The organism is Bradyrhizobium sp. BR 10261, from assembly GCF_019455395.1.
GTDB lineage: Bacteria > Pseudomonadota > Alphaproteobacteria > Rhizobiales > Xanthobacteraceae > Bradyrhizobium > Bradyrhizobium manausense.
The window spans coordinates 205,806-260,072 of record NZ_JACOFQ010000002.1; the positions used below are offsets into that span (position 1 = coordinate 205,806).

At 64.0% G+C, this 54,267-nt stretch carries 57 protein-coding genes (1 of these 57 cut by a window edge); 38 read left to right on the top strand and 19 right to left on the bottom strand.

Translation table 11 applies throughout. The annotated features are described in order from the left end of the window. The 6 genes from HYH07_RS02990 to HYH07_RS03015 form a co-directional block, all read left to right on the top strand. A protein-coding gene (locus tag HYH07_RS02990) for an ABC transporter substrate-binding protein (RefSeq protein WP_220001055.1) crosses the window boundary here: on the top strand, positions 1-52 show its 3' portion. The gene continues 1,130 nt to the left of window position 1, outside the view; 52 of the gene's 1,182 nt are visible here — the last part of the coding sequence; the start codon falls outside the window, past its left edge; the stop codon is at positions 50-52. Next, the gene (locus HYH07_RS02995; protein WP_220001056.1) at positions 37-1,032 is read left to right on the top strand and encodes a YVTN family beta-propeller repeat protein; all 996 of its coding nucleotides are present in this window, start codon (positions 37-39) and stop codon (positions 1,030-1,032) included. Before HYH07_RS02990 ends, HYH07_RS02995 begins: the two co-directional genes overlap by 16 nt. Next, positions 1,029-1,835 (top strand): ABC transporter ATP-binding protein, encoded by an 807-nt coding sequence (locus tag HYH07_RS03000; protein ID WP_220001057.1) that lies wholly within the window; start codon positions 1,029-1,031, stop codon positions 1,833-1,835. The genes HYH07_RS02995 and HYH07_RS03000 overlap by 4 nt, the downstream gene beginning before the upstream one ends. Next, positions 1,832-2,680, top strand: a complete 849-nt coding sequence (locus HYH07_RS03005; protein ID WP_220001058.1) for an ABC transporter permease — start codon at positions 1,832-1,834, stop codon at positions 2,678-2,680. Before HYH07_RS03000 ends, HYH07_RS03005 begins: the two co-directional genes overlap by 4 nt. Then, positions 2,677-3,285 (top strand): hypothetical protein, encoded by a 609-nt coding sequence (locus HYH07_RS03010; protein WP_220001059.1) that lies wholly within the window; start codon positions 2,677-2,679, stop codon positions 3,283-3,285. The genes HYH07_RS03005 and HYH07_RS03010 overlap by 4 nt, the downstream gene beginning before the upstream one ends. 134 nt (positions 3,286-3,419) lie before the next feature. Further along, entirely contained in the window at positions 3,420-3,719 is a 300-nt protein-coding gene (locus HYH07_RS03015) for a copper-binding protein (RefSeq protein ID WP_220001060.1), read from the top strand. Positions 3,720-3,865: 146 nt separating this feature from the next. Here HYH07_RS03015 and HYH07_RS03020 read toward each other — a convergent pair whose 3' ends face one another. Beyond that, the gene (locus HYH07_RS03020; RefSeq protein WP_220001061.1) at positions 3,866-4,468 is read right to left on the bottom strand and encodes a PQQ-dependent catabolism-associated CXXCW motif protein; all 603 of its coding nucleotides are present in this window, start codon (positions 4,466-4,468) and stop codon (positions 3,866-3,868) included. After that, complete coding sequence (locus HYH07_RS03025) at positions 4,465-5,298, bottom strand: substrate-binding domain-containing protein (protein ID WP_228749182.1); 834 nt, start codon at positions 5,296-5,298, stop codon at positions 4,465-4,467. Before HYH07_RS03025 ends, HYH07_RS03020 begins: the two co-directional genes overlap by 4 nt. A 254-nt stretch (positions 5,299-5,552) precedes the next feature. Between HYH07_RS03025 and HYH07_RS03030 the strand changes: the two genes are divergently transcribed. Both HYH07_RS03030 and HYH07_RS03035 read left to right on the top strand, forming a co-directional pair. Continuing rightward, positions 5,553-6,401 carry a quinoprotein relay system zinc metallohydrolase 2 gene (locus HYH07_RS03030; RefSeq protein WP_409363874.1) on the top strand — a complete coding sequence of 283 codons (849 nt, stop codon included), beginning with the start codon at positions 5,553-5,555 and terminating at the stop codon, positions 6,399-6,401. Between the two features lie 56 nt (positions 6,402-6,457). Further along, a complete protein-coding gene (locus HYH07_RS03035) occupies positions 6,458-7,273 on the top strand; it encodes a quinoprotein dehydrogenase-associated SoxYZ-like carrier (protein WP_228749183.1) in 816 nt (271 codons plus the stop codon). A gap of 113 nt (positions 7,274-7,386) precedes the next feature. Here the strand turns inward: HYH07_RS03035 and HYH07_RS03040 are convergent, their stop codons facing one another. Next, entirely contained in the window at positions 7,387-7,746 is a 360-nt protein-coding gene (locus HYH07_RS03040) for a hypothetical protein (protein WP_220001065.1), read from the bottom strand. 121 nt (positions 7,747-7,867) lie between these two features. Between HYH07_RS03040 and HYH07_RS03045 the strand changes: the two genes are divergently transcribed. From HYH07_RS03045 to HYH07_RS03060, 4 genes are read left to right on the top strand one after another with little or no spacing between them, the layout of a single operon-like run. Further along, a complete protein-coding gene (locus HYH07_RS03045) occupies positions 7,868-8,809 on the top strand; it encodes an ABC transporter substrate-binding protein (RefSeq protein WP_220001211.1) in 942 nt (313 codons plus the stop codon). 1 nt (position 8,810) lies between these two features. Further along, positions 8,811-9,548: an ABC transporter permease subunit gene (locus tag HYH07_RS03050; RefSeq protein ID WP_220001066.1), complete on the top strand. Its 738-nt coding sequence runs from the start codon at positions 8,811-8,813 to the stop codon at positions 9,546-9,548. Beyond that, positions 9,538-10,260 (top strand): ABC transporter ATP-binding protein, encoded by a 723-nt coding sequence (locus tag HYH07_RS03055; RefSeq protein WP_220001067.1) that lies wholly within the window; start codon positions 9,538-9,540, stop codon positions 10,258-10,260. The genes HYH07_RS03050 and HYH07_RS03055 overlap by 11 nt, the downstream gene beginning before the upstream one ends. 47 nt (positions 10,261-10,307) lie before the next feature. Further along, positions 10,308-10,661: a hypothetical protein gene (locus HYH07_RS03060; RefSeq protein WP_220001068.1), complete on the top strand. Its 354-nt coding sequence runs from the start codon at positions 10,308-10,310 to the stop codon at positions 10,659-10,661. Between the two features lie 10 nt (positions 10,662-10,671). On the opposite strand, the gene HYH07_RS03065 is transcribed toward HYH07_RS03060, so the two are convergent. The 4 genes from HYH07_RS03065 to HYH07_RS03080 form a co-directional block, all read right to left on the bottom strand. Next, positions 10,672-10,881, bottom strand: a complete 210-nt coding sequence (locus tag HYH07_RS03065) for a hypothetical protein (RefSeq protein ID WP_220001069.1) — start codon at positions 10,879-10,881, stop codon at positions 10,672-10,674. A 104-nt stretch (positions 10,882-10,985) separates the two neighbouring features. After that, positions 10,986-11,891, bottom strand: a complete 906-nt coding sequence (locus HYH07_RS03070; RefSeq protein WP_220001070.1) for a hypothetical protein — start codon at positions 11,889-11,891, stop codon at positions 10,986-10,988. Positions 11,892-11,915: 24 nt separating this feature from the next. Further along, positions 11,916-11,996, bottom strand: a complete 81-nt coding sequence (gene pqqA, locus HYH07_RS03075; protein WP_215616223.1) for a pyrroloquinoline quinone precursor peptide PqqA — start codon at positions 11,994-11,996, stop codon at positions 11,916-11,918. A gap of 183 nt (positions 11,997-12,179) precedes the next feature. Continuing rightward, entirely contained in the window at positions 12,180-12,572 is a 393-nt protein-coding gene (locus HYH07_RS03080) for an EF-hand domain-containing protein (protein WP_220001071.1), read from the bottom strand. Between the two features lie 337 nt (positions 12,573-12,909). On the opposite strand from HYH07_RS03080, the gene HYH07_RS03085 reads away from it, so the two are divergent. The 4 genes from HYH07_RS03085 to HYH07_RS03100 all read left to right on the top strand — a co-directional run bounded on the left by HYH07_RS03085 (position 12,910) and on the right by HYH07_RS03100 (position 16,496). Beyond that, on the top strand, positions 12,910-14,574 hold the full coding sequence (locus HYH07_RS03085) for a methanol/ethanol family PQQ-dependent dehydrogenase (protein ID WP_220001072.1): 1,665 nt from the start codon (positions 12,910-12,912) through the stop codon (positions 14,572-14,574). A gap of 21 nt (positions 14,575-14,595) precedes the next feature. Beyond that, positions 14,596-14,952 carry a cytochrome c gene (locus HYH07_RS03090; RefSeq protein WP_220001212.1) on the top strand — a complete coding sequence of 119 codons (357 nt, stop codon included), beginning with the start codon at positions 14,596-14,598 and terminating at the stop codon, positions 14,950-14,952. Continuing rightward, entirely contained in the window at positions 14,949-15,887 is a 939-nt protein-coding gene (locus HYH07_RS03095; protein WP_220001073.1) for an ABC transporter substrate-binding protein, read from the top strand. Before HYH07_RS03090 ends, HYH07_RS03095 begins: the two co-directional genes overlap by 4 nt. A 183-nt stretch (positions 15,888-16,070) precedes the next feature. Then, positions 16,071-16,496 (top strand): hypothetical protein, encoded by a 426-nt coding sequence (locus tag HYH07_RS03100; protein WP_220001213.1) that lies wholly within the window; start codon positions 16,071-16,073, stop codon positions 16,494-16,496. A 10-nt stretch (positions 16,497-16,506) separates the two neighbouring features. Here HYH07_RS03100 and HYH07_RS03105 read toward each other — a convergent pair whose 3' ends face one another. After that, the gene (locus HYH07_RS03105) at positions 16,507-17,475 is read right to left on the bottom strand and encodes a helix-turn-helix domain-containing protein (protein WP_220001074.1); all 969 of its coding nucleotides are present in this window, start codon (positions 17,473-17,475) and stop codon (positions 16,507-16,509) included. Between the two features lie 517 nt (positions 17,476-17,992). On the opposite strand from HYH07_RS03105, the gene xoxF5 reads away from it, so the two are divergent. The 7 genes from xoxF5 to HYH07_RS03140 all read left to right on the top strand — a co-directional run bounded on the left by xoxF5 (position 17,993) and on the right by HYH07_RS03140 (position 25,836). Further along, positions 17,993-19,795, top strand: a complete 1,803-nt coding sequence (gene xoxF5 / locus HYH07_RS03110; protein ID WP_220001075.1) for a lanthanide-dependent methanol dehydrogenase XoxF5 — start codon at positions 17,993-17,995, stop codon at positions 19,793-19,795. Between the two features lie 112 nt (positions 19,796-19,907). Next, on the top strand, positions 19,908-20,396 hold the full coding sequence (locus tag HYH07_RS03115; RefSeq protein ID WP_057750890.1) for a c-type cytochrome, methanol metabolism-related: 489 nt from the start codon (positions 19,908-19,910) through the stop codon (positions 20,394-20,396). A 61-nt stretch (positions 20,397-20,457) separates the two neighbouring features. Further along, the gene (locus HYH07_RS03120; protein WP_220001076.1) at positions 20,458-21,567 is read left to right on the top strand and encodes an S-(hydroxymethyl)glutathione dehydrogenase/class III alcohol dehydrogenase; all 1,110 of its coding nucleotides are present in this window, start codon (positions 20,458-20,460) and stop codon (positions 21,565-21,567) included. Positions 21,568-21,597: 30 nt separating this feature from the next. Next, entirely contained in the window at positions 21,598-22,161 is a 564-nt protein-coding gene (gene gfa, locus HYH07_RS03125; RefSeq protein WP_220001077.1) for an S-(hydroxymethyl)glutathione synthase, read from the top strand. 591 nt (positions 22,162-22,752) lie between these two features. Next, entirely contained in the window at positions 22,753-23,205 is a 453-nt protein-coding gene (locus HYH07_RS03130; RefSeq protein WP_057750899.1) for a (2Fe-2S)-binding protein, read from the top strand. Between the two features lies 1 nt (position 23,206). Beyond that, positions 23,207-25,519, top strand: coding sequence for a molybdopterin cofactor-binding domain-containing protein (locus tag HYH07_RS03135; RefSeq protein WP_220001078.1), 2,313 nt, complete (start codon positions 23,207-23,209; stop codon positions 25,517-25,519). A 53-nt stretch (positions 25,520-25,572) separates the two neighbouring features. After that, positions 25,573-25,836: a hypothetical protein gene (locus HYH07_RS03140; RefSeq protein ID WP_220001079.1), complete on the top strand. Its 264-nt coding sequence runs from the start codon at positions 25,573-25,575 to the stop codon at positions 25,834-25,836. Positions 25,837-25,924: 88 nt separating this feature from the next. On the opposite strand, the gene HYH07_RS03145 is transcribed toward HYH07_RS03140, so the two are convergent. The 5 genes from HYH07_RS03145 to HYH07_RS03165 all read right to left on the bottom strand — a co-directional run bounded on the left by HYH07_RS03145 (position 25,925) and on the right by HYH07_RS03165 (position 31,925). Beyond that, positions 25,925-27,649, bottom strand: coding sequence for a methanol/ethanol family PQQ-dependent dehydrogenase (locus HYH07_RS03145; protein WP_220001080.1), 1,725 nt, complete (start codon positions 27,647-27,649; stop codon positions 25,925-25,927). A 111-nt stretch (positions 27,650-27,760) separates the two neighbouring features. Next, on the bottom strand, positions 27,761-28,411 hold the full coding sequence (locus tag HYH07_RS03150; RefSeq protein WP_228749186.1) for a ubiquinol-cytochrome c reductase iron-sulfur subunit: 651 nt from the start codon (positions 28,409-28,411) through the stop codon (positions 27,761-27,763). A gap of 266 nt (positions 28,412-28,677) precedes the next feature. After that, positions 28,678-29,142: a group III truncated hemoglobin gene (locus tag HYH07_RS03155; RefSeq protein ID WP_220001082.1), complete on the bottom strand. Its 465-nt coding sequence runs from the start codon at positions 29,140-29,142 to the stop codon at positions 28,678-28,680. Between the two features lie 253 nt (positions 29,143-29,395). Then, positions 29,396-30,247 carry a 3-hydroxybutyryl-CoA dehydrogenase gene (locus tag HYH07_RS03160; protein WP_220001083.1) on the bottom strand — a complete coding sequence of 284 codons (852 nt, stop codon included), beginning with the start codon at positions 30,245-30,247 and terminating at the stop codon, positions 29,396-29,398. Between the two features lie 256 nt (positions 30,248-30,503). After that, positions 30,504-31,925: a carbohydrate porin gene (locus HYH07_RS03165; RefSeq protein WP_220001084.1), complete on the bottom strand. Its 1,422-nt coding sequence runs from the start codon at positions 31,923-31,925 to the stop codon at positions 30,504-30,506. Positions 31,926-32,108: 183 nt separating this feature from the next. Here HYH07_RS03165 and HYH07_RS03170 point away from each other — a divergent pair, with 183 nt between their 5' ends. The 4 genes from HYH07_RS03170 (at position 32,109) to HYH07_RS03185 (ending at position 34,461) form a co-directional block, all read left to right on the top strand. Next, on the top strand, positions 32,109-32,450 hold the full coding sequence (locus tag HYH07_RS03170) for a helix-turn-helix transcriptional regulator (protein WP_220001085.1): 342 nt from the start codon (positions 32,109-32,111) through the stop codon (positions 32,448-32,450). Between the two features lie 91 nt (positions 32,451-32,541). Beyond that, positions 32,542-32,952, top strand: a complete 411-nt coding sequence (gene arsC, locus HYH07_RS03175) for an arsenate reductase (glutaredoxin) (RefSeq protein WP_220001086.1) — start codon at positions 32,542-32,544, stop codon at positions 32,950-32,952. After that, positions 32,952-33,632 (top strand): MIP/aquaporin family protein, encoded by a 681-nt coding sequence (locus tag HYH07_RS03180; RefSeq protein WP_220001087.1) that lies wholly within the window; start codon positions 32,952-32,954, stop codon positions 33,630-33,632. Before arsC ends, HYH07_RS03180 begins: the two co-directional genes overlap by 1 nt. Positions 33,633-33,762: 130 nt before the next feature. After that, entirely contained in the window at positions 33,763-34,461 is a 699-nt protein-coding gene (locus HYH07_RS03185) for an ABC transporter permease (protein ID WP_220001088.1), read from the top strand. Here the strand turns inward: HYH07_RS03185 and HYH07_RS03190 are convergent. After that, complete coding sequence (locus tag HYH07_RS03190) at positions 34,435-35,244, bottom strand: extracellular solute-binding protein (RefSeq protein WP_220001089.1); 810 nt, start codon at positions 35,242-35,244, stop codon at positions 34,435-34,437. The two genes, HYH07_RS03185 and HYH07_RS03190, sit on opposite strands and share 27 nt — an antisense overlap. A 260-nt stretch (positions 35,245-35,504) precedes the next feature. Between HYH07_RS03190 and HYH07_RS03195 the strand changes: the two genes are divergently transcribed. The 3 genes from HYH07_RS03195 (at position 35,505) to HYH07_RS03205 (ending at position 39,389) form a co-directional block, all read left to right on the top strand. After that, positions 35,505-35,777: a hypothetical protein gene (locus HYH07_RS03195; protein ID WP_220001090.1), complete on the top strand. Its 273-nt coding sequence runs from the start codon at positions 35,505-35,507 to the stop codon at positions 35,775-35,777. 185 nt (positions 35,778-35,962) lie between these two features. Further along, positions 35,963-37,081 carry a hypothetical protein gene (locus tag HYH07_RS03200; protein WP_312016626.1) on the top strand — a complete coding sequence of 373 codons (1,119 nt, stop codon included), beginning with the start codon at positions 35,963-35,965 and terminating at the stop codon, positions 37,079-37,081. A 301-nt stretch (positions 37,082-37,382) separates the two neighbouring features. Then, positions 37,383-39,389, top strand: coding sequence for a bifunctional diguanylate cyclase/phosphodiesterase (locus HYH07_RS03205; RefSeq protein WP_220001091.1), 2,007 nt, complete (start codon positions 37,383-37,385; stop codon positions 39,387-39,389). A gap of 18 nt (positions 39,390-39,407) precedes the next feature. Here the strand turns inward: HYH07_RS03205 and hutU are convergent, their stop codons facing one another. The 3 genes from hutU to hutI are packed head-to-tail and all read right to left on the bottom strand — an operon-like array spanning position 39,408 to position 43,861. Then, positions 39,408-41,078 (bottom strand): urocanate hydratase, encoded by a 1,671-nt coding sequence (gene hutU / locus HYH07_RS03210; RefSeq protein ID WP_220001092.1) that lies wholly within the window; start codon positions 41,076-41,078, stop codon positions 39,408-39,410. Between the two features lie 12 nt (positions 41,079-41,090). Further along, positions 41,091-42,650 (bottom strand): histidine ammonia-lyase, encoded by a 1,560-nt coding sequence (gene hutH, locus HYH07_RS03215; protein WP_220001093.1) that lies wholly within the window; start codon positions 42,648-42,650, stop codon positions 41,091-41,093. Next, a complete protein-coding gene (hutI, locus tag HYH07_RS03220) occupies positions 42,647-43,861 on the bottom strand; it encodes an imidazolonepropionase (protein WP_220001094.1) in 1,215 nt (404 codons plus the stop codon). The genes hutH and hutI overlap by 4 nt, the downstream gene beginning before the upstream one ends. A gap of 102 nt (positions 43,862-43,963) precedes the next feature. Between hutI and HYH07_RS03225 the strand changes: the two genes are divergently transcribed. The 7 genes from HYH07_RS03225 to HYH07_RS03255 all read left to right on the top strand — a co-directional run bounded on the left by HYH07_RS03225 (position 43,964) and on the right by HYH07_RS03255 (position 51,314). Then, positions 43,964-45,322, top strand: a complete 1,359-nt coding sequence (locus HYH07_RS03225) for a formimidoylglutamate deiminase (RefSeq protein WP_220001095.1) — start codon at positions 43,964-43,966, stop codon at positions 45,320-45,322. Continuing rightward, entirely contained in the window at positions 45,319-46,047 is a 729-nt protein-coding gene (hutC, locus tag HYH07_RS03230) for a histidine utilization repressor (RefSeq protein ID WP_220001096.1), read from the top strand. Before HYH07_RS03225 ends, hutC begins: the two co-directional genes overlap by 4 nt. 83 nt (positions 46,048-46,130) lie before the next feature. Beyond that, on the top strand, positions 46,131-47,075 hold the full coding sequence (locus tag HYH07_RS03235; protein WP_220001097.1) for an ABC transporter substrate-binding protein: 945 nt from the start codon (positions 46,131-46,133) through the stop codon (positions 47,073-47,075). Between the two features lie 64 nt (positions 47,076-47,139). Beyond that, positions 47,140-47,913: an ABC transporter permease gene (locus HYH07_RS03240; RefSeq protein WP_220001098.1), complete on the top strand. Its 774-nt coding sequence runs from the start codon at positions 47,140-47,142 to the stop codon at positions 47,911-47,913. Next, positions 47,910-48,695 carry an ABC transporter ATP-binding protein gene (locus HYH07_RS03245; protein WP_220001099.1) on the top strand — a complete coding sequence of 262 codons (786 nt, stop codon included), beginning with the start codon at positions 47,910-47,912 and terminating at the stop codon, positions 48,693-48,695. Before HYH07_RS03240 ends, HYH07_RS03245 begins: the two co-directional genes overlap by 4 nt. Beyond that, positions 48,688-49,926 (top strand): Zn-dependent hydrolase, encoded by a 1,239-nt coding sequence (locus HYH07_RS03250; RefSeq protein WP_220001100.1) that lies wholly within the window; start codon positions 48,688-48,690, stop codon positions 49,924-49,926. The genes HYH07_RS03245 and HYH07_RS03250 overlap by 8 nt, the downstream gene beginning before the upstream one ends. Before the next feature lie 344 nt (positions 49,927-50,270). Continuing rightward, the gene (locus HYH07_RS03255) at positions 50,271-51,314 is read left to right on the top strand and encodes an FkbM family methyltransferase (protein ID WP_220001101.1); all 1,044 of its coding nucleotides are present in this window, start codon (positions 50,271-50,273) and stop codon (positions 51,312-51,314) included. 19 nt (positions 51,315-51,333) lie between these two features. Here the strand turns inward: HYH07_RS03255 and HYH07_RS03260 are convergent, their stop codons facing one another. Both HYH07_RS03260 and HYH07_RS03265 read right to left on the bottom strand, forming a co-directional pair. Further along, positions 51,334-52,224 (bottom strand): sigma-70 family RNA polymerase sigma factor, encoded by an 891-nt coding sequence (locus HYH07_RS03260; protein ID WP_220001102.1) that lies wholly within the window; start codon positions 52,222-52,224, stop codon positions 51,334-51,336. Positions 52,225-52,244: 20 nt separating this feature from the next. Continuing rightward, positions 52,245-52,553 carry a hypothetical protein gene (locus HYH07_RS03265; RefSeq protein WP_220001103.1) on the bottom strand — a complete coding sequence of 103 codons (309 nt, stop codon included), beginning with the start codon at positions 52,551-52,553 and terminating at the stop codon, positions 52,245-52,247. A 222-nt stretch (positions 52,554-52,775) separates the two neighbouring features. On the opposite strand from HYH07_RS03265, the gene HYH07_RS03270 reads away from it, so the two are divergent. After that, entirely contained in the window at positions 52,776-54,182 is a 1,407-nt protein-coding gene (locus tag HYH07_RS03270) for a DHA2 family efflux MFS transporter permease subunit (protein WP_220001104.1), read from the top strand. Positions 54,183-54,267 lie beyond the last annotated feature (85 nt).

Here is a 54,267-nt window from a genome sequence, read left to right on the forward strand (position 1 = left end):
GCTCGACACGCTCGGCTACGATCGCCCGGAGAGCAAATGCAAGCTGAAATGAGGATGCGGATGTTGCGTGCGGGATTGCTGTCCGGACTGGTGCTTGTCGCAGCGCCCGCGCACGCCTTCATCGCCTATGTCTCGAACGAGAAAAGCAACACGGTGTCTGTCATCGACACCGACAGCTGGACCGTCACAAAGACCGTCAAGGTCGGCCAGCGGCCCCGCGGCATCGAGTTCACGCGCGACGGCAAGTTCGTGATGGTCGCGGTCGGCGACGACGACACTATCCAGCTGATCGACGCCAGGACGCAAGCCGTGGTGGACACGCTGCCCTCCGGCCCCGACCCTGAATTGTTCACCCAGGATGCCGCCGGCAGGACGCTCTATGTCGCCAACGAGAACGACAACACGGTGACCGTGATCGACCTCGAGAAGCGCGCCCGCCTCGGCGATATTCAGGTCGGCGTCGAGCCCGAGGGCATGACCATCAGCCCTGATGGCAAGACCCTGATCAACACATCCGAGACGACCAACATGGCGCATTTCATCGATACGGCCTCGCGCCAGATCGTCGCCAACGTGCTGGTGGATGCGCGGCCCCGCTTTGCCTGTTACAAGCGCGATGCTTCCGAATTATGGGTGTCCTCCGAGATCGGTGGTACCGTCTCGATCGTCGATCCCGGGAAGCACGAGGTGATCGGCAAGGTCACATTCGAGATTCCGGGCCTGCGGAAGGAAGCGATCCAGCCTGTTGGCATCGGCATGACCAAGGACGACAAGACCGCCTTTGTCGCGCTCGGCCCCGCGAACCGCATCGCCGTAGTCGACACCGCCACGCGCAAAGTCGCAAAATATCTGCTGGTCGGCCAGCGCGTCTGGCACATGGCCTTCACGCCGGACGAGAAATATTTGCTCACCACCAATGGCGTCTCCAACGACGTCTCCGTCATCGACGTCGCCGCGCAAAAGGTGATCAAGACCATTCAGGTGGGCGAACTGCCCTGGGGCATCACGATCGCGCCAGGGATCGCACCATGACCAGCCCCGCTCCTGTTTCCGAACCGCGCCAGACGCCACGGCCCGATCCCGCCGCGGTACCGGCGCTGTCGATCGACGGTGTCGGCCATTCCTACGGCCAGCGCCGGGCGCTGACGGACGTCTCCTTCGACGTACAGCCCGCAAGCTTCACCGCCCTGCTCGGGCTCAACGGCGCCGGCAAGAGCACGCTGTTCTCGCTGATCACGCGGCTGTTCGGCATTCAGACCGGCCGCATCGGCATCTTCGGCCACGACATCAGCAAGAGCCCCGGCGAGGCGCTGCGCCTGCTCGGCGTCGTGTTCCAGCCGCGCACGCTCGATCTCGACCTCTCGCTGACGCAAAACCTGCTCTATCACGCGGCGCTCCACGGCATCATCAGGCGCGAGGCGGCGGCGCGCAGCGCCGAGCTGCTCGCGCGCATTGGCCTCAGCGAGCGTGCCGGCAGCAAGGTGCGCGATCTCTCCGGCGGCCAGATGCGGCGGCTGGAGATCGCCCGCGCGCTGCTGCACCGACCGCGACTGCTGCTGCTGGACGAGCCGACCGTCGGGCTAGATGTCAAGGCGCGGGCCGACATCATCAGCCATGTCCGTCAGCTCGTGAGCGAGCAAGGCATCGGCGTGCTCTGGGCCACGCATCTGTTCGACGAGATCATGCCCGGTGACGACCTCGTGGTGCTGCACCAGGGCAAGGTGCTGGCGCAAGGACCGATGGGCCGTGTCATCACCGAGGCCGGCGCACAGGACGTCAACACCGCCTTCATGCGCCTGACCGGCGCGCAGATGATGCCGGGAGGCGGCGCATGAGCAGCATCACCACGCGCGAGGCGCCGCGCGGCTTCTCGTTACAGGAGTACATGACCTGTCTGACCGGCATTGTCTGGCGCGAGGGCCTGCGCTTCCTGCATCAGCGCGAGCGCTTCGTCTCGGCCTTGGTGCGGCCGCTGGTATGGCTGTTCATCTTCGCTGCCGGCTTCCGCCAGGTGCTCGGCATCTCCATCATCCCGCCCTATGAGACCTACATCCTCTACGAGGTCTTCATCGCGCCCGGGCTGATGGCGATGATCCAGCTGTTCAACGGCATGCAGTCCTCGCTCTCGATGGTCTATGACCGCGAGATGGGCAATATGCGCACGCTGCTGGTGAGCCCGTTGCCGCGCGGCTTCCTGTTGTTCTGCAAGCTGCTCGCGGGCACGGCGGTGTCGCTGCTCCAGGTCTATGCGTTCCTGATCATCGCCTGGTTCTGGGATATCACCCCGCCTCCGATCGGTTACCTCACCGTGCTGCCGGCGCTGATCCTGTCAGGGCTGATGCTGGGCTCGCTCGGCATGTTGATCTCTTCCGGCATCAAGCAGCTCGAGAACTTTGCCGGCGTGATGAACTTCGTCATCTTCCCGATGTTCTTTGCGTCATCCGCGCTGTACCCGCTCTGGCGGGTGCAGGAGGGCAGCCCCTATCTTTACTATATCTGCCAGGCCAACCCGTTCACCCATGCGGTGGAGCTGATCCGCTTCGCGCTGTATGGGCAGATCAACTGGATCTCGCTCGCCGTGGTCGGAGCTTGCACAATCGTCTTCATGATCGGCGCGATTTTCGCCTATGATCCCTCGCGCGGGCTGGCCCGGCGCGGACCTGCGGGAGGCGAAGGATGATGGTTCGAGCCCTTGCCTTGGCGGTGCTTGCGTTCGCTGTCTCCACGGCGGCGCGCGCCGCCGATCCGCGCTATCCCAACTGGCCATGTGCGCAGGCCAAGGTTCCGGAGATTTCGCTGGCCGCGGTCTGGGCCGGTCCCGAGCTCGGTGACGCCGAGAGCAAGTGGAAGGACGACAGCAAGATCAGCGCGCTGGTCGCCAAGCTCGCGGCGCGCAAGACGCCGCTGGAGGAGGCCGAGAAGTCGGTGAAGGAGTTCCTGGCCGGCTCCGCCGACAAGACCGCGAACGCAAAGCTGCTGTTCGCCGGCTTGTTCGACACGCTCAACGCCCAGCGATCCCAGGTCATGAGCGGGCTTGAACGCGTCAGCCGCAAGCAGCGCGAGGCCGCCGACAAGATCCGCGAGGAGACCATCCAGCTCCAGGCCCTCCAGGACGCAACGCCCCGCGACGACGCCAAGGTTGACGCCATGAGCAACCAGCTGATCTGGGAGACCCGCATTTTCGAGGACCGCCGCAAGGTGGTGCGCTTCGTCTGCGAGGTTCCGACTGCGATCGACCAGCGCCTGTTCGCGCTCGGCCGGGTGATCCAGCAGGAAATGGAATAGCGTCAGGCCTGCTGACGGCTTTCATAAAAGTTCCCGCGATATCAGTGCGATCGTTAATGTTTGCCGCGCTATCTGCCGGAACCAAATCCATCTAGGATGGCTTGTCCCGTGAATCTAAACGCCGGGAGGCCTCGATGGGAACAGCAAAATTCATTTTCGCAGGCGCTGCGGCCATCACCGTGCTCGCAACAAGCGCCTTTGCTGACGACAAGACCGGAATGGTCACCAGCATCAACAGGCTCAACAATACGATCTCGATCCAGGAGATGCAGAAGGGCACGGTCGGCGGCAGTGCCGGCGGCGCCGGGGCGCTTCAACAGTACAAGGCCAAGGATGCCGCGATGCTGGATGCCGTCCATGCCGGCGACAGGGTGACGTACACCGCGACCGACGCCGACGGGGCGAGCACGCTGACGAAGTTGCAGAAGCAGTAGGGCGATTCCCACACCGTCATTGCGAGCCAACGGGTCCGCGCGAAGCGCGGCCCGATGACAGGCTGCGCGAAGCAATCCAGAGTCCCCGCCGCGGAAAGATTCTGGATTGCTTCGCTGCGCTCGCAATGACGGGGAGACAGCCGGGCCTACTGCTCTGGCCGCGGCTCCGGCTGCGCCTCCTGCGTTGGCAGCTTCGCGTGCTCCCAGCCGTCGGTGCCGTCAGGGTACCAGGCAACGTTGGCATAGCCGTAAGCCAGCGCGCGCTTGGCGGCGTTCCAGGACATCCAGCAATCGGCGAGGCAATAGATCACCAGCAGCGCGGCCTTGTCGTCATGCGAGGCCTGCGCAAGGCCACGCTGGAAATAATCGTCCATCGCCGGCGGCAGCGCGCCGTAGCCGGTGTCGGGTAGCCAGATGCTGCCCGGGATATTTTTCCGCGGCGTATCGCGCCAGACCGTGCCCGCGGGGAGGTTCTTCGGCTTCGGTGCACGCGGCAGCACATCGACGAAAGCACCGCTCTTCGCCCGCCAGATTGCCTCGGCGTCGGCCGTCGTCAGCACGCTCGCGCCTTCCAGCGTCGCCGGCACCGGCGCGCGGTAATTGTCGGTGCGATAGCCCTCCGGCTCGAACGGCTCCTGCTGCCGGGCCTGACCTTGCTGCGCCGACACTTGCTGCGCCAACGCCTGCTGCGCCAGCACTTGCGCCACCAGCGCAGCGGCGACGAGCGCAGCGGCCAGGGGCCATCTCATGGCGTCTTCTTGGCCGCCTCCACGCCGAGCGGCCTGTCATTCTCGTCGAGCAGAGGCACACCGAAGTCGAGCAGGATCTTGTTGATCTCGCCCTGGTTTTCCTGGATCAGCTTGTTGAGCTGCCGCTTCCAGTTCTGATCCGCGGCGCGCACGCCCATGCCGATGCGATAGACCAGTTTTGGCCCTGAGCTTTCCTTCACCAGCGGCGTCACGTGCAGCGAGCCGGCCTTCTTGGCGTAGTACCCCGCCATCGGCCCCCACAGCACACCGGCATCGATCTTCCCCGAGGTGAGATCGTCGATCATGGCCTGCGCCGAATTGGTGTAGCGTGTGTCGATCATCAACGGATAGGGCTTGGCGTCGCTCATCAGCCCGGCAATCGCCATGTTGGTCGCCGGCGGCGTGCCGGCGATGATACCGACATGCTTGCCCTTCAACTTGGGATCTTCGAGCGTGTCGACATTCTCGAGCCCGCTGCCCTCTTTCGCAACCAGCGCATAGGTGGTGCGGTAATAGGGATTGGTGCCCTGCACGATGTCGTCGCCCTGCGGGAAGCCCATGATGACGTCGCAACGATGCGCACCCAGCGTCATGCGCACGAAGCCTGTTGCTTGCGGAAAGAACACGTAGTCGAGCTTCTTGCCGAGCTTGTCGGCGAACAGCTCGGCGAGCTTGTTCTCAATGCCCTCGCCCTTCTCGTTGGAGAACGGCATGTTGCGCGGGTCGGCACATACCCGCAGCACCTTGGGATCGACCAGCTCGAACGAGAGGTCGCCGCCGTCACTCGTCTGCGCGCGGGCCGCGCCGCCGATCGCACAAGAAGCCGCCATCACGCACAGTGAAACCAACCAGCGACGATGTCGTCCGGCCTCCATCGCGCTTCCTCCTCATTTCCTTCGAATGCTATCCATGCAAGGCAGGACGCACCCTCTTTTGTTTGCCAAACCTGGTGTTGGCTCGTTGTGTTGCACTGCAGTGAGGCCAGGTCCTGAACTGAGGCGGAAAAGTGTCACAGCTCGTTTCAAAGATCGCAGCCCTATCTCTGCTTGGACTCGCGACGCTAGCACGCACTGGGGCAGCCGAATTGCCTGTAAGCGAAGTCGCGGTCGGAATCTTCGTGCACTCCGGGACCATCGCCGTGATGACCCGCGAGAACGAAGGCGATATCGCCAATGTCGGCTTCATTGTCGGCGAGGACGCAGTGGCCGTGATCGACACCGGCGGCAGCCTGCGCGAAGGCGAGGCGCTGCTGGCGGCGGTACGGGCGCACACCAGGAAGCCGATCCGCTATGTCATCAACACCCACGGCCATCCAGACCATGTGTTCGGCAATGCCGCCTTCCTCGCCGACGGAACCAGCTTCGTCGGCCACAGCAAGCTGCCGCAGGCGCTGGCGACGCGCGGCCCCTATTATCTCGACAATTTCAGGCGCATCATGGGCGGGGAGCTGATCGATCCCGTGAAGATCGTGCCGCCGACCGTGCTGGTGAAGGACACGATGACGCTCGATCTCGGATCGCGCCTGATAACCTTGCGGGCGTGGCCAGCCGCGCACAGCGACAACGATCTGACCGTTTTCGATGAGACGACCCAGACGCTGTTTGCGGGCGATCTGGTCTTTTTGCACCATATTCCGGTGATGGACGGCAGCATTCGTGGCTGGCTCGCCTTGCTGAAGCAGTTGGAGGCCATTTCGGCGGTCCGCGTCATTCCCGGTCACGGCCCTGTGAGCGATTGGCCTGCCGCACTGTCGGACGAACGGCGTTATCTCACCACGCTGCTGTCGGACGTCCGTACCTCGAACAAGAAGGGCGAGCCGATCCGGACCGCGGCCGAGAAGGCCGCCGCGACGGAGCGGTCGCATTGGGAACTGTTCGACGATTACAATGCCCGCAACGCAACCGCAGCATTTTCTGAAATTGAATGGGAGTAGTGGGCGCGCTACCTTCGCCCTGTTACTCGCCTCGTCCGCATAGGACCTTGATCGTGATGGGATGCATACGCCGCCTGCCGCTGATCGCCGCGCTGCTCGGCATCGCCTTTGCGCTGCCTGTGAGCGCCGACGAGGCTTACGATCCCTGGCCCGGCCTGGTGCAGGATATCTTCAACAACCGTCCGATCAACGACGGCGCCGAAATCATCGCCATCGAGATGCCCTATCGCGCCGAGGATGCGGCGATCGTGCCGGTGACTTTGCGCAGCAAGCTGTCGCCCGCTGACGTCAGGCGCATCCGCTCGATCACGCTGGTGATCGACCGCAACCCGGCGCCGATGGCCGCGAAGTTTGAGCTTGGCGCAGATGCGAATGTCAGCGAAATCTCCACGCGCGTGCGCGTCAACAACTACACCGATGTGCATGCGGTCGCCGAACTCAGCGACGGCCAGCTCTACGTCTCCAAGACCTATGTGAAGGCCTCAGGCGGCTGCTCGGCGCCGGCGGGGAAAAACGCGGAGGAAGCCCAGAACCACCTCGGCCAGATGCGCTACCGGCAATTCGCGCGCGAGGACCTGCCTGCGAGCCGCATCCGTGAGGCCCAGATCATGATCGGCCATCCCAACAATTCCGGCCTGCAGATGGATCAGGTCACCCAGCTCTATATCCCCGCTTTCTTCATCAACCAGCTGAAGCTAACGCAGGACGGCAGCCCGGTGCTGTCGATGGAAGGCGGCATCTCGATCTCGGAAGATCCCAATCTGCGCTTCACCTATGTCTCCAACGGCGCCAAGCGATTCCGCGCGGAGGCCAAGGACACTGACGGACACGTGTTCCGGAATGAGTGGGACGTGGAGAAATCCGGAACGTGACGCTGTCAGCCGTCGTGGCCGGGCTTGTCCGGGCCATCCACGAGCTTTAACCCAAGAACGTGGATGCCCGGGACAGGCCCGGGCATGACGAATGCAGTTGGCAAGGCTAGCCGTCAAAAACACCTCACCTCGGCCTCGGCCTGCGCCCTGCGCAAATCATTCACGGCCGCATTCGCCTGCTCGGAGGTCCGGAACTGGGTACCGAGATTGCCGCGAACCTGGGACATGCTGAGCGCGGTCTCTGCAGTGACATAGCGTTCATAGGGGACGATCGAGGCGACCACGTCGATCGAGCAGGAGCACTGCTCGATCGCCTGCCGCGTCTCGCCATTGGCCTTCATGCAGCCATAGACATATTCCGCGCGCGCCGATGTCGGATAATCATTGGCCTCCTCGGCCCTGGCCGCATACACGGTCGCAGCGAGCACAACCACAGCGGCGACAACAGGTCGTATCTGTCCCGCAAAGCTCATGAGCATCCTCCCGGCTGGTTGCGATGGAAGCTATGCTATGCCTATTGTCCTGAGAAGCACTCTATCCGAGGAAATGGCTCACAAGGTGATGAGAGTTCTGGCACGAACAATAGTGCTGGCGATGATGCTGGCGCTGGGCACGGCGGCCCACGCCGCTGATGTCATCCGCCTTGCGGTGCAGAAGACCGGAACGTTCTCCTGGGAACTGGCGACGATCCGCGCGGCCGGGCTCGACAAGGAGGCCGATCTGTCGCTGGAGGTTACCGAGCTTGCGAGTCCCGAGGCCGGCAAGATTGCGATGCGTGCCGGCAATGCCGACATCATGCTCTCGGATTGGCTGTGGGTGTCGCGCGAGCGTGCGCTCGGCGCCAAGCTGACCTTCTATCCCTATTCCAGCGCGCTCGGCGCGGTGATGGTGCCCGCATCCTCGCCGATCAAGACGCTGGCCGAGCTTAGGGGGCGCAAACTCGGCGTCGGCGGCGGCCCGATCGACAAGAGCTGGCTGTTGCTGCAGGCGCGGATGAAGCAGGACGGCATCGACCTCAAGTCGGAAGCCACGATCGTCTATGGCGCGCCGCCCCTGATCGCCGCCAAGGCGCTCGACGGCGAGATGGATGCGAGCCTGAATTTCTGGAATTTCTGCGCCCAGCTCGAGGCAAAAGGTTTTCGGCGCCTCGCCGGCATCGAGGACATCTTGCCGAACCTCGGCGCCAAGGGCGCGGTCTCTGCCGTCGGCTATGTGTTCGATGAGGGCTGGGCCGCCAGCCATCGCGACGCGGTGGCGCGCTTCCTCGCCATGACCCGCAAGGCCAAGCAGCTTCTGGTCACCTCCGATGCGGCCTGGGACGAGATCGCCCCCCTCACCGGCGCGAGCGATCTGGCCATGCTGAAAACGTATCGCGACCGCTATCGCGACGGCATTCCGCGCCGGAGCATCAGTGACGAGGAGGCGGATGCGCGCGTGCTCTATCGCGTGCTGGCCGAGATCGGCGGCCGTGACCTGGTCGGGCCGGCGGCCGAGCTCGATCCCGGCACGTTCTACCATGCCGTCCCCGGAGACTGAGGTGCTGCGCATTCTGTCGATTGCCCTGCTGCTTGCGATCTGGTGGACAGCCGCGCTGTTCGTCGGCGGCGCAAAACTGCCCTCCCCGCCTGTCGTACTCCACGTCATCATCGCGGAAGCGGCGTCAGGCGCGCTGCTCCTGCATCTCGGTGCCACGCTTGCGCGCGTTGCGCTCGCCTTCGCGCTCGCGATGTCGGTCGGCAGTGCCATCGGCTATCTGATGGGACGGGTGACGCTCGCGGACCGCCTCGGCGATCCCTGGCTGATCCTGCTGCTCAACCTGCCGGCGCTGGTGGTGATCGTGCTGGCCTATATCTGGGCCGGGCTCACAGAGGCCGCGGCCATCACAGCGATTGCCATCAACAAGCTGCCGACCGCGGTGGTCACCTTGCGCGAAGGTACGCGCGCACTCGACCGTTCGCTCGACGAGATGGCGAGCGTCTTTGCGATGCCGCGCTGGCGCGCCTTCCGTCATGTCGTACTGCCGCAGCTTGCCCCCTATATCGCGGCCTCCGCCCGCTCCGGCCTGTCGCTGGTCTGGAAGATCGTGCTGGTCGCCGAGCTGTTGGGACGGCCGAACGGTGTCGGCTTCGAGATCGGCGTCGCCTTCCAGCTGTTCGACACGCCGCGCCTGCTCGCCTATTCCCTGACCTTCGCCGCGGTCGTGCTCGTGATCGAGACGGCGCTGGTGCAGCCGTTCGAGGCCCGCGCAACGCGGTGGCGGCCCCGTGCGGCTTGAGGTCGACATCACAGGCAAGACCTATCGGAGCGCTGCGGGTGGACCGCACGAGGTGCTCTCGCCGATCAAATTCGCGATTCAGTCCGGCGAGGTCGGCGTGCTCGTCGGCCCCTCAGGCTGCGGCAAGAGCACGATGCTGCGCATCATCCTCGGGCTCGACCGCGACTTCGACGGCCATGTCGCCCGCCCGCCGGAGGCACGGATCGGCATGGTGTTCCAGGAACCGCGGCTATTGCCGTGGCGCTCGGTCGAGCAGAATGTGCGGCTGGCAGCGCCCGGCGTCACCGACGGCAAGCTGTCGGAGCTGTTCAGGATCCTCGAGCTGGAAGCGCATCGCAGTCACTTTCCAGGCGAATTGTCGCTGGGCCTTGCCCGCCGCGTCGCGCTCGCCCGTGCCTTCGCAGTCGAGCCCGATCTGCTGGTGCTCGACGAACCGCTCGCCTCGCTCGACGACGCCCTCGCCGGCCGCCTGCGCGACGAGATCGCGACGCTGGTGGCGAGCCGTCCCGTGATGACGCTGCTGGTCACCCACAGCCTCGAAGATGCCATCCGTCTCGGCGACCGCCTGTTCTTCCTGTCGCCCCGCCCCGCACGCATCGTGCAGGAGCTGCCGATCGCGATTCCGCGCGCGAAACGGAACGAAGTTGAGCTCGCCAGGATCAGGGCGGAGATCAGGGCGGAGCTTGCGGCGTCGGAGCTTGAAACGAAATGAGAACTCGTGATCAACTAAGTTCAACGAGATTGTCGTGGGAGGTCACCATGCGCCGCCAGCTGATTGCGATCGGCATCCTGTTGATTGCGATGACGGGCGCCACGCTCGCGCAGACCAAGAGTAAGGGCATCCGGCTCTGGAATTTGACCAGCGAAACGATCTCCGGCTTCCAGCTCGCGCCATCAGGCAAGACCGACTGGGGCCCGAACCAGTGCCTGAACGACAAGGACAAGGAGGTCGACCACGACGAACGGCTGCGCATCACCGGCGTCGAGCCCGGCCGCTACGACGCCAAGGTGAGCTATCCCAATTCACGGCAATGCATCGTCCGCGACATCGAGATCAAAGCCGACGCAGTGTTCTCGATCTCCGACAAGGATTTGAAGGATTGCACCAAGTAACGTTCGCGCGTCACGCCTTGTCATGCGTATGCGGAAATTCGCAGCGCCAGCGCACCGCCTGCCATTTCGGGTGATCACCGATCCATTGCGCGATATAGGGCGGCGCGGCCATGGAGCATTGCGCCGGCGAGCCGCCAAAATTGAAGACCAGATGCTGCTCCTCGCAGGTCGCAGGCGAGAGCACCACACACACAGTCACCACCAGGTCGATCGGATTCATGCCGGGATCCTCGCGCGGGAGCGATTGAGACTAGCACAAAGGGCTACGTTTCCCGTAGCTGCAAGTTTCAAACGCGCGTGAGGACAAGCGGGGAACCTCTCCTGCTAGAAGTTGATCCCGAACACGACCCGCGCCTGGTGGCGCTCGAAATTGACGAGGTCGAGATTGGCACTTGATCCCGCCGGGCGGCCCCAGGCCTGCATGCTCCAGCTCAGGGTCAGCCGCGATTGCTCGGAGAGCTGGACATAGGCCGTCGGTCCGACGAACAGGGCCTGGCCTGCGAACTCGCCAAGGCCAATGCCTTCGTATTGGCGGAAGTAGCGCAGCTCTCCTCCGAGCAGGACATCCGGCCGCACACGCACCATGCCGGCGAATGCGGCGCCGATGATCGAGCTCCTCTCCGACTGGCCTGACACCTCGAACCGCGCCCATTCCGGCTGGTAGATCAGATTGAGCGCGCCGATCACGAAGTTCGGAATCAGCTCGCGATCGAAGGCGAGCGTGAAATTGGTGCCGTACATCCGCCCCTTCGCGCCGCTGACCTCGTCGATGCGATCGCCATGTGTCTCGGCGGCGATGGTCATCCCGAAGGGGGCGTTCTCGCGGCCGAGCAGGCGATAACGCAAATCGAGCGAGAGGCCCTGGAAATTGAACTGGCGGCGGTCATCGATGTCAGGGACGCCGGTGATGTCATGCAGCGTCACGGTGCCGCCGACCTCGACGCGAAAATTCGGCAGCGGCACGACCTCAAGCTCGACCTCGTGCTCGAGGGCGCGATAGGTGCCAGCGCCCTTGCCGAAGCGTCCCGTCGTCTGGGTCTGGAATTCGCGCTCGCCCTGATTGCCGACATCGCTGCCGATCATGAAGCCGAAGATGTGCTCGGTATCAAAGCCCTCTTCGGCGCTCACACCTGCTGGCGCGAACGCGACGATGCACGCAACTGCAGTCCGGAATGTGGAAGCCCCCAAGCGCATGCCGAACACTACCACGGCTTCGGCGGCATCTGCCATCGAAGCCGTGGCAGATCGTCGGTCTTACTTGCGCACTGCGCAGGCGTACATATTGATTTCCATGCCGACCGGCACTTCCACGATCTTCGGAGCTTTCCAGGCCATTCGGGGTCTCCCCAGGTATTGAGCCAAGTATTGAGCGCGACATCGCGCCGGGCAAAACCTAGGGCTGCCTCAGGCACAGCGCAAGTCTGGAATCGGACCGCGAACACGGCGAAGTATCGAATAACACGCGCAAATTTCGCTCTCGGACAAACCGCCTTCGCTCCCAGTCAAGCGCTGACGATCTCAGCGCAACAATCGCAGCAAGGCGCGACCCGCTGGCGAATTCAGCTCCTTGGCGTCGAGCGTGCCGTCCTTGTCGGGATTTGCTGCGTTGAATCGCTGCTCCACGACGGCGAGATATTCATCGAGCGTCAGCGTGCCGTCGTGATCGGGGTCGGCGGCGGCGAGTTCTTTCGCCGTCAGCCGTCCGCGCAGTTCGCGCGCATCGAGCGTCCCGTCATGGTCCGGATCGAGCTTGGCAAACAGCGCGGTTGCAGCCTTCTTCACCTCGGCCAGATCGAGCGTGCCGTCATTGTCGGTGTCGAACGTCTTGACAGCGCTGGCGGATGCCGACCAGGCCGGACCCGACACCACGGCAAACGTGAACGCAAGCGCAACTGAGCGACGCGATATCATTTTGACCTCCCTGGCCATGCCCCGATTCACCGGGATCGCAACAACATAAGTCCGCAAGACGGCCGCGGTTCAAGCGCGGAATTGCAATCTGCGCACTGCACAACTGGCGGAACCGGACGGTCTGTGCGCCCGCTGATCGCAGGCCTTGCACCATACCGCGGAATTTTCTCAGCGTCTGCGCGCAAGTCGGAGTTGTTCGTCAGATTCCCGTCAGGTGACAAGCGTCCGGCATCCAACATATCAGCAGCGCAGTTTCGACTTTCGTATTGACGTGTTTTGCTTTCGGGCGGAGTGTTGCAATCGCAGCGTCAAAAGACGCGCATATTGGGAGGAACGGATGAAACGCCTTGCGATGGCCGCGAGCCTCGTCATATCCGCATGCTCGGTTGCGAGCGCACAGACGACCGATCAACTGGTCAAGGGTGCAACCGATACGTCGAACGTTCTCAATTACGGGATGGGCTACAATCTTCAGCGCTTCTCGACGCTGAACCAGATCAACAAGGACACCGTCAAGAATCTGGTCCCGGTCTGGAATTACTCCTTCAACGACGATCGCAGTGAGGAATCGCAGCCGCTGGTCTACCAGGGCGTGATCTACGTCACCTCGCACAACGCGACCATGGCGGTCGAGGCCAAGACCGGCAAGCAGATCTGGAAATCCAAGATCGAATATCCGGCCGAGACACCGCGCATCGTCTGCTGCGGCATCATCAATCGCGGCGCGGCGCTGTTCGACGGCAAGCTGTTCCGCACCACGCTCGATGCCAACGTCATCGCACTCGACATCAAGGACGGCAAGGAGCTGTGGCGGCAGAAAGCGGCCGACATCAAGGAAGGCTACTCGATGACGGTGGCTCCGCTGGTTGCCGACGGTGTCGTCATCACCGGCATCTCCGGCGCCGAATTCGGCACCCGCGGCTTCATCGACGGCTGGGATCCGGCGACGGGCAAGCACCTCTGGCGCACCCACTCGATCCCCTCGCCGGACGAGCCCGGCGGCGACACCTGGAAGGGCGACACCTGGAAGCTCGGCGGCGGCTCGACCTGGATCACGGGGTCCTATGATCCCGAGCTGAACACGGTCTATTGGGGCATCGGCAACCCCGGCCCGTTCAATTCGGCCGTGCGCCCCGGCGACAATCTCTACACCTGCTCCGTACTGGCGATGGATCCCAAGACGGGCAAGATCAAGTGGCACTACCAGTTCTCGCCGAACAACCCGTTCGACTATGACTCGGTGGCCGAGATGGTCCTCGCCGACATGAATGTCGAGGGCAAGCCGACCAAGGTGCTGATGGATGCCAACCGCAACGGCTTCTTCTACGTGCTCGATCGCACCAACGGAAAGCTGCTCGCGGCCAATCCATATGTGAAGGTGAATTGGGCGACCGGCGTCGACATGAAGACAGGCCGCCCGATCGAGACCGACGTCGTCAAGGATGCCCGTGACGGCAAGAAGGTCACGGTCTATCCGTCGATCCTCGGCGGCAAGAACTGGGAGCCGATGTCGTTCAACCCGCAGACGGGCCTTGCCTACGCCAACACGCTCGCCTTCGGCGGCAGGTACAAATCGGAGCCGGTCACCTTCAAACAGGGTGAATGGTATCTCGGCATGGACCTGACCGATCCCTGGGAATGGGGTGACGGTGCGCGCGGCCATCTGAAGGCGATCGATCCGATGACCGGCAAGGCGAAGTGGGAGGCGGCCAGCGACATCCCGCGCTTCTCCGGCGTGCTGTCGACTGCGGGCGGCGTCGTCTTCACCGGCGCGCTGACCGGCGAGTTCGAGGCCTTCGACGCTGACAGCGGCAAGAAACTCTGGCAGTTCCAGACCGGCTCCGGCATCGAGGGGCAGCCGGTGACCTGGCAGCAGGACGGCGTACAATACGTCGCCGTCACCAGCGGCTATGGCGGCGTCTACTCGCTGTTCTCCGGCGACGAGCGGCTGGCCAAGGTGCCGCCCGGCGGCTCGCTCTGGGTCTTTGCGGTGAAGCAGTAGCGGCAAGACACGTTGCAAGACATCTTGAGAGACACAGCTCACAGGACGGTGGCGAGGATCGCCACCGTCGCGGTGCTGACGGTCGCGCTTGCGGCGACCGTCCGTGCCGCGGATGATTCGAACGGCAATCCGCTGCAGGCGCAGATCGACCACGGCAAGTCGACCTATGCCGAAAAATGCTCGCACTGCCACGGCCCCAACCTGATGAACTCCGGCACCATCACCCCGGACCTGCGCGCCTTCCCTGACGACAGGACGCGCTTCGTCACCACCGTGAAGAACGGCAAGAACAACAAGATGCCGCCCTGGGGCGATATCTTAAGCGACGATGACATCGGCAATCTCTGGGCCTTCATTTCGAGCCGGAGGAAGCCATGAGACAGCGGCTAGCGGCGCTCGCGCTCCTGACGATCCTCGCAGTTCCGGCGACGGCAGCCTCGACGTCAGCTCGGGCCGCCGATCCCCTTTCCATCTGTCTCAACGAGGACCTCCCGCCGCTCTCGGCGCATCACAAGGGCAGGCCGGACTCAGGCTTCGACGTGCTGCTGGCGCAGGCGATCGCGGACCGGATGGGACGGCCGCTCAAAATCCAATGGTTCGAGAGCAAACTGGATGAGGATTCGAGCCCGCAGCTCGAGGCCAACGCACTGCTGTCCGACGGGCGCTGCTCCCTGATCGGCGGCTACGCGCTGACGACGGACTCGCTCGTCAAGCCGGGCGTGCCAACGGCGCGGCTGCCGGATTTTGCCGGCGCCACGCGCGACGACCGCCGCCGCCGCGTCACACTCGGCGTGCTGGCGCCGAGCAGACCTTACCTCTATTCGCCGATGACGGTCGTCCTCGGCCCGAAGGCGCGCGAGCGCAAGATTGCCGACATCGGCGATCTCGCCGGGCTTCGCCTCGCCATTGAAAGCGGCTCTCTCGGCGATGCCATCCTCATGACGTTCGACAAGGGGCGGCTGATCGACAACATTACCCATCTCGTCCCCGGCCGCGACGACCTTCTGGGCGCGCTCAATCGTGGCGACTATGACGCGACCCTGATCGACCTCGCCCGCTACGACGCCCATCGCGCCGCGCATCCTGATACGGCAATCGCCGCCTCCGGCTATTATTATCCGATCGGCGCCAATCGCGGCTATGTCGGACTTGGCAGCGATCCCAACTTGATCGAGGCCGTCGACAAGGCGCTGGCGGATCTCGCCGCCGAGGGCAGGATTGACGAACTCGGCAAGCAGGCTGGCCTGACCTATCTGCCGCCACGCGAGCCCGCGATCCTCGGCGATGTCTGGACGAAGATCATTCAGCGGTGAGGTGGCCGCCGCGCGTGCCACCACGTCACCAGTGTCATGCCCCGGCTGGACCGGGGCATCCAGTACGCCGCGGCCTATAGACTCAATCACACCATCTCTGGAATACTGGATCGCCCGGTCAAGCCGGGCGATGACAGCGAGGATGTGGTGCGGCCGTCGCTCCGCACGCAAGAGGCCGAGCGCATGAAACCCGATGCTGTCGCCGTCGCAGCCCTGGTCATCCTGCTTTTCCCGATGGGCTATTTCCTGCTGGCCTCGCCCGCATTCCTGCTGGTGAAGCTGGACATTCCGCCCGTCACGCAGCTGCTGCGCGGGATGTTCAACATCCAATTCAGAATGATGGCTGTGACCGGCGTCCTTGCGACCGTGGCTTTCCTCGTCGCAGGTCGGCCGCTTTTCGCCACCGGCATCGGCCTGATCGCGGCCCTCGCGATCCGGGGACGCGGCTGGTTCATGCAACGGATGGACGACGAGCTCAGCGCCAGGGATGCCGGCGACACCGAGGCCGTGCGCCGACTACGCCGGTTGCATTGGAGCGGAATGCTCTGCAACGCAATGCTGGTCGCGGCGCTCGTGACCAGCATTCCCTACGTCGCCATGTCGAGTTAAGCAGGCCGGCCTATGTCTCGCCCGCTGCGATGGCACCCTGCTGCGCCTTGTGGATCGATGACGGCACCACGCCGAAATATTTCCGGAATACGCGGCTGAAATGCGATGAGCTGGAGAAGCCCCAGGAGAATGCGACGTCGGTGATGGTCTTGCCGCCGTGGGCTTCGAGCTCCTGACGGCAGTTCTGCAGGCGCGCCTGCCAGATGTAGTCGCTCACCGTGGTGCCGCGCTCCGAGAACAGCATGTGCAGATAGCGCTTGGAACAGCCGAGCTCGGCGGAAATCTGGTCGATGCACAGATCGGGATCGCGCAGATGCTCGCGGATGAAAAATTGGGCACGCACATACATCGCCTCGGGCCCGACCCGATCGAACATCGTGTCGGCTTCGCGCAGCGGCAGCAGCAGCAGGTCGATCAGCGAATCGGCAACGCCGACCGCGGTGTTGGCCGACAGCTTCGCCGCCTCGTCGAACGTGGCATGGACGAAATCGTGGGCGATCCGCCCGGTGCCCGTCTTGGCCGACAGCTTGCAGGCCGGCATGCGCTGTGACGGGAAGCCGCGATCGCGCAAAAGCGCTTTGGGCACGATCACCACGTCGTGGCGCGTGAAGGCGGGACTGACGATCAAGTGCGGACAGGAGACGTCATAGGCGATGATGTCGCCCGGGTTCAGCTCGATATGGCGGCCTTCCTGCTCGAAGTAGGACACGCCATAGGTTTGGAAGTGAATCTTGATGTACGGGTGTTCGTTGGCCTTGGCCCGCGCGAACGTGTGCGCGATGCGATGCTGGCTGACTTCGATCTGACAGAGCTTCAGCCGCGAGACCGTCGTGTAGTCGATGCGCCCTTCGAGCGAGGATGCCTCCAGCGGATCGACATCGAAATGACCACACAGATTCGTCAATCCGTCCACCCAACTCTGGATCTGCCGCTTGGGCGTCAGTCCCTTCGTCGAGAGCGTGTGAATTGTGTCGGACATTAATCCAGCCACTGGTGTTGTCAGGAGATCCCATGCGAATCGCGGCCAGTGCCTGCTGAAGCCCTCAGCCATGATTGCGTGACGTTTACCTCAAATTTGGGCGGTCTTTTGAAACGAGCGCCACGTTCCATCGCCACCCTTGACGGTTAATCCTCCGCCTTAGTTGTACCGCCGTCAAGCGGAACCTGAGCGTTCAACAGAGCACCGCATCGCACTGAAGCCGCTGAATTCGCTACCGCAAAATCAAAAACTTTGCGTTCGTGCGCTGTCGAGCAAAGCAGGTTCACTCTTGGGCAAGTTTCCCGTTGGCGAAGTCGTTAGGGATTGCGGCAGGAACAAAAAGAACGGGCCGCTCCTGCACGCGGACCCGTAGCTCTCATCAGGAGGAGGAAACAGCACGGCATCGTTTCTGGTCCCCCCCGCGTGACCGCCCTGCACGAGCAGATGCCGGACGAGAAGCCCGGTGATTAAGCAAACGCTTCGGAAACAATAAACGAGACCAACGGAGGAAATGACTATGCGCAAGGTGCTACTGGCGACCTTTCTTGGCTCCGCGGCGGCTCTCGCCGTCGGGAACGCGTCGGCCAATGACGAACTGAACAAGATGTCGCAGAACCCGAAGGACTGGGTGATGCCGACCGGCGACTATGCCAACAGCCGCTACTCCAAGCTCAATCAGATCAACGCACAAAATGTCGGAAAGCTCCAGGTCGCCTGGACCTTCTCGACCGGCGTGCTGCGCGGCCACGAAGGCGGGCCGCTGATCATCGGCAACATCATGTATGTCCATACGCCTTTCCCGAACAAGGTCTACGCCCTTGACCTTTCCAACGAGAACAAGATCGTCTGGAAGTACGAGCCGAAGCAGGATCCGAACGTCATCCCGGTGATGTGCTGCGACACGGTCAACCGCGGCCTCGCATTCGGCGACGGCAAGATCTTCCTGCACCAGGCCGACACGACCCTCGTCGCGCTCGACGCCAAGACCGGTCAGGTCGCATGGACCGCCAAGAACGGCGACCCGAGCAAGGGCGAGACCGGCACCTCGGCCCCGATGGTGGTCAAGGACAAGGTGCTGATCGGTATCTCCGGCGGCGAGTTCGGCGTTCAGGCCCACATGAGCGCCTACGACATCAAGACCGGCAAGCTGGCCTGGCGCGGTTATTCCGAAGGCCCTGATGACCAGATCCTGGTCAACGACAGCACCACCGCACTCGGCAAGCCGGTCGGCAAGGATTCGAGCCTGAAGACCTGGCAAGGCGATCAGTGGAAGATCGGCGGCGGCGCCACTTGGGGCTGGATTTCCTACGACCCCGAGCTGAACCTGATCTACTACGGATCGGGCAACCCCTCGACATGGAATCCGAAGCAGCGCCCCGGCGACAACAAATGGTCGATGACGATCTGGGCACGTAACCCGGATACCGGCGTTGCGAAATGGGTCTATCAGATGACGCCCCATGACGAATGGGACTATGACGGCGTCAACGAGATGATCCTCTCGGATCAGTCGATCAACGGCCAGGCCCGCAAGCTGCTGACGCATTTCGATCGTAACGGCCTCGGCTATACGCTCGATCGCGCAACCGGCGAGCTCCTGGTCGCCGAGAAGTACGATCCGAAGGTGAACTGGACCTCCGGCGTCGACATGGACAAGAACTCGCCGACCTATGGTCGTCCGAAGGTGCTCGACGCAGCTTCGACCGACAAGGCGGGTGAGGACCACAACGTGAAGGGCATCTGCCCGGCCGCGCTCGGCACCAAGGACGAACAGCCGGCAGCCTACTCGCCGGACACGCAGCTGTTCTACGTTCCGACCAACCACGTCTGCATGGACTACGAACCGTTCAAGGTAAGCTACACCGCGGGCCAGCCCTATGTGGGTGCGACGCTCTCGATGTATCCGCCGCAGGGCGATACCAACATGGGTAACTTCATCGCCTGGGACGGCAAGACCGGCAAGATCGTGTGGTCGAACAAGGAGCAGTTCTCGGTCTGGTCGGGTGCGCTCGCAACCGCCGGCGGCGTGGTGTTCTACGGCACGCTCGAAGGCTATTTGAAGGCGGTCGACGCCAAGACCGGCAAGGAGCTCTACAAGTTCAAGACTCCCTCCGGCATCATCGGCAACGTCACCACCTATGAGAACGGCGGCAAGCAGTATGTCGCAGTGCTCTCGGGCGTCGGCGGCTGGGCCGGTATCGGTCTGGCAGCGGGTCTGACTGATCCGACGGCGGGCCTCGGCGCGGTCGGTGGCTACGCGGCCCTCAGCAACTACACGGCACTCGGCGGCACGCTGACCGTGTTCTCGCTGCCCAACTAGCCTCTGTTCAGTATCGCTCCGGCGCGTGGATCAACCTCCACGCGCCGGCTCGTCTCCACCGGATGCCTTCGAGGAACATCTCTTGCGTAAAATCTGCTCTGTCATGGCTCTGATGATCTTCGTTGCGTCCGGGGGAATTGCTGTCGCGGACGGCTCGGGCGATCCGGCCGCCGTCAAGCAGAACGAAACTGGCGAATGGCTCGATAAGGACGGGAATCCGACCTTCAAGGTCAACGGCGACTCCGTCGACTGGTATACCTATTCCGGATACCGCCGCTATCACTCGGACTGTCACGTGTGCCATGGCCCCGACGGCATGGGCTCGACCTATGCGCCCGCACTGAGGGATTCGCTCAAGACGATGAGCTATGGCGATTTTCTCGGCGTTGTCGCCTCCGGCCGCAAGAACATCTCGACCGCTTCGGAGAACGTCATGCCGGCCTTCGGCGATAACCCGAACGTCGCCTGCTACATGGACGATCTCTACGTCTATCTGCGCGCCCGCTCCAACGACGCCTGGGGCCGTGCCCGTCCCGGCAAGCATGAGGACAAGAACGACGCCTACACCAAGAATGAAGACTCGTGCATGGGCAAGAAGTGAACGTTTGCAGCCGATCTGAGACTTACGTCTTGGCATCCTTCGAGAATTTGAGGAGTTACCGATGAAGACACGTGCCGCCGTCGCTTTCGAAGCCAAGAAACCGCTCGAAATCGTCGAGGTCGATCTGGAGGGGCCGAAGGTCGGCGAAGTCCTGGTCGAGATCAAGGCGACGGGCATCTGCCATACCGACGCCTATACGCTCGACGGTTTCGACAGCGAAGGGATATTCCCGTCGATCCTCGGTCACGAGGGCGCCGGCATCATCCGCGAGATTGGAGCAGGCGTGACCTCGGTGAAGCCGGGCGATCATGTCATTCCGCTCTACACGCCGGAATGCCGGCAGTGCAAAAGCTGCCTGAGCCAGAAGACCAATCTCTGCACCGCGATCCGCGCGACGCAAGGCAAGGGCGTGATGCCTGATGGCACCAGCCGCTTCTCCTACAAGGGCAAGCCGATCTACCACTATATGGGCTGCTCGACCTTCTCCAACTACACGGTGCTGCCGGAGATCGCGGTGGCGAAGATCCGCGAGGACGCGCCGTTCGACAAGAGCTGCTACATCGGCTGCGGCGTCACCACCGGCGTCGGCGCCGTGGTGAACACCGCGAAGGTTACGCCCGGCTCCAACGTCGTCGTGTTCGGCCTCGGCGGTATCGGGCTGAACGTGATCCAGGGCGCCAAGATGGCCGGCGCCGACAAGATCATCGGCGTCGACATCAACGACTCCAAGGAGGAATGGGGCCGCCGGTTCGGCATGACCGACTTCGTCAATCCGAAGAAGCTCACCGGCGACATCGTCCCGCATCTCGTCACCCTGACCGACGGCGGTGCCGACTACACCTTCGACTGCACCGGCAACACCACAGTGATGCGCCAGGCGCTGGAAGCCTGCCATCGCGGCTGGGGCACCTCGATCATCATTGGCGTTGCCGAAGCCGGCAAGGAGATCGCCACCCGTCCGTTCCAGCTCGTCACCGGCCGCAACTGGCGCGGCACCGCCTTCGGCGGCGCCCGCGGCCGCACCGACGTGCCGAAGATCGTCGACTGGTACATGAACGGAAAGATCCAGATCGATCCGATGATCACCGACACGCTCAAGCTCGAAGACATCAACAGGGGCTTCGACCTGATGCATGAGGGCAAATCGATTCGTTCAGTCGTCGTGTTCTAGCACAAGCGTCACCCGAAGGAGGATCGACCCATGACTGTTGCACTCCACCCATCGATCGATAACGGCGTCAAACAAGGTACCGGGCACTTTGCCGGCGGAACGCTCGTCTGCAAATGCAGGGATCATCAGGTCAAGGTCGGCGTCAAGGGCGACGTCGCCCACAACCATGCCTGCGGCTGCACCAAGTGCTGGAAGCCGCAGGGCGCGACCTTCTCCGTCGTCGCCGTGGTGCCGCGCCAGAACGTCACCGTGCTCGAGAACGGCGACAAGCTCCAGGTGGTGGATCCCTCCGCGGTGATCCAACGCCACGCCTGCAAGGCCTGCGGCACGCACATGTACGGCCGCATCGAGAACAAGAACCACCCGTTCTATGGTCTCGACTTCATCCATCCCGAGCTGTTCCAGGAGCAGGGCTGGCAGGCGCCGCAATTCGCCGCCTTCGTCTCCTCTGTCATCGAATCCGGCGTGAAGCCCGAGCAGATGGCCGGCATTCGCTCGCGGCTGAAGGAAATCGGGCTCGAGCCCTATGACTGCCTGTCACCGGCACTGATGGATGCGATCGCGACCCACGTGGCGAAGGCCAAAGCCGCCTGACAAAGCTGCGTGAGCAAAGCCGCTGACGATGTCCCTTCGGCTCGCTGGTGCGCCAGCGAGCTGAATGGGTGCAATGCGCTTCGTGCATACGAGCGGGTTCCGCTCCCTCAGTCTTGGTCTCTGAATGACTGCGCGCTGCCGCCCTCTTCGGTCTTGAAGTCAGCGCGGCCCAGCGATTCTCCCTCCCTCGACTGAGGACGACTGCTTCGTCCGCCCAGTCCCTCTGGCGGACGAAGCTTTTTTCACTCTTCGATTTTGCGATCGCCGTCGCGCGAGCCGCTGCCGCGCCCTGCTTTTGACAAACCCCCGATGCAATCTGTTCACGCCAAGGACACCCGGCCGTGAACGCCGGTCCGGCGCGTTTCCTGCTACGGTTCGCGTCGCCACGATGCCGAACGAATTCAATCAAACAAGAACAAAACGGGAGGTATCGCGCACATCAGGACATCACGATTCGCATTACAGCTTCCCGCCGGGACCTGCTCGTGTGGGATGACGAGCCGGAATGCGGTCACACGACGCTACGGACATTGCGCCGATCGAAATCGGCCATGTCGAAATCAGCAAGCTTATGAAGAGCGAGGGACTATCATGATCAAGGTGAAGATCAACGGCCAGGAACAGAGCTGGGACGGCGACCCGGATCTCCCATTACTCTGGTTCCTGCGCGACGAAGCCGGGCTCACAGGCACTAAATTCGGCTGCGGCCAAGCGCTGTGCGGTGCCTGCACCGTCATCGTCGACAAGGAGGCGGTGCGCTCCTGCATCACCTCGATCAACGACGTCGCGGGGCGCGAGGTTACCACGATCGAGGGGCTGCATCCGAGCGGAGATCATCCCGTCCAGAAGGCCTGGCGCCAGGTCAACGTCCCCCAATGCGGCTTCTGCCAGGCCGGCCAGATCATGCAGGCCGCGGCCCTGCTGATGGACAATCCCAAGCCATCGCATGACCAGATCCGCGAGGCGATGTCGGGCAACATCTGCCGCTGCGGCTGCTATCAGCGTATCGAAAACGCCGTCCACCTCGCATCGACGGGAGTGTGACATGAATTTCATCGACAATCCCGGCAAGCTCCGTGGCTTCGAAAAGAACATCAAGGTCGAGAAGGTCTCGCGCCGCAGCATCCTGAAGGGGCTCGGCATCACCGGCGGCTTCGTGCTCGCCGCACCCGTGATGACGCGCCAGGCCTTTGCCTATGAGACCGGCGCCGGCAACATGCCGCACGGCGTCGTCGTCGATCCGCGCGTCTTCGTCGCGGTCGCGCCTGACGGCACCGTCACCATCCTCGCCCACCGCTCCGAGATGGGCACCGGCGTGCGCACCAGCCTGCCGCTGATCGTGGCCGAGGAGATGGAGGCCGACTGGTCCAAGGTGAAGGTCGAGCAGGCCCATGGCGACGAGGTCAAGTTCGGCAACCAGGATACAGATGGTTCGCGCAGCACGCGGCACTATCTGATGCCGATGCGCCAGATCGGCGCCTCCGCCCGCATCATGCTGGAGCAGGCCGCGGCCAAGCGCTGGAACGTGCCGGCGACCGAGGTCAAGGCGGTCAATCACGAGGTCGTTCACAGCAGCAGCGGACGCAAGCTCGGCTTTGGCGAGCTGGCTGCCGATGCCGCCAAGGAATCGGTGCCGGCTGTCGAAGGCCTCAAGCTGAAAGACCCCCGGGATTTCCGCTATCTCGGCAAGGGCCAGGTCGGCATCGTCGATCTCCACGACATCACCACCGGCAAGGCCCGCTACGGCGCCGACGTTCGGCTACCAGGCATGAAATACGCCGTGATCGCGCGCCCGCCGGTCACCGGCGGCAAGCTCACCTCATTCGATCCGGACGCGGCGCTGAAAGTGCCCGGCGTCGAGAAGGTGCTGAAGGTTCAGGGCTGGCCGTGGCCGTCAAAATTCCAGCCGCTCGGCGGCGTCGCGGTGATCGCGCGCAACACCGGCGCCGCGATCAAGGGCCGCGACGCGCTGAAGCTGGTCTGGGATGACGGCGCCAACGGCAAATACGACTCGGTCGCCTACCGCAAGGAGCTCGAGGAGGCCGCGCGCAAGCCGGGCCTCGTCGTGCGCCAGGAGGGTGACGCTGACGCCGCGTTGAAAACCGCCGCCAAGGTCGTAACAGGCGAATATTATCTGCCGCATCTCGCCCATGCCAGCATGGAGCCGCCGGTCGCGGTCGCCGACGTCAAGGGCGACAAGGCGGAGATCTGGGCGCCGGTGCAGAGCCCCGGCGGCACCCGCGAGGATGTCGCCAAGACCCTCGGCATCCCCGAGGCCAATGTCACCGTCAACGTCACGCTGCTCGGCGGCGGCTTCGGCCGCAAGTCGAAATGCGACTTTGCGCTGGAGGCCGCGCTGCTGTCGAAAGAGCTCGGCGTACCGGTGAAGGTGCAGTGGACGCGCGAGGACGACCTCCATCACGACTTCCTGCACACCGTCTCGGTGGAGCGGATCGAGGCCGGCCTCGACAAGGACGGCAAGGTGATCGCCTGGCGGCATCGTAGCGTGGCGCCGACCATCGCCTCGACCTTCGCGGCCGGTGCCAACCATGCGGCGTCGTTCGAGCTTGGCATGGGTCTCGTCGACATGCCGTTCGAGATCGCCAACATCTCCTGCGAGAATCCGGAAGCCGCGGCGTTCACTCGCATCGGCTGGTTCCGATCGGTCTCGAACATCCCGCGCGCCTTCGCGGTGCAGTCCATGGTCGGCGAGATCGCCAATGCGACCGGCCGCGACCAGAAGGAGACGCTGCTCGCGCTGATCGGCAGCCCGCGCATCGTCAAGCCCAATGTCAAGGACCTCTGGAACTACGGCGAGCCCTATGACAGCTACCCGATCGACACCGCGCGCCTGCGCAAGGTGGTCGAGCTGGTCGCCGAGAAGGGCGAATGGGGCCGTCAGGTGCCGAAGGGCCACGGGCTCGGCATCGCCGTGCACCGCAGCTTCGTCAGCTATATCGCTACCATCGTCGAGGTGGCCGTCGACGAGAAGGGCAAGCTGACGGTGCCGCGGGTCGACACCGCGATCGACTGCGGCACCTATGTCAACCCGGAGCGCATCGCCTCGCAGATCGAGGGCGCCGCGATCATGGGCCTGAGCCTCGCCAAATATGGCGCGGTCACCTTCAAGGACGGCAAGGTGGAGCAGAAAAATTTTGACGACTTCCAGCTCGTCAGGATCGACGAGGCTCCACTGGTGACCAACGTCCACATCGTGCCCCCCGGACCTGACACGCCGCCGAGCGGCGTCGGCGAGCCCGGCGTGCCGCCGTTCGCACCGGCGCTGATGAACGCGATCTTCGCGGCAACCGGCAAGCGCATCCGCGCGCTTCCGATCGGCAAGCAACTGGAGGCGTAACGGAACACAAGCGGCCTCGCGCCGTTTGTCTTCGATCTGACAGGAGCAGATCGATGATCAACATTCCTAAGGCGCTCGCAGTCTCGCTGCTGTCGAGCGCCTTTCTTTTGACCGCTGCGGCAGCGTTCGCGCAGAGCAGCACCACCACGCCGCCGACCACGGCGACGCGCCCCACCGCGCCGGACCAGAGCTCGCTGCCCAACGCCAGCGCCCCACCCGCCTCGACCACCCAGACGACCGGGCAGACGCCCAGCGACCCGAAGGTCCGGGAGATGAATCAGAAAGCCAAGGATAAGGTCGAGCGCGAGGGGAAGTAGCTCCGAGCCCGCGCAAAATGCGGCGGACGTTGCCGTCCGCCGCATTTGCCCCCTTGTCGCTCCGCGTCTCTCGATCCGCCTGCGGAGCTTATTTCTTCAGCGCGAACACCCAGATCACGCCGCCTTGCGGCACGTTGGACTCGATGCCGATATTGTTGGTCGCGAGCGCGTCCTGGATGCGCTGCGCGTCGACGCCCCAGCCCGACTGGATCGCGACGTATTGCGTGCCGTCGATCTCATAGGACATCGGCATGCCCATGATGCCGGAGTTGGTCTTCTGCTCCCACAACAATTCGCCGGTCTTGGCGTTGAAGGCGCGGAAGTTGCGGTCGTTGGTGCCGCCGGCGAAGACGAGATCGCCTGCGGTGGCCGTGACCGAGCCGAACAGCTGCGACTTCGGGAAGTTGTGTTGCCACACCTTCTTGCCGGTCGCGGGATCCCAGGCCTGGAGCTCGCCGAAATGATCGGCGCCCGACTTGGCTTTCAGGCCGATGTCTTCCGGCTTGGTGCCGAGCCAGAGCTCGCCGGGCTTGAGCGGGATCTTCTCGCCGGTGAAGCCGCCGCAGAAATTCTCGTTGGCTGGCACGTAGACGAGGCCGGTCTTCTGGCTGTAGGCCGCCGAGGGCCAGTCCTTGCCGCCCCACAGCGACGGGCAGAACTCGACGCGCTTGCCGACGACGGGCTTGTGCGCGGGATCGACGATCGGCTTGCCGTTCTCCTCGATCCCCTTCCAGACGTCGGTGGAAACGAACGGCCAGCCGGCGACATAGTTGATCTTGGTCGGAGTGCGCTCGAGCACCCAGAAGATGGCATCGCGACCCGGGTGGATCAGGCTCTTGATGCTGCGGCCGTCGCGCTGGAGATCGACCAGCATCGGCGCATCGACCTCGTCCCAGTCCCAGGAATCGTTCTGGTGGTACTGGTGATAGGTCTTGATCTTGCCGTTGTTGGGATCGAGCGCGAGCACCGACGATGTGTAGAGATTGTCGCCGGGATGCATCTCGCCGGGCCATGGCGCGGCGTTGCCGACGCCCCAATAGATGGTCTTGGTGTCCTTGTCGTAGGTGCCGGTCATCCAGGCCGAGCCGCCACCGTTCTTCCAGTCGTCGCCCTGCCAGGTGTCGTGGCCGGGCTCGCCTTCGCCCGGAATGGTGAAGGTGCGCCACAGCTCCTTGCCGGTCTTGGCATCGTAGGCGGCGACATAGCCGCGCACGCCGAACTCGCCGCCGGAGCCGCCGACGATGACCTTGCCGTCAACGATCAGCGGCATCAGGGTCATGTATTGGCCCTTCTTGTAGTCCTGCACCTTGGTGTCCCACACCACCTTGCCGGTGTTGGCATCGAGCGCGACGACGTGGTCGTCGGTGGTGGCGAGATAGAGCTTGTCCTCCCACAGGCCGACGCCGCGGCTGGTCGGATGCAGCTGGAACAGATCGTCGGGGAGCTGGCGCTTGTAGCGCCAGTATTCGTCGCCGGTCTTCGCGTTCAGCGCGATGACCTGGCCCATCGGGGTTGCCACGAACATCACGCCATTGTTGACGATCGGCGGCGCCTCATGGCCTTCGACCACGCCGGTGGCGAATGTCCAGACCGGCGTCAGGTCTTTCACATTCGAGGTGTTGATCTGGTCGAGCGGACTATAGCCCTGTCCGTCATAGGTGCGGCGATAGAGCATCCAATTGCCGGGTTCCGGATTTTCCAGGCGTTGCTGGGTGACGGGCGCGTAATTCTCGATCGGGCCGGCGATGGCAGCGGTCGAGACGACAGATGTGAAGGCGACGAAGCCCGACAAAAACCATTGCCTTGTGCTCATTGGACGTTTCCCCTTTTGAATTCTTGTGAATTGAATTTTTGTCGTTCGTCTCGTCGCCCGCTCGTTGGCGGGCGCGATCTGTTGTGGCGCGCGGGGGCGACCCGCGGCGTGTCATCCAGGCTGCGCGCCACCTACCTTTCCGATGAAGGGAGCGGCGACGGAGAGCGAACCTTCGCTCAACGACAGCGGCAGTGCCGCGAGGCGTCGCGGCGCGGGTCCGAACACGACCTGGGCGCCCTGGCGTGGATCATATTCGGAGTTGTGGCAGGGACACTTGAAGACGGTCATGTCGCCTCCCTGATCCGCCTTCACCCATTCGGAAACCGGACAGGCGGCATGCGCGCAGACCGCCGAATAGGCAACAATACCGTCGGCTGCGCGTGCGCGCGTGGTCTCATCGAGCTCGTTCGGATCGAGCTTCACGACAAGAATCTCGTTCAGGCGTGAGCCGCTGCGGACGACAGAGGTCTTTGGATCCTTCGGCCAGGCGCGAACCGGAGGGCCGCCCAGCTTGAGATCGGCCGGCTTGACGAGCTGACCTTCGTTGTCGCCTTCGGAGAGAACGAGCAAATCGCCCTTCTGCGGCCGCTCGTCCGAGCCGGGCGGATCCTCGCCCGCGCGCACCGGTGCGGAACAGCCAAGACACGCGGTGGTGGCGAGCGCACCGAGCAGCAGCGTTCGCCGCGTTTGCTCCGCGCATGATTCAGGTTCCGCAATGTTGTCGGAGGATGACGATGCGATTTTGGATGGTGCATTCGACATGCACGCTAGCAGGCGCTGGAAGTCTGCCGAAATGAAGGCGAAGAATTGGCGCCGCAGTGCATCAATATGGCTTTGCTCGCTTTGAGCGAACACGATTGTACGCATTCAAAAGCATTTTGCCGTTGCAACATCATGCCACGCGACCGGCATGACGATTTTGCAGATCAGGCCGATGATGCGGGAATTGGTGCAACGCGGCCGCTAGCAGCGCGATGCAATTGCGATGCGATTCAACTGCACGTCTATCGAGCAAGGCATTCTGTATTTCAGGACCTAAGCACGTGGCGCGGCGCGGCGATGCGACCGGCGATCGTCGCCGAAGCCATCTCAAAGCTGTCGGCGATACGACGTGCCCTGTCGATGAACAGGCCGGCTGCCGGCGGCGGGCAGACCTCGCGCGCGGTCCGCTCGAACAGGTCGAGCCAGCGGTCGAAATGATCGCCAACAAGGCTCAGCGGCATATGCGCCCGCATCGGCGAGCCGTGGTAGCGACCGCTCATCAGCACCACCGAGGACCAGAAGTCCTTGAGCTTGGCGAGATGCTCGTCCCAATTCTGCACGATCGCGAAGACAGGCCCAAGCAATGCATCCTCACGCACGCGGCCGTAGAAACGGGTCACGAGTTCCCCGATCATTTCCTCGGTGATCCCGGTGCGCTCGATCGCATCCTGGGTCAAGAGGTTCCGCCGCACGGCCGCCGCCTCGCGCTCGGCCTTCAGTCGATCCGACATTGTCTTTGTTTTCCGTTTCGTTGTTCCCGCGATCCGCCCGTTCGACATTGTCAGGCCAATTGCGCGCGACATCTTTGTCCCAGCGCAAATTGGAGGGTTGAGCGGGGGCATTTCGGCCTGGCGCCTGCTCCTCGATCAGTATCGTAGGGTGGGCAAAGGCGCGCTTGCGCCGTGCCCACCGCCTCTCTCCATCGCGAAAATGCGTGGGCACGCTTGCGCTTTGCCCACCCTACGGCAGCGTCTTTGTTCGCGATCACGCGCCGTAGCTGTAAAAGCCCTGCCCGGTCTTGCGGCCGAGATGGCCGGCATCGACCATTTCCTTGAGCAAGGGGGCCGGACGATATTTGGGATCGTTGAAGCCCTTATAAAAGACCTCCATCACCGACAGCATGGTGTCGAGGCCGACGAGATCGGCCAGCGCCAGCGGCCCGATCGGATGGTTGCAGCCGAGCTTCATGCCGGCATCGATTTCTTCAGCGGTCGCGATGCCCTCCTGGAGCGCGAAGATCGCCTCGTTGATCATCGGGCACAGGATGCGGTTGACGGCGAAGCCGGGGCTGTTCTTCGCGGTGATGGCCACCTTGCCGACGCGCTGGGCGAAGTCGAGCGCCTTGGCGTGGGTGTCGTCGGAGGTCTGCAGGCCGCGGATGAGTTCCAGCAGCTGCATGACCGGAACCGGGTTGAAGAAATGCATGCCGATGAATCGATCCGGGCGATCGGTCGCGGCGGCGAGCTTGGTGATCGAGATCGACGAGGTGTTGGTCGCAACCAGCGTGCGCGGCGACAGCGTGGCGCAGAGGTCCTTCAGGATCTTGACCTTCAGCTCTTCGTTTTCGGTCGCGGCCTCGATGACGAGATCACAGTCGGCCAGCTTGGCCCGATCAGTGGTGCCGGTGATGCGCTTGAGCGTCGCCTCGCGATCGGCCGCCGAGATCTTCTCTTTCTTGACCAGGCGCTCGAGGCTGCCGCCGACGGTCGAGATGCCGCGGTTCACCGCCGCATCGGAGATATCGACCATCACGACCGACAGCCCGGCCGCGGCGCAGACCTGGGCGATGCCGTTGCCCATGGTGCCTGCTCCGATGATGCCAACGGTATTGATCATGGAATATCCTCTCGTTGAGCGGGCCCGCCCTGTGGTGGCGCGCCCGGCTGGATGAATTTCGAGCCGCGGCGCCTCACCTGCTGCACCGCATCCAGCCTCTTCCTTAGCGCATCCGGGGCGAGAATAAAGCCGCCTTTCCTCCTCGACGAGGCATGATTTCGCGGTCTCGCGGCCTGATCGGCCCGAGTTTTTGCGGCCGGTTTCGCTCCCTGGAATTGCCGAGGGCGCAGGAAAGGCCGGGCGCTCGTGAGCGCGCCTAGAATTTCAGCGTGGTCCGCAGCCCGAACACCGATGCGTTTCGCAGCGCCTTGCCGGCGAGCGGGCCGGACGGCGGCGTTGCGCCGCCGCCGGGATGAATGATGTATTGGAAATTCGGCTGAACCGTCCAGCCATCCCTGATTTGATATTGATAGACAGCGGTGAGTAATCCTTCAAAACTGCGGACCGGCCAATCCGGCGCGACAAGGGCCCGATAGTCCGCGTCGAGAGCCTGGGCGCGCTTGGACACATGGGCGTAACCGGCAGCGATCCCGAACTTGTCGTCCGGGCGCCGCCCGTCGAGACCGACGAACTCGACGCCACCATCGGCATAGAGATCAATCAGGTTGCGATCGGCCGGCGCGCCGGAGGCGCGGACAAAGACGCCGATGCCGCGATCGTCACTGTGAGGCACGCGATAGAGCTGCTGCTCGAAGACGGCCCAGCCGCCGATATCGCCGGACAGCAACATCGGCGCGCCGCTGCTCGCGGGCGCTGCGAGCGATACACCGTTGGACGCAAATCGCTGATCGGCGAATGCGCCCAGATGACGCCAGCCCCCGAACTTGATCTGGCCGGTAAGATTGGGATCGCCCTTCTTGTTGTTCCAGGCGTACTGGATCTGGCCCAGAAGCAGTGGCGGATCGTTGACGCGGAAATTGACACCGTAGCGATTGCGTTGCTGGGGATCGCCCGGCCCGGGCCCCGCCTGGTCGCCGTCGAAGATTCCGCCGAGGATGGTGAGCTGGTCGGTGACGTTGACGAGAAGCCGCGCGCCCATCGCAGCCAGCGGTGGCGACGGGCCGCCGCTCGGCAGGTCGAGCGAGGTGATCGCCGGCCAGCCCATCGAGGCGTTGGTGAGGACGTCGGTGTATTTGGTGTTGAAGAATTCGCTGTCGGCCGCGAGCTGGCCGAGCTTCAGCGAGACCTTCTTCTCACCCCACTGCTTCTCGAAATAGGCCTCGTAGAGCCGGGTCGATGGCAGCGCCTCGATTCCGCTCACGACGAAGAAGTTCTGCAGATTATCGCGCGACAGGCCGCCCCCGTGGATCTGGAACATGTTGGCGTGAAAGGTCAGCTTGTCGAGGCCGACAAGCTTGTCGAGGTCGGCATCGACGGCGAGATTCAGACGACCCTCGTAGATCGCGCCCTGCCTGACGCCGCCGGAGGTGTTGCCCAGCACCTCTCCGATGTAAGTCGCCGCGAACTTCACCCCATATTTCTGCAGCGGGTTCGGCAACAGCCCGAGGGTTTTCTCCTCAACCGTGCTCTCGCCCGTATCCGGATCGGCCGGCTTGTCATCGTCGGTCTTCTTGTCCTCCTGGGCGAAGGCCTGAACGCCCGCCAGCAGATATCCGCCAGCCACGATGGCTGCCAGAATTCGCAAAGCTGCACTTGATATCGACCGAGATCCGCTCATCCCACGATGAGTGGGACACGTTCGAGACACAGATTCAAGAACAACCTCTTCAGGGAACCTTACCATCCGTGTGCGAGTGTTCAAAAGTATACGCTCGTCCACGAGTGTGCCGCGATCGGTGGCGTCGCGACGAGTCGTCGAAATTCGATTGACATTTGTTATTATTTCAATAATCGTTGAAATATGGAAAAGACAGATGCCGTCACGGCGCTCGCCGCGCTGGCGCAGGACAACCGTCTCGACGTCTACCGTTTGCTGGTTCAGGCCGGGCCCGACGGCATGACCGCGGGTGCGATCGCCGAAGCGCTGGAGCTCGCGCCAAACACGTTGACGTTTCACTTCGACCGGCTGCGCAGGGCCGGCCTTGCGACGGTCCGGCGCGAAGGACGCTCGATGATCTATGCGGCGCGGTTCGAGACCATGAACGCACTGGTCGGCTTCCTCACGGAAAACTGCTGCGGCGGCGTGTCATGCGCACCCCCGTCTTCGAAACCCGCGCGAAAGCGCAGCAAGACTCCGGCCTGAAAGGACAGACCATGAAGCGCCTGCACGTTCACGTGTCCGTCGACGATGTTGCACATGATCAGATATCGGCCTGCTGTTGAGGGTATCGGCGATGGACGTGATCATCTACCACAATCCTGCCTGCGGCACCTCGCGCAACACGCTCGCCATAATCAGGCATGCCGGCATCGAGCCGCATGTGATCGAATATCTCAAGACGCCGCCCTCCCGCGCGCTGCTGCGGCAGCTTGTCGTACGCATGGGCCTCTCGGTGCGCGAGCTGCTGCGCGAAAAGGGCACGCCCTACGCCGAGCTTGGGCTGGACAAGGCTGACCTGACCGACGACCAGCTGCTCGACGCCATGATGGCGCATCCAATCCTGATCAACCGGCCGATCGTGGTGACGCCGATGGGCGTAAAACTCTGTCGGCCCTCCGAGGAGGTGCTGGAGCTTCTGCCGCCTCAGCACGGCGAATTCGTCAAGGAAGACGGCGAGCGCATCAGGCTGGACCGCGGCGCCTGATGACGCCGCGTCTTGCACAGCGCGCATTTGCCGAATGGCTGGGAACGGCGTTCCTGCTCGCCGCGGTGGTCGGCTCGGGCATCATGGCCCAGAAGCTTGCCGGCGGAAACGGCGCGCTGGCGCTGCTCTGCAATACGCTTCCCACCGGCGCCATGCTCGTCGTGCTGATCCTGATGTTTGCGCCCATCTCGGGCGCGCATTTCAATCCGGCGGTGACGCTGGCCTTGGCCCTGCGCGGCGAGACGGCCTGGATCGATGCGGTGATCTATATCGCCGCGCAGATATCGGGCGCGATCATCGGGGTGTGGATCGCGCATCTGATGTTCGGGCTTGCCGTCCTTCAGATTTCGCTGAACGAGCGCAGCGGCGCGGGACAATGGCTCGCCGAAGCCGTGGCAACCTTCGGCCTGCTGCTGACGATCTTTGGCGTCGCATCGAAAGCCTCGGCTGCCGTTCCCTATGCAGTCGGCCTCTACATCACATCGGCCTATTGGTTCACGGCCTCGACATCATTCGCCAACCCCGCCGTCACCATCGCCCGATCGCTGTCCGATACGTTTGCAGGCATCGCGCCGCATGGCGTGCCGGCGTTCATTTCCGCGCAGCTCATCGGAGCGATCCTCGCCCTTCCGCTTGCAAGCTGGCTGTGGGGCGGAGCAAGCGCAAAGCGCGCGGCGTGAACGATTGGAGTTTCCAAACCGCTCGTGCCGGGTATTCTGTGACTGATGGCATGAAGGTCAGGGACCAGCGTGACGCAACTTCGCAGCCGCAATATCGATCACTGCACCCGGCCCTGAGGCATCAGGCCGGATGAACGATTTCGCGCGATCCATCGTTGCCGCATTCACGCTGATCGGTGAAGGCGATCCCGAGCTTCTCGGCATCGTCGCACTATCGGTGCGCGTCAGCCTGACAGCCGGCATGATCGCGCTGCTGATCGGTGCGCCGTTCGGCGCTTTTCTGGCGATCACGCGCTTTCGCGGCCGACAGGTCATTATCGTGCTGACCAACGCGCTGCTCGGCCTGCCGCCGGTCGTGGTGGGGCTCGCGCTTTATCTTCTGCTGTCGCGCTCCGGCCCGCTCGGCGCGGCCGGCCTGCTGTTCACGCCGACAGCCATGGTGATCGCGCAGACGCTGCTGGCAACGCCAATCGTGGTTGCGCTGGTGCACCGGCCCGCAAGCCTGCTATGGGCCGAATATGGCGACCTCGCGCGTATCGACGGGCTCTCGACGCTGCGCAGCATCGGCCTGTTGTTCGCGCTCGGCCGGACGTCGCTGCTGACGGCCTTCCTCGCCGCGTTCGGACGAGCGATCGCCGAGGTCGGCGCCATCATCATCGTCGGCGGCAATATAAGCGGCTTCACCCGCACGATGACGACGGCGATTGCGCTGGAGACCAGCAAGGGCGACCTGCCGCTGGCGCTCGGCCTAGGCTTGATCCTGCTCGCGCTCAGCGTCGCCGTGTCGACCGTCGCCTTCCTGCTAGTGGGGCGCGTTGGGGAAAAATAGCTGCGCGCCGCCGACCTTGTATCCGGCGATCGCATCCTGTCCCTTTGGCGAGATCAGCCAGTCGATAAAGGCCTGCCCGTCCTTTGCCTTGACGTTGGGATGCTTGTCCGGGTTGACCAGCATGATGCCGTACTGGTTGAACAGCCGCTTGTCGCCCTCGGTCAGGATCGCAAGCTCACCTCTGTTCTTGAACGACAGCCAGGTGCCGCGGTCTGAGAGCAGATAGGCATTCGACGACGAGGCCATGTTCAGCGCCGGGCCCATGCCCTGGCCGATCTCGCGATACCAGCTGTCCTTGCCGGTGGCCGGCTCGATGCCCGCTTCTTTCCACCGCCGCAGCTCGGCGGCATGCGTGCCGGATTTGTCGCCGCGCGAGATGAACGTGGCCCTCGCAGCTGCGATCTTGCGCAGCGCGTCGGCGACGTCCTTGTCGCCCGCGATCCTTGCGGGATCGCTGTTCGGGCCGACGATGACGAAATCATTGTACATGACGTCGAAGCGCTTCACGCCCTGCCCCTCCGAGATGAACTTGTCTTCGGCCGGCCTGTCATGCACGAACACAACGTCGGCATCGCCGCGCCGCCCGATATCGAGCGCCTGGCCGGTGCCGACAGCGACGATCTTCACCTGGATTCCCGTGGCCTTCGTAAACAGCGGCAGCAGATAACCGAACAAGCCGGACTGCTCCGTCGACGTCGTCGAGGCCACGGTGATGCTGCCGGCCTGCGCCCATGCGCATGTCGACCAGATCAGAGCCGCGGCGACGGCGGCAAGCTTCTTCATGACATCGTCCTCACGTCCAGATGATTCCCATTAAACGGAGAGGATGACGCGGGAAAGCCCGACATTGGGCTCCTGCGGCACATCCTTCGAGCCGCCCGCCTCCAGGATGAGGGCGGAGTGCCTGGCAACAGCGTTGGCGGGCGCTTCACGCCTGCGTCACGACGGTTGAACCTCGCGTGATCAGTGCCGCGACCACGTGGCAGCGAGGAATATCGCACGTTCCGAACGATCCCTAGGGATAGAACAGTTCGGAGCCTCCCATGACAAAGACGAACATCATCGCCGCCTTCCGGATCATCGTGTCGCTCGCGAGCGCGGGCCCAGCGCAGGCCTGGCCCGGACAGTCCTCAAGCATAGACTGCGCTTGGGGCGGCGAAGCCACGCACTGTGAAGCACTGACCATGGCGCCGCTCCGCAAGCATGGGGTGGCGCATCCGCAAGGCCGCAAAGCGGAGCACGCTGTCATGCCGTTTGCGTCGTCGCATCTGCCGGATCACGACGCGGATCCGCTTGCATCGACGCATTTCGAATGAACGCAATGGCGCGCGGGGCTGTGCAGATGTTCTGCAATTGGTCCCGCCTCAATTGACAGGGGCGTGACGGCCGGGGCAGTTTTTCGCATTGCTGGCGAATCAGCTGAAGCCCACGGCCCTGAGTATCTCTTGGACAACTCCCAGTGCTTTCGAGACTGATATCGTTGCTAAGCCGCATTCCTGCGGTGAAATGGGCCTTCAACCGGCTTCGGCCCGCGCCGCAGGGCGGCAGCATCGAGTTGACGCCGAGCGCTGCGGATCAGCAGCCGATTGTGACCGCGATCGAAGAAGCCGCTCCGACCGTCGAGACGAACGGCAGCGAGGATCCATCCCTGCAGACGTGCGCCGAAGCCGCGCCCGCACCCATCAGCAGCGATCCGCCGGTAGAACTCGTAGCGAGCGTTGAACTCGACGTCGTGGAAGAGGCCTCATCCGCCGAGGTCGAAGCCGTCGGTGTTCCCGAGCCTGCCGTCAGCAGCGACCTGCCCGTAGAATTGCTGGCGAACGCCGAACCCGAACCCGTGGAAGTGGCGCAGGCCTCATCCGCCGAAGTCGAAGCGATCGAACCGAAAGAGCCTGTCATCAGCAGCGATGCATCGTCGGATGATGATGCGGAGGTTGCGCCCGATGTTGCAGAGCAGGTCTTTATTTCTCCGGTCGAGGTCGAGACCGTTCCGGTCGAGGCCTCCGAGCCGATCGTTGAACACCATCCCGGATCCATCGCTTCCGAGGAGATCGAAGCCGTCGACGCGACGCCCGCCGTCGTGGTCGACATCGCGGCGCCTGCCGTCACCGAGGTCAGGATCGACAACGAGCCCGCTCGTGATGTCGTGATGGAAATCGAGCCGCTCGTCGCAGCCGATCCCGCACCCATCGCGGCCGACGTCGCTGAGGAGACGATCGCCGACGCACCCGTCGTCGCCGCAGAGGTCGAGCCGCCTCCGGCGCCCGCTCCGAAGAAGCTTCGCGCGAAGATCGTCGAGCCCGCCGATCGCGCCGCGCTGATCCGGCAACGTTGGGCCGAGACCGGGATCAGGATGTGGAATCCGCGGCTGCATGGCACCGGCGATGCAACGCTCAACATCCAGGGCCGCATCGGGCTGCTGCCGCCCGAGCCGGGCGGGACCATGCCGCGCTACGACAAGCTCGAATTCAAGATGCTCGGCGGGCAGATCGTGTGCGAAGGTGTCGTCGTCGAGGCGCCCGTGCATGCCGGCCAGCGCAGCTTTACCCGGCTCGCCGAACCGCGCAGCGCCGATCGCAGCCGTGAGCCAGTGCGGGAACGCCAGTCCGCGCTCGCCTGATCCTTGTCCGCCTGCGATGACGCAACGATGACCGCCGCGACATCGGTGCGCGCCACGGGGCCGAGGACGCTATGGTTAGCAGAACGTAGCCGCGATCGATTTCGGCCGAGCTGCCCCACCAGACGCGGGTCGCTTGCGGGTCACATCCTTAATACCGCCTCACCAATGCACGCGCCCTGCCCGTCCGAGAGTGACACACAACCAGGACGCGAGTTCCCGGAGGGAACCAATCTAACGCGCTCTTTACCCCCGCTATGCAAGATCATCTTCGTTTTTGAAGGGATTTGGGGCGCATATTGCTATGCCTGCCGTCGATTTGAGAGCCTATTTCGCCACTGCGATGCAGCTGTTTCGCGTGTCTGACGACCCGGACCTGGCGCGCGCGCAGTTCGATGCTTTCTCCAAGCAGATCCCGCTGCTCTACTTCATCCTGATCAGCAACACGATCGCGCTGGCCTATACCTACCTCAACGTCGCCCCGGACTGGCTGACGATGATCATACCGAGCCTGCTGACCGTGCTCGCCGCGCTTCGCACCTTGTGGTGGCTGACCCAGCGCCATCTCGTCCGCAGCGATGCCGACATCCTGCGCAATCTGCGCGCCACCAATTGGATGGCCCTGCCGATCGGAGCCGGCTTCACCGCCTGGTCGTTCGCGCTCTACCCCTATGGCGATCCCTTCGCCAAGAGCCAGGTGGCCTTCTACATGGCGGTGACCGTGATCGGCTGCATCTTCTCGCTGATGCATCTGCGCTCGGCTGGGTTGATCGTGACGCTCGTCGTCGACGTGCCCTATGTGCTGTTCTTCTGGGCCACGGGCGAACCGACGCTGAAGGCGATGGCGGTCAACAACCTCCTGGTCTCCGGCGCCATGGTGACGGTGCTGTTCATCTATTATCGCGACTTCGCCGATCTCGTCGCCAGCCGCAAATCGCTGCTGGTGCAGCAGGCGGCGACCCAGGAGCTGTCGGACGAGAACTTCCGTCTCGCCAATCTGGATTCCCTCACGGAGCTGCCGAACCGCCGCCGTTTCTTCGCCGAGCTGTCGAGCGCCTTTAGTGACGCCGAGTGCAGGCACGTGAGCGTTGCGGTCGGCATCATCGACCTCGACGGCTTCAAGCCGATCAACGACAATTACGGCCATTCGGTCGGCGACCGCGTGTTGATCGAGGCCGGCCGTCGCATCCGCGATGTCTGCGAAGGCTTCGGCCCGCAGCGGGTGGAGTTCGCCCGCCTCGGCGGCGACGAGTTCGGTCTCGTCGTCTGCGGCGACACCGCGGATGCCGACCTCGAGCGGCTCGGCGAACGCATCTGCGAGCTGGTCAAGCTGCCCTACCAGCTCGACACCGCCCATACCGGCCTGTCGTGCTCAATCGGCTTTGCACTCTTCCCGCGCTCGGCGCCGACGGCGAAAGCACTGTATGAATGCGCCGATTATTCGCTCTACCACGCCAAGCGTCATCTGCGCGGGCGTACCGTGATCTTCTCGAGCGAGCACGAGGCCGAGATCCGCAGCCGCGGCGTGATCGAGACCCTGCTGCGCACGGCCGATTTCAGCGCCGAGATGGACCTGATGTTCCAGCCGATCGTCGACGCCATGAGCGAGCATACCGCGGGCTTCGAGGCGCTGGCGCGCTGGCAGAGCCCCCGCCTCGGCCGGGTCTCGCCGGCCGACTTTATCCCGGCCGCCGAGCGCATCGGCCTGATCCGCACCCTGACGCAGGCGCTGCTGGTGCGCGCGCTCGCGGCCGCCCGGACCTGGCCGGACCATACCCGTCTGTCGTTCAATCTCTCGGCCCACGACATCTGCTCGCCCGACGGCATCCTGCCGCTGATCGCCATCATCGAGAACAGCGGCGTGCCGCCGCGCCGGCTCGACTTCGAGATCACCGAGACCGCCGTGACCTTCGACTTCGCGCGCGCTGAACAGTCGATCGCGGCGCTGAAGGCGATGGGCTGCGGCATTTCGCTGGATGATTTCGGCACCGGCTATTCCTCGCTGAGCCACGTGCATCGCCTGCCGCTGGACAAGCTCAAGATCGACCGCAGCTTCGTCGCCGACATCAACGACAATCCCGTGAGCCACAAGATCATCAAATCGCTGACCGGCCTGTGCGACGACATGGAGATCGCCTGCGTGGTCGAGGGTGTCGAAACCCGCGCCCAGCTCGATGCCTTGCGCCGCCTCGGCTGCGACTTCGTGCAGGGCTATTACTTCGCAAAGCCCATGCCGGGCGCGGCGATCGGGGACTATCTCGCCAACGAGCGCGAGCGGCTGGACCACGGCGCAACCAAGGTCGTGTCCTGAGGCAGATTGGCCTGTTGGCTACTTCGAAAGGCTCGGCAGATCGAGCCCCTTGTCACGGGCGCAATCGATCGCGATGTCGTAGCCCGCGTCCGCATGGCGCATGACGCCGGAGGCAGGATCGTTCCAGAGCACACGCTCGATGCGTTTGGCGGCCTCCGGCGTGCCGTCGGCGACGATCACCATGCCGGCGTGCTGGGAATAGCCGATGCCGACGCCGCCGCCGTGATGCAGCGACACCCAGGTGGCGCCGCTGGCGCAATTCAAGAGCGCGTTGAGCAGCGGCCAGTCGGACACCGCGTCCGAGCCGTCCTTCATCGCCTCGGTCTCGCGGTTGGGGCTTGCCACCGAGCCGCTGTCGAGATGATCGCGGCCGATCACGACAGGCGCCTTCAACTCGCCGCGCGCGACCATCTCGTTGAAGGCAAGCCCCAGGCGATGACGATCGCCGAGACCAACCCAGCAGATCCGCGCCGGCAGGCCCTGGAACTTGATGCGCGCCTTGGCCATGTCGAGCCAATTGTGCAGATGCTTGTCGTCGGGCATCAGCTCTTTCACTTTGGCATCTGTCTTGAAGATGTCCTCAGGGTCGCCTGACAGCGCGGCCCAACGGAACGGCCCGACGCCGCGGCAGAACAGGGGGCGGATATAGGCGGGCACGAAGCCAGGGAAATCGAACGCGTTTGTCAGCCCCATGTCCTGCGCCATCTGGCGGATGTTGTTGCCATAGTCGAGCGTCGGAATGCCCTGCGCATGGAAATCCAGCATGGCCTGGACATGCTCGACCATCGAGGTTTTTGCGGCGCGTTCCACGCCCTTCGGATCGGAGGCGCGCTTGGCCTCCCAATCGGCAAGCGTCCAGCCCTTCGGCAGATAGCCGTTGATCGGATCGTGCGCGCTGGTCTGGTCGGTGACGATGTCGGGCTTGACGCCGCGGCGGACCAGCTCCGGGAATATCTCGGCGGCATTGCCGAGCAGACCGACCGAGACGGCCTTCTTCGTCTTTGCGGCGTCCGCCATGAGTGCGAGCGCTTCGTCGAGCGTCGCCGCCTGGCGATCGAGATAGCCGGTGCGCAGCCGCATCTCGATGCGGCTCGGCTGGCATTCGACCGCGAGCATCGAGGCGCCGGCCATGGTCGCCGCCAGCGGCTGCGCGCCGCCCATGCCGCCGAGACCGGCGGTCAATATCCACTTGCCCGCAAGGCTGCCGCCATAATGGCGACGACCGACCTCGACGAAGGTTTCGTAAGTGCCCTGCACGATGCCCTGGCTGCCGATATAGATCCAGGAGCCTGCAGTCATCTGGCCGTACATCATCAGGCCCTGGCGATCGAGCTCGTTGAAATGATCGAGCGTCGCCCAATGCGGCACGATGTTGGAGTTCGCGATCAGCACGCGCGGCGCATCGGCATGGGTGCGGAAGATGCCGACCGGCTTGCCGGATTGCACCAGCAGGGTCTGGTCGTTCTCGAGCTTGCGCAGTGCGGCCGTGATGCGGTCAAAACTCTCCCAGTCGCGCGCGGCGCGGCCGATGCCGCCATAGACGACGAGTTCGCTCGGGCGCTCGGCGACATCAGGATCGAGATTGTTCATGAGCATGCGCAGGGGTGCTTCCGTCAGCCAGCTCTTGGCGCTGATCTCGCTGCCGCGGGGAGCGCGGATGGTGCGGTCGTTGTCCAGTCGGCGGTTCATGCGGAACACCCCTTAGTCGAGTCTTGGAAACGGATCAGATGAGAGCGCAGTGAGCGCGATGGTCGGCAGCGCATCGGTCTCGATGAGCGCCGCGGCCTTGGCGAGATCGCCGGCCATGTAGCGGTCGGCGCCGAGCGCGGGCACCTGCTCGCGAAGCTTGTCGATGACCGCCACCAGCGGCGCGCTGGTCGCGTGCGGTGCGCGCAGCGCGATGCCCTGGGCGGCGACCAGAAGCTCGATGCCGAGGATGGAGGCCAGATTGTCGGCCATGTCCGACAGTCGTCGCGCGGCATGCGCGGCCATCGAAACATGGTCTTCCTGGTTGGCGCTGGTCGGCGTCGAATCGATCGAGCAGGCCGCGGCACGCTGCTTGTTTTCGGCATACAGCGCAGCCGCCGTGACCTCGGCGATCATGAAGCCGGAATTGATGCCGGGATCCGGGGTGAGGAACGGCGGCAGGCCAAAATTGAGCGCGGGATCGACCAGCGTCGCGATGCGTCGTTCGCTGATCGCGCCGATCTCCGACAGCGCCAGCGCGATCGTATCGGCGGCGAAGGCGACTGGCTCGGCGTGGAAATTGCCGCCGGAAACGATCTCACCGGTCTCGACCAGCACCAAGGGATTATCGGTCACCGCGTTGGCCTCGACGATCAGCGTGCGCGCGGCCTGCGTGATCAGATCGAGCGCGGCGCCGGCGACCTGCGGCTGGCAACGCAGGCAATAGGGATCCTGCACACGCTCGTCGCCTTCGAGATGCGACAGGCGGATGTCGCTGCCATCGAGCAGCGCGGTCAGCGTCGCGGCCGCAGCGACCTGGCCGGGAAGACCGCGCAGCGCCTGGATCTCGGGGCGGAACGGCGCGGTCGAGGCCATGGCGGCATCGACCGACAGCGCACCGGTGACCAGTGCCGCACGGGCGAGACCAAACGCACGCAGCACGCCAGATATGGCATAAGCAGTCGAGAATTGCGTGCCATTGATCAGCGCGAGGCCCTCCTTGGGGCCGAGCGTCAGTGGCACAAGGCCGGCGGCAGCAAGTGCCTCGCCCCCTGACACGATCTTGCCGTCGACGATCGCCTGCCCCTCGCCGATCATCACCGCGGTCATATGCGCAAGCGGCGCGAGATCGCCGGAGGCGCCGACCGAGCCCTGTTGTGGCACCAGCGGATAAACGCGGCGCGCCAGCATGGCCTGCAATTGCTCGATCACCGCGCCGCGCACGCCGGAGGCTCCGCGCCCGAGCGAGACGATTTTCAGCGCCATCATCAACCGCACGATCGGGTCCGGAGTTGCAGGACCGATCCCACAGCAATGCGAAACAATGAGATTGCGCTGGAGCAGCGCGGTCTGATCAGGCGGAATCCGCTTCGAAGCCAGCTTGCCGAAACCGGTGTTGATGCCATAGACGGGCGTCGTAGCCTCAGCCGCCTTTGCGACGATCTTCGCCGCCGCCGCGACGCGCGGCCAGAATGACGGGTCGAGCACGACGGGCGCTCCCGCAAGCACGCGCGCGAGATCATCGAGCCTGACCTCTCCGGGTTTGACGACGATCGCGGCGTTCGGCTCCGTCATTGCCCCCTCCACACCCGCCGGTGCAGCGGATTAAATCCGATGCGGTAGACCAGCTCGGCGGGCCGCTCGATGTCCCAGATCGCGAGGTCGCACCATTTGCCGGCTTCGAGCGTGCCGATCTCATGGAGCACGCCGAGTGCACGCGCGCCCTCGCGGGTGACGCCGGCGAGGCATTCGGCGATAGTCATCCGGAACAGCGTCGCGCCCATGTTCATGGCGAGCAGCAGCGAGGTCAGCGGCGAGCTGCCGGGATTGCTGTCGGTCGCAAGCGCCATGGCAACGCCGTGCTTGCGGAACGCCTCCACCGGCGGCTTTTGCGTCTCGCGGATGAAGTAGAACGCGCCGGGCAGGAGGACGGCGACCGTTCCGGCCTTCGCCATCGCGGCAGCGCCGGCTTCGTCGGTATGCTCGAGATGATCGGCCGACAACGCAGAGAATTTGGCAGCGAGCGCAGCGCCGCCGAGATTCGAGAGTTGATCGGCGTGCAACTTCACCGGCAGACCCAGCCCTCGCGCCGCCTCGAATACCCGCGCCGTCTGCTCGGCCGAGAACGCGATACCCTCCATGAAGGCATCGACAGCATCGGCGAGGCCTGCCTTTGCGACGGCCGGCAGCATCTCCCTGCAGACGCGATCGATGTAGCGATCCTTGTCACCACCGGCCTCCACCGGCAGCGCATGCGCGCCGAGAAACGATGTGCAGATCGTAACTTTCCGCCGGCGGCCGAGGTTGCGCGCAGCAGAAAGCTGGCGCATCTCGGTCTCTGTCTCGAGGCCATAGCCGGACTTGATCTCAACCGTGGTTGCGCCCTCGCCGATCAATGCATCCAGCCGCGGCAACGCGCTCGCGACAAGCTCGGCCTCACTCGCCTTGCGAGTCGCGGCGACCGTCGAGACGATGCCGCCGCCGGCGCGCGCGATCTCCTCGTAGCTTGCGCCCTTCAGGCGCAGTTCGAATTCATGCGCGCGGCTGCCGCCGTAGACCAGATGGGTGTGGCAATCGACGAGGCCTGGCGTGATCCAGCGCCCCTCGCAGTCGATCCATTGGATGGCGTCGGCATCGCCAGGAAAATCCGCCGCAGCGCCGGCATAGACGATGCGGCCGTCGCGTATCGCGATGGTGCCTTGCTCGATCTCGCCGAGATCGGGACGATCCGCCCGCATGGTGGCGAGCCGGGCGTTATGCCAGATCCGGTCGAAGCGCTCTGCCATGCCACTGTCCCTTCGCGAAGTCCCTGCGCCCTGGGATGCTTGACTTATATGTCTAGACATATAATCGTAAGGCGGTTCTGTCCAGCCGGCGTGTAATCAATCATGACACGACTGCATTTCGCCTCCGCGCTCCTGCCCTCGGGCTGGGCCAATGACGTGCAGGTGGTGGTCACCGCCGGCGCGATCGCGGCGGTGACACCCGATGTGGCGCCTGCCGCGGGCGACGAGCGCCATGCCATCGCGCTTCCGGGGCTGGCGAGCCTGCACAGCCACGCGTTTCAACGCGGCATGGCGGGACTCGCGGAGCTGCGCGGCGATTCCACCGACACGTTCTGGACCTGGCGCGAGACGATGTATCGTTTCGCGCTGGCGATGACGCCTGACGACGTCGCCGCCGTCGCCACGCTGCTTTATGTTGAGATGCTGGAGCAGGGGTTTACCCGCGTCGGCGAATTCCATTATCTGCATCACGATCGCGACGGCTCGCACTACGCCGATCCCGCCGAAATGGCGGCGCGCATTGCAGAGGCCGCCGGTGCCTCAGGCATTGGCCTGACGCTGCTGCCGAGTTTTTATGCGCACGGCTCGTTCGGCGGCGCGGCGCCGCACGACGGCCAGCGCCGCTTCATCAACTCGGTCGATCAGTTCGCCAAGCTGATGGCTGCATCACGCAAGGCGATCAGCAAATTGCCAGGCGCCAATATCGGCATCGCGCCACACAGCCTGCGCGCGGTGGCGCCGGATGAGCTCTCCGCGATCATCACGCTTGCCGAAGCCGGCCCGGTGCACATTCACGCCGCCGAGCAGGTGAAAGAGGTCGAGGATTGCCTGGCCTGGTCCGGACGGCGTCCGGTGCAATGGCTGCTGGAGCACGCACCGGTCGACCGTCGCTGGTGCCTCATTCACGCGACGCACATGACAGAACAGGAGATCAGCGCATTTGCCGGGACCGGCGCGGTCGCGGGCCTCTGCCCGGTGACCGAAGCGAGCCTCGGCGACGGCATCTTTCCGGCGCGAGAATTTCTCGACGCCGGTGGTTCGTTCGGCGTCGGCACCGATTCCAACGTGCTGGTCGGCGTTGCTGACGAGCTGCGTCAGCTCGAATACGGCCAGCGGCTCAAGCATCGCGCGCGCAACGTGCTTTCGGGCGGCGCCGGCCGCTCGACCGGCCGGACGCTGTTCGACGACGCCCTTGCGGGCGGCGCGCAGGCGCTGGCGCAGCCGGTTGCAGGCCTCGCACCCGGCGCTCGCGCCGACATCGTTACGCTCGACGCCGCACATCCGTCGCTGGCGGGACGCGGCGGCGATGCGACCATCGACGGCTGGATCTTTGCGAGCGGTAACGGTGCGATCGATTGCGTCTGGGCCGGCGGCAACAAGGTCGTCGAAGGCGGACGACACAAATTGCGCCAGACTGCGCGCGAACGGTTCAACGCCGCGGTGCGGAGGCTCGTCGCATGAGCCTCGCCACCGACGCATCCGACAAGCCGACGCTCTACAAGCGCATTCGCGCCGATATCGAAAAGCGCATCCTGACCGGCGAATGGCCGCCCGGCCATCGCATTCCGTTCGAGCACGAGCTGGTGGCGCGCTACGGCTGCTCGCGCATGACTGTCAGCAAGGCGCTGTCGGAACTGGCGCAGGCTGATCTGATCGAGCGGCGGCGCCGCGCCGGCTCCTTTGTGCGTCGGCCACAGCAACAGTCGGCCGTTCTGAAGATCGCAGACATCCGCGCCGAGATCACCGCGCTGGGGCGCACTTACGGCTACGAGCTGATCGGCCGCAAGCTGCGCGCGGCGACCGCTGCCGACCGCGAACGACTCGGCGTCAAGAAAGCCGGCAAGGTGGTCGCGATCTCCTGCCGTCACAGCGCCGACAACGTTCCGTTCGCCGTCGAGGACAGGCTGATCGATCTGTTATCTGTGCCATCTGCCGCGACCGCAGATTTCTCGCGCGAGCCGCCCGGCTCGTGGCTGCTGCATCATGTTCCCTGGACGGAGGCCGAACATACGATCAGCGCCATCGTTGCCAACGATCGCACGGCCGAGGCGCTCGACATCGCGGTCGGCGCGCCCTGCCTCGTGATCGACCGCTTTACCTGGCGCAACGCGCGCACGATCACCGCAGTGCGCCTGCTCTATCCCGGTGACTCTCACCGCCTTGTCGCGCGATTCAAGGGAGGTTGAGCCAACGATGTCGGCACAAATCGTGCAACGCTTCGACAGAGATCAACAGGACGTCAAACCATCTGGGCAAGAGGACGACAATCATGCGTAGTTCGACAGTTTTTGCGACAATCATTGCTCTCGCGGCCGCCGTGCCCGCGTTCGCCGACGACGTCAAAGTCGGCATCGGTATCTCCGGATGGACCGGCTTTGCGCCGCTGACGCTGGCGAAGGAAGCCGGCATCTTCAAGAAAAACGGCCTCGACGTCACCATCAAGAAGATCCCGCAGAAGGACCGCCACCTCGCCATCGCCTCCGGCGACGTGCAGTGCGCGGCAACCACGGTCGAAACCTGGATCTCCTGGAACGCCAGCGGCGTTGCGACCAAGCAGATCTTCCAGCTCGACAAGAGCTATGGCGCCGACGGCATGGCCGTACGCAACGACATCGCGACGATCAAGGAGCTCAAGGGCAAGACGGTCGCAGCTTCGGCACCGGGCACCTCGCCCTTCTTCGCGCTGGCCTGGATGCTGAAGAAGAACGGTCTGACGGTGAAGGACGTCACCGTCGTGAACCTCGAGCCTGCCGCCGCCGCGCAGGCCTTCGTCTCCGGCCAGAACGATGCCGCGATGACCTATGAGCCTTATCTGTCGACGGTGCGCGCCGCGCCGGACAAGGGCAAGATCATCGCAACCACCTTGGACTATCCGATCGTGATGGACACGTTCGGCTGCACGCCGAAATTCCTCAGCGAGAACCCAAAGGCGGCGCAGGCGCTGGCCGACAGCTATTTCGAATCGCTCGAGATGATCGCCAAGGACCAGGCCAAGTCCTATGAGATCATGGGCGCCGACGTGAAACAGACCGGCGAGCAGTTCGGCAACTCGGCAAAATATCTGCGCTGGCAGGACAAGGCCGCGAACCAGAAATTCTTCGCCGGCGACTTCCTCGCCTTCAACAAGGATGCCGCCGACCTTCTGCTCGAGATCGGCATCATCAAGTCGGCGCCGAAGGTCGAGGACCTCTTCGACCCGAGCTTCATCAAGTAAGACTTTCCCGATTGCCGGTTCCGCGGAGACGCGGGACCGGCTCGACCATTCGGATCAACTATCGATGCGTCCTCTGGATTCCGTGACATCGAAGCAGCGCGTGGCCTATGGCCTCGCTTTCTTCGTGCTGTTCGTCGCCCTCTGGTCCTGGGCAACCTTCGGCGGCCATGTATCGAAGACGTTTCTTGCCAATCCGCTGACCATGGTGCAGGAAGGCTACGACCTGCTGGTCAAGCAGGGCTTTGTGTTCGACATCGGCATGACGATCTGGCGCGTCGTCGGCGGCTTCGCGCTGGCTGCGATCATCGCGGTGCCGCTCGGTGTGCTGATGGGCGCCTACAAGCCGATTGAGGCGTTCCTCGAGCCGTTCGTCTCCTTTGCGCGCTATCTGCCCGCCTCGGCCTTCATTCCGCTCCTCATCCTGTGGGCCGGCATCGGCGAGTTGCAGAAGCTGCTCGTCATCTTCATCGGCTCGGTGTTCCAGGTCATCCTGATGGTCGCCGTCACCGTCGGCGCGACGCGGCGCGATCTGGTGGAAGCCGCCTATACGCTCGGCGCCGGCGACCGCGGCATCATCCGCCGCGTGCTGTTGCCCTCCTCCGCCCCTGAAATCGCCGAGATCCTGCGGCTGGTGCTGGGCTGGGCCTGGACCTACGTCATTGTCGCCGAGCTGATCGGCTCGTCCTCCGGCATCGGTCACATGATCACCGACAGCCAAGCGCTGCTCAACACCGGCCAGATCATCTTCGGCATCATCGTGATCGGCCTGATCGGCCTGCTCTCGGACTTCATGTTCAAGGCGTTCAACGCCTGGCTGTTTCCGTGGAGGCTGGCATGACGATCCTCAAGGTCGAGCAGGTCTCGCGCACCTTCCCGGCGCGCCACGGCAATGCGCCGACCCGCGCGCTGGAGCCGACCGACCTCACCATCGGCAACAACGACTTCGTCACCATCCTCGGCCCTTCCGGCTGCGGCAAGTCCACGCTGCTGCGCATCGTCGCCGGCCTCGACCGTCCGACCAGCGGGCGCGTTACGCTCGACGGCCGCGAAGTCACCGGCCCCGGCGCGGATCGCGGCATGGTGTTCCAGTCCTACACGCTGTTTCCCTGGCTCACCGTGCGCGAGAACATCGCCTTCGGCCTGCGCGAACGAGCCGTGCCGGAAGGGGAGCGCAACAAGGTCGCCGACGCCTTCATCCGCCGGGTGGGGCTATCAGGCTTCGAGAACCACTGGCCCAAGCAGCTCTCCGGCGGCATGCAGCAGCGCACGGCGATCGCGCGCGCGCTTGCCAACGATCCAAAAATCCTGCTGCTCGACGAGCCCTTCGGCGCGCTTGATAACCAGACCCGCGCCCTGATGCAGGAAATGCTGCTCGGCATCTGGGAACGCGACCAGAAGACCGTGCTGTTCGTCACCCACGACATCGAGGAAGCGATCTTCCTCGGCAGCCGCGTCATCGTCATGAGCGCCCGTCCCGGCCGCATCAAGGCCGAGATCGGCGTGGACCTGCCGCATCCGCGCTCCTACAAGATCAAGACCACGCCGGAATTCGTCCAGCTCAAGGAACGGCTGGTCGAGGAAATCCGCACCGAGGCGCTGAAGGTTGCCGAACATGCCTGACATCAATCTGCACGCCGACGGTCAGCGCGTCCTCGCCGATCTCAATGCGCTGCGTGCGCTGGGCGCCTACAAGACCGGCGTGCACAAGCCGACCTTCTCCGAGCCGCACAAGCAGTCGCTGGACTGGCTGGTGCGGAAGCTGCCCGAGGCCGGTCTCACCGGCGGGATCGATGGTATCGGCAACATCGTCAGCACCAGCGCAAAACCCGGACCGAAGCTGCTCGCCGGATCGCACCTGGAAAGCCAGAACTATGCCGGCTGGCTCGATGGGCCGCTCGGTGTCGTCTACGCGCTCGAAGCGGCGCGCGTGCTCAATTCCAATGCTTCCGTGAAAGGCGCGGTCGAAGTGGCCGCATGGTGCGATGAAGAGGGCCATTTTGGCAGCTTCCTCGGCTCGCGCTCTTATGTCGGTCAGGTCAGCGAGGCCGAGATCGACGCGGCGCGCGACCGCACCAGCGGCCGCACCATGCGCGGTGCGCTGGCCGACATGGGGCTGGCCGGACGTCCGCGTATGACCGCCGAACCAGGGCGGCACGTCGGCTATCTCGAAGCACATATCGAGCAGGGCGACACGCTCGAGAGCGGCAAGCTCGCGATCGGCGTCGTCACCTCCATCGTCGGCATCTGGCAATATCGCATCACTTTCACCGGCGAGCAGAACCACGCCGGCACCACACGCATGGCTGTGCGAAAAGACGCAGGGCTCGCGCTGGCAAAATTCTGCGTGGCGATCGACGAGCGCTTTCCGGCCGCGTGCGGGCCGCGCACGGTGTGGACCACCGGCCGTATCACGCTCGATCCGGGCGCGCCGAGCATCATTCCCGGCGGTGCAGAGATGCTGTTCCAGATCCGCGACGACGATCCCTCCGTCATCGCGCGGCTGGAGCAGTTGCTGAAGACCATGGCGGATGGGGCGACAGCCAAGGGCCCCTGCATCGTCAGCGTGGAGAAAATCCGCACCGGCGCCCCCGCCATGATGAACGCCGGCATTCAGGATGCGATCGAGGCCGCGAGCAAGGCGCTTGCCGGGGGCCGATCGCTGCGCATGCCGAGCGGCGCCGGCCACGATGCGCAGATGCTGGCGACCGTCATGCCGGCCGGCATGCTGTTCGTCCCGTCGATCGGGGGCATCAGCCATCACTGGACCGAAGACACCGCCGATGCCGACATCGTCACCGGCGCGCGGGTTTTCGTCGACGCGTGCCGGCGGATACTGGCCGGACTGCGCTAAAGCGCTCCCGAATCAGCGACGGCCCGCCCCCGCGCCTTGGCGGACGAGGGCGCCAGCTTCGCACCAGCATCGCACCGGAAACTCTCTCAACCGGGCGCACCGGCCGCGCCCGGTGGACCCCGCAAGCACGGCTGAACGCGAACTGACGGCACGAGAGCGCAAACTTGCGGTGCCAATGCGCTCAACGCCTCCGGTCGCGTTCACCGGTTCGACGGATCAGAACCGGTGCACTGCCGGATTCTGCCGACCGCCGGGTCAAGAGAGGTTCAGCCATTCACATGTCTTCAAACGTTCAAATGTCTCCAGAGGTCGCAATTTCATTCCTGTCTCACTTGCAGGCCAAATTGTACGAGATTGCCACGAGAGATCTTGAACAGAACCACGAGGCGGATCGTTATGGGCCCGAGCCCAGGCGAACGCTGGGCCCCGATCTCCAAAAGCATCAGAGCAGGCTCGAGGCCATCGCGCGATTGAAGAACTCGAAGACGCTGCCTCTGGTCTTGCTGGATACCTATCAGTTGCTGCAGGACGACTATTCCAGGGACGTCCTGCTGGAGTTGTACCTTCAACGCGTGATCGGGCACGACCTCGTCAAGATCTTCCGAAATTCACCAAAATACTGGCAGGAACGGAGCCTGGCGCGGAGCCTGCAAACAAACCGCCTGCCTGCTAAAAAAATCAGGAATATGAACTTTGAGCTGACTCACTTCGATCTGAAGGAGATCGGCTACGATCTCAACCTGTTTTCCGCTCCCATCGGGATTGACGCCACCTTCCTGAAAACGCAGTACGAGTACAGCGGGGTCAAGCCGGCGATCGCAGCAAAGACCGGGGACGTCGTCATCGAGGCCGGAAGTTGCTACGGCGATACGAGCCTGTATTTTGCATCGAAAGTGGGATCCACGGGGAAGGTCATCGGGTTTGAATTCATACCTGACAATCTCGATATCCTGCGTCAGAACCTCGAACTGAATCCCAGATATCAGTCAAATATCGAGATCATCGAGAGACCAGTATGGGAGTCATCCGACAAGATCCTCTATATGCTGAACAATGGTCCGGGGAGCCAGGTTTCCGAGCGCCCCCTCTCCCACGGCGCGACCGAAATCAGAACCATCTGCATCGACGATGTGGTTCGCGACAGAAATCTGCCGCGTGTCGATTTCATCAAAATGGACATCGAGGGCGCCGAGCTTTCCGCGCTCAAGGGCGCCGTGCGCACGCTCGATCGGTTCAAGCCGACGCTGGCGATTTGCGTCTATCACAAGCCCAATGACTGGGTCGAACTTCCCCTCTTCATCAATTCCCTGAACCTTGGCTACAAGATGTGGCTGGATCATTTTACGATCTACCCCGAGGAGACCGTGCTGTTCTGCAGGGCTGTCTGAAGAAGGCTGGAAGGCGAGTTCACCCTCGATCCACCACGCACTCCGCACCATCGATGACATACGCCGCGTGACGAAAATCCCTGATGGTGGCGAGCTTGTCGGCGGACCAGTTCAGCAGCACGAAATATTTGGGCCGCCCGTTTGGCTCATTCGGATCGAACACCAGGATCGCCGGACGTCCCTCGACCTGTCCCGCCTCTAGGTGCCAATCGCTGACCTTCGAATAATTGCCGAAATAGCGCGACACCTCGGCCTTGCCTTTCAGCCGGGTGCGGTTGACGAGCTCGAGCCTGACGTCGTCGGCGATCATGGCGCGGATCGCGTCGAAATCCCGGGCATTGAAATGGCTGACATAGGCGTTGAGCCGCGTCCGGTCGGCCTCCGACAGGCTGGGCTGCGGCACATCGTCAGGTTCCTCGGCGAACTCACGCAGCTGCGTGCGCCCGCGATGCAGGGCGGCCTTCACCGCGGGCATGCTGAAATCCATGATGTCGCAGACTTCGGCAAGCGAGCAGCCGAGCACGTCCATCAGAATCACGGAGGAGCGCTGCGCCACCGGCAGCCGCATGAAAGTGCGCAGGCTGGTCGCGGCGATCTGGCGGCTTTCGACATCGTCAAGCTGGCCGGCGATCATGTCCACCTCCTCAGCCGAATGCAGCGCCGCCAGCCGGTTGCGGCGACGCAGGAAATCCAGCGCGGTGTTGTGCGCGATGCGGAACAGCCAACCTTGCGGATTGACGACGGGCGAGACGGATGGCAGCGCGTCCATCGCCTTGATCAGCGCATCCTGCAGCACATCCTCCCCGTCGATGACCGAGCCGACCATGCGGGCGCAGTAGCGATGCAGCTTCGGCCGCATCCGCGCCAGCAGGGCCTCGATATCGACGGTAGCCTGCGGGTCTGGCGCCATTGCTCCTCCGCCTCGCCTGGTCAGGACTGGTCCAGCATACGATAATTGCCGACGATCCTCACATCACGAACCAGCGGCGGCTCCGCGCAGCGGTCCCGGATGCCGTCCTGGAACGCCTGAAACGCCTTGAGTTTCGGGATCGGGCTCGATCCGTCCTCGGCCGCGGCCTCGACGAGATGGATGAAGGTGTCGTCCTCCAGCCGCAGCGTGAGATAGCGCACGCCATCGGGGCTGACCGCCTTCAATTCCGCAAATACGGCCGAGACCAGCTCGGCGTTCCGATCGGCCAGCTCCGGCTTGGCCTTGTATCTGATCAACGTCCTTCGCATCGCGCGCTCCTCAGCTATTCACCTGGTTGCTCGTCGCGCCACCGTCCACAGTAGCAATACCTTCCCGGAAAGCCGATGCCGCGTCACCCCCAGGACGTTTGACGACCGCTCAAGGATTCGGTCCGCAAAAGATTATTTCGGGACGCACCCTTTCCCCCGGCGGCCACGTCTAGCCCGCAGAACGCGCCGCGACAGGGCGGCGCGAGACACGGAGAGAGGGCGATGCAGACCCCGATCAATCGCGCCGAGAAGAACTGGGTGCTTGGCGTCACCGCGCTGGCATCCTTCATGATGGCTCTGGACGCCATGATCATCACGACGGCGTTCGCGGCCATCCGCGCCGATTTCGGCAGCGCGGTCGAGACGCTGCAATGGACCGTGAACGCCTTCAACCTGATCTTCGCCGTGCTGCTCCTGACCGGCGCCGCGCTCGGCGATCGCTTCGGTCGACGCCGCATGTTCGCGAGCGGCATCGCCCTGTTCGTGGTGGCGTCAGTGGCTTGTGCACTGGCAGGCACCGCCACCGCTCTGATCGCCGCCCGCGCGCTGCAGGGCGCCGGCGCCGCGCTGGTCATGCCGGTGGCGATGGTGATCCTGAGCGGCACGTTCGGCCGCGAGGAGCGTGCCCGCGCGCTCGGCATTTTCAGCAGCATCACCGGCTGCGCACTGATTGTCGGCCCGGCCATCGGTGGCTTCATCACCGCACATTTCGGCTGGCGCTGGGTGTTCTGGATCAACCTGCCGATCGGCCTGATTGCGATCGCCCTGGTGTTGGCGCGGCTACGCGAAAGCTTTGGACCAGCCGCCGCGCTGGACATCCCCGGCCTATCGCTCGTGGCGCTTGCGGCGCTCGCGCTGGTCTGGAGCCTGCTCCGCGGCAATGCCGTGGGGTGGGCAAGCGCCGAGGTGATGGGCACGCTGCTGTCAGGCCTGGTGTTCGCGGCCGGCTTCGTGCTCTGGGAATTGCGCGCGGCCGCGCCGATGGTGCCGATGCGGCTGTTTGCCTCGCGCGCCCTCGCTGCCGGCATCTCGGCGAGCGTGCTGTTCTACGCCGCGATGTACGGCGTCCTGTTTCTGCTGCCGCAGTTCCTGCAGACCACGCTTGGCTTCGACGCCTTCGGCGCCGGACTTCGCCTGCTGCCCTGGACGGCGACGCTGTTCGTCACCGCACCGATCGCAGGCGCGGTCGTCAACAGGTTCGGCGAGCGGCCGCTGGTGGTGACGGGATTGCTGATGCAGGCGATCGGCCTTGGCTGGATCGCGGAGATCGCTAGTCCCGCCGTGGCCTACTCCGCTCTGGTGGCGCCGCTGGTCCTGGCCGGCGTCGGCGTCTCGATGGCGATGCCTTCAGCGCAAAACGCCATCCTGAGCTCGGTCGCGGTGGCCGAGATGGGCAAGGCGTCCGGCGTCTTCAACATGGGCCGCTTCCTCGGCGGCATGTTCGGCATCGCCGCGCTGGTGGCCAGCTTCTCGGCCCACGGCGGGGCCTACTCGGCCGCGCATTTCGACAGCGGATTTGCCGCGGCGATGCGCGTTGCCGCAACGCTGTCGCTGGCCGGCGCGATTGCGGGAATTTTCCTGCCGGCACGGCGACGCGCCGCGGTCGCAGCCACGCCACAGGATGCGTAACGCTCAGGGCGTCCCGCTGACGCGCTTTTCAAGCTGCAACGTCCGAGCGACCCGATTCAAGAGACTGAGAGTCGGGAAATGCGAG

Bases quoted from the DNA above. Each gene is read 5' to 3' on its own strand.
- HYH07_RS02995 (WP_220001056.1), top strand. From the start codon at position 37: ATGCAAGCTGAAATGAGGATGCGGATGTTGCGTGCGGGATTGCTGTCC.
- HYH07_RS03235 (WP_220001097.1), top strand. From the start codon at position 46,131: ATGCGTAGTTCGACAGTTTTTGCGACAATCATTGCTCTCGCGGCCGCC.
- HYH07_RS03260 (WP_220001102.1), bottom strand. From the start codon at position 52,224: ATGGCGCCAGACCCGCAGGCTACCGTCGATATCGAGGCCCTGCTGGCG.
- HYH07_RS03250 (WP_220001100.1), top strand. From the start codon at position 48,688: ATGCCTGACATCAATCTGCACGCCGACGGTCAGCGCGTCCTCGCCGAT.
- HYH07_RS03180 (WP_220001087.1), top strand. From the start codon at position 32,952: ATGACGCCGCGTCTTGCACAGCGCGCATTTGCCGAATGGCTGGGAACG.
- HYH07_RS03005 (WP_220001058.1), top strand. From the start codon at position 1,832: ATGAGCAGCATCACCACGCGCGAGGCGCCGCGCGGCTTCTCGTTACAG.
- HYH07_RS03265 (WP_220001103.1), bottom strand. From the start codon at position 52,553: ATGCGAAGGACGTTGATCAGATACAAGGCCAAGCCGGAGCTGGCCGAT.
- HYH07_RS03020 (WP_220001061.1), bottom strand. From the start codon at position 4,468: ATGAGATGGCCCCTGGCCGCTGCGCTCGTCGCCGCTGCGCTGGTGGCG.
- HYH07_RS03085 (WP_220001072.1), top strand. From the start codon at position 12,910: ATGAAACGCCTTGCGATGGCCGCGAGCCTCGTCATATCCGCATGCTCG.
- HYH07_RS03150 (WP_228749186.1), bottom strand. From the start codon at position 28,411: ATGTCGAATGCACCATCCAAAATCGCATCGTCATCCTCCGACAACATT.
- HYH07_RS03170 (WP_220001085.1), top strand. From the start codon at position 32,109: ATGGAAAAGACAGATGCCGTCACGGCGCTCGCCGCGCTGGCGCAGGAC.
- HYH07_RS03240 (WP_220001098.1), top strand. From the start codon at position 47,140: ATGCGTCCTCTGGATTCCGTGACATCGAAGCAGCGCGTGGCCTATGGC.
- HYH07_RS03045 (WP_220001211.1), top strand. From the start codon at position 7,868: ATGATGCTGGCGCTGGGCACGGCGGCCCACGCCGCTGATGTCATCCGC.
- HYH07_RS03100 (WP_220001213.1), top strand. From the start codon at position 16,071: ATGAAACCCGATGCTGTCGCCGTCGCAGCCCTGGTCATCCTGCTTTTC.
- HYH07_RS03040 (WP_220001065.1), bottom strand. From the start codon at position 7,746: ATGAGCTTTGCGGGACAGATACGACCTGTTGTCGCCGCTGTGGTTGTG.
- HYH07_RS03130 (WP_057750899.1), top strand. From the start codon at position 22,753: ATGATCAAGGTGAAGATCAACGGCCAGGAACAGAGCTGGGACGGCGAC.
- HYH07_RS03120 (WP_220001076.1), top strand. From the start codon at position 20,458: ATGAAGACACGTGCCGCCGTCGCTTTCGAAGCCAAGAAACCGCTCGAA.
- HYH07_RS03105 (WP_220001074.1), bottom strand. From the start codon at position 17,475: ATGTCCGACACAATTCACACGCTCTCGACGAAGGGACTGACGCCCAAG.
- HYH07_RS03155 (WP_220001082.1), bottom strand. From the start codon at position 29,142: ATGTCGGATCGACTGAAGGCCGAGCGCGAGGCGGCGGCCGTGCGGCGG.
- HYH07_RS03070 (WP_220001070.1), bottom strand. From the start codon at position 11,891: ATGGCAGATGCCGCCGAAGCCGTGGTAGTGTTCGGCATGCGCTTGGGG.
- HYH07_RS03145 (WP_220001080.1), bottom strand. From the start codon at position 27,649: ATGAGCACAAGGCAATGGTTTTTGTCGGGCTTCGTCGCCTTCACATCT.
- hutU (WP_220001092.1), bottom strand. From the start codon at position 41,078: ATGAACCGCCGACTGGACAACGACCGCACCATCCGCGCTCCCCGCGGC.
- HYH07_RS03065 (WP_220001069.1), bottom strand. From the start codon at position 10,881: ATGAATCCGATCGACCTGGTGGTGACTGTGTGTGTGGTGCTCTCGCCT.
- HYH07_RS03010 (WP_220001059.1), top strand. From the start codon at position 2,677: ATGATGGTTCGAGCCCTTGCCTTGGCGGTGCTTGCGTTCGCTGTCTCC.
- HYH07_RS03185 (WP_220001088.1), top strand. From the start codon at position 33,763: ATGAACGATTTCGCGCGATCCATCGTTGCCGCATTCACGCTGATCGGT.
- HYH07_RS03190 (WP_220001089.1), bottom strand. From the start codon at position 35,244: ATGAAGAAGCTTGCCGCCGTCGCCGCGGCTCTGATCTGGTCGACATGC.
- HYH07_RS03025 (WP_228749182.1), bottom strand. From the start codon at position 5,298: ATGGCGGCTTCTTGTGCGATCGGCGGCGCGGCCCGCGCGCAGACGAGT.
- HYH07_RS03015 (WP_220001060.1), top strand. From the start codon at position 3,420: ATGGGAACAGCAAAATTCATTTTCGCAGGCGCTGCGGCCATCACCGTG.
- arsC (WP_220001086.1), top strand. From the start codon at position 32,542: ATGGACGTGATCATCTACCACAATCCTGCCTGCGGCACCTCGCGCAAC.
- HYH07_RS03080 (WP_220001071.1), bottom strand. From the start codon at position 12,572: ATGATATCGCGTCGCTCAGTTGCGCTTGCGTTCACGTTTGCCGTGGTG.
- HYH07_RS03225 (WP_220001095.1), top strand. From the start codon at position 43,964: ATGACACGACTGCATTTCGCCTCCGCGCTCCTGCCCTCGGGCTGGGCC.
- hutC (WP_220001096.1), top strand. From the start codon at position 45,319: ATGAGCCTCGCCACCGACGCATCCGACAAGCCGACGCTCTACAAGCGC.
- HYH07_RS03095 (WP_220001073.1), top strand. From the start codon at position 14,949: ATGAGACAGCGGCTAGCGGCGCTCGCGCTCCTGACGATCCTCGCAGTT.
- HYH07_RS03060 (WP_220001068.1), top strand. From the start codon at position 10,308: ATGCGCCGCCAGCTGATTGCGATCGGCATCCTGTTGATTGCGATGACG.
- hutI (WP_220001094.1), bottom strand. From the start codon at position 43,861: ATGGCAGAGCGCTTCGACCGGATCTGGCATAACGCCCGGCTCGCCACC.
- HYH07_RS03195 (WP_220001090.1), top strand. From the start codon at position 35,505: ATGACAAAGACGAACATCATCGCCGCCTTCCGGATCATCGTGTCGCTC.
- pqqA (WP_215616223.1), bottom strand. From the start codon at position 11,996: ATGGCCTGGAAAGCTCCGAAGATCGTGGAAGTGCCGGTCGGCATGGAA.
- HYH07_RS03270 (WP_220001104.1), top strand. From the start codon at position 52,776: ATGCAGACCCCGATCAATCGCGCCGAGAAGAACTGGGTGCTTGGCGTC.
- HYH07_RS03205 (WP_220001091.1), top strand. From the start codon at position 37,383: ATGCCTGCCGTCGATTTGAGAGCCTATTTCGCCACTGCGATGCAGCTG.
- gfa (WP_220001077.1), top strand. From the start codon at position 21,598: ATGACTGTTGCACTCCACCCATCGATCGATAACGGCGTCAAACAAGGT.
- HYH07_RS03165 (WP_220001084.1), bottom strand. From the start codon at position 31,925: ATGAGCGGATCTCGGTCGATATCAAGTGCAGCTTTGCGAATTCTGGCA.
- HYH07_RS03245 (WP_220001099.1), top strand. From the start codon at position 47,910: ATGACGATCCTCAAGGTCGAGCAGGTCTCGCGCACCTTCCCGGCGCGC.
- HYH07_RS03160 (WP_220001083.1), bottom strand. From the start codon at position 30,247: ATGATCAATACCGTTGGCATCATCGGAGCAGGCACCATGGGCAACGGC.
- HYH07_RS03035 (WP_228749183.1), top strand. From the start codon at position 6,458: ATGGGATGCATACGCCGCCTGCCGCTGATCGCCGCGCTGCTCGGCATC.
- hutH (WP_220001093.1), bottom strand. From the start codon at position 42,650: ATGACGGAGCCGAACGCCGCGATCGTCGTCAAACCCGGAGAGGTCAGG.
- HYH07_RS03140 (WP_220001079.1), top strand. From the start codon at position 25,573: ATGATCAACATTCCTAAGGCGCTCGCAGTCTCGCTGCTGTCGAGCGCC.
- HYH07_RS03000 (WP_220001057.1), top strand. From the start codon at position 1,029: ATGACCAGCCCCGCTCCTGTTTCCGAACCGCGCCAGACGCCACGGCCC.
- xoxF5 (WP_220001075.1), top strand. From the start codon at position 17,993: ATGCGCAAGGTGCTACTGGCGACCTTTCTTGGCTCCGCGGCGGCTCTC.
- HYH07_RS03135 (WP_220001078.1), top strand. From the start codon at position 23,207: ATGAATTTCATCGACAATCCCGGCAAGCTCCGTGGCTTCGAAAAGAAC.
- HYH07_RS03115 (WP_057750890.1), top strand. From the start codon at position 19,908: ATGATCTTCGTTGCGTCCGGGGGAATTGCTGTCGCGGACGGCTCGGGC.